Origin of the sequence: Nocardia sp. NPDC058633 (assembly GCF_042717045.1) — a bacterium.
In the GTDB taxonomy this organism is placed as follows: domain Bacteria; phylum Actinomycetota; class Actinomycetes; order Mycobacteriales; family Mycobacteriaceae; genus Nocardia.
Genome location: NZ_JBHXRA010000006.1, coordinates 286,187 through 334,142, shown reverse-complemented (window position 1 = coordinate 334,142; position 47,956 = coordinate 286,187). Strand labels below are relative to the sequence as shown.

The window sequence follows — 47,956 nt, the reverse complement described above, 5'->3', positions numbered from 1 at the left end:
CGCGACGAAGGAGCAAGCAACGGCGCCTAACCGGCGGCCCCCAGGGGCCGCGACTCGAGCGCGCCAGCGCTCCAACAAACACAGCGTCAAACCTGCCTGGGACTACCAGACAAAAAGGGTCCGGCGCCGCACCCGGCACCGGACCCCAACTGGTTCCCCAGCCTCACATCATGCAAGCACGTCGTGCCGAACGATCGTCTGGTCACGCCCCGGACCCACCCCGATGCACGAGATCCGCGCACCCGAAAGTTCTTCCAGCCGAAGCACATACGCCTGAGCGTTGGCGGGCAGCTCCTCGAAGGTGCGGGCGTGGGAGATATCCTCCCACCACCCCGGCAGCTCCTCGTAGATCGGCTTGGCGTGGTGGAACCCGGTCTGCGTGGTCGGCATCTGCTCGACCCGCTTGCCGTCGACCTCGTACGCCACGCAGATCGGCACCGTGTCGAGCCCGGACAGCACGTCCAGCTTGGTGAGGAAGTAGTCGGTGACGCCGTTGACGCGGGTGGCGTATCGGCTGATCACCGCGTCGAACCAACCGCAACGACGCGCGCGACCGGTGGTGACACCGACTTCGCCACCGTTCTTGGCCAGGAACTCACCGAAGTTGTCGAACAGCTCGGTCGGGAACGGACCCGAGCCGACGCGGGTGGTGTAGCACTTGAGGATGCCGAGCACCGTGTCGATCTTGTTCGGCCCGATGCCAGAGCCCACCGCCGCCCCGCCCGCGGTCGGGTTGGACGAGGTGACGAACGGGTAGGTGCCGTGGTCGACGTCGAGCAGGGTGCCCTGCGAGCCTTCCAGCAGGACCGCGTCGCCGCGCTCGAGCGCGAGGTTCAGCTCGAGCCGGGTGTCGGAGATGCGGTGCTTGAACGATTCGGCCTGCTCGAGCACCTCGTCCACCACCTGCTGCGGGTCGAGCGCGCGGCGGTTGTAGATCTTGACCAGCACCTGGTTCTTGAACTCCAGGGCGGCCTCGACCTTCTGGGTGAGGATCTTCTCGTCGAGCACGTCGGCCACGCGGACGCCGACGCGGGCGACCTTGTCCTGGTAGCAGGGGCCGATGCCGCGACCGGTGGTGCCGATCTTGCGGTTGCCGAGGAAGCGTTCGGTGACCTTATCGATGGCCACGTGATACGGCATGATCAGGTGCGCGTCAGCGGAGAGCAGCAGGCCGGAGGTGTCGACTCCGCGCTCTTCCAGACCGGCCAGCTCGTCGAGCAGCACGCCCGGGTCGACGACGACACCGTTGCCGATGACGTTCTTGACACCGGGGGTGAGGATGCCGGACGGAATCAGGTGCAGAGCGAACTTGTCACCGTTGGGAAGCACCACCGTGTGGCCGGCATTGTTGCCGCCCTGGTATCGGACCACCCACTGCAACCGCTCACCGAGCAGGTCTGTAGCTTTGCCCTTACCCTCGTCGCCCCATTGGGCACCGATGAGGACGATTGCCGGCATTTCGGAGTCTCCTACAGATCGACGGCAGCACACGCGGCACTGCAGCTACCTGCCGTATTGAGGCGGTGGCCGGAGGCACAGTCTAGCCGACGCCTGATCAGGTCCCGTCGACCTGCCCCGTCGCGGGCCCCCGACCCCGACCTACCGCACCTGCCCCGATCGGTTACGGTTACCAGTCGGCAGTGAGTTTGCGTGACCGAGGAGGGTGTACCGCAGTTTGAGTACCCACGTTCTCCGGTGCGGCGACATGCCGGTGCCGATCGCGCTCTCCTCGCTACCGAATACCCAGACCGGGCGCGTGCCCGACGTCGCGGTGATCGATGAACTGCTGCCGGTGCTGGCCGCCGACAGCCTGCCGCGCCTGATCGTGCTCGGCGCCGACGCCTCGCTCGCCGCGGTGCTCACCCATTTGATGCGTACCGAGCGGCTGCATGTCGAAGTCGGTTTCGTGCCGATCGAAACGACTTACGCCTCGCGGGTCTATCAGACCGGCACCGGCAACGGCGCCGCGAAGCGAGCGGTGGAGGGCCGGGCGATCGAGACGCCGCTGATCCGCGACGACACCGGCACCGTGCTGGTCGGCCGGGCGAGCATCGCCGGTGTCGACGACGCGAAACTCGTGGGCGAAGCCTATGTCGACGACACGCTGCTGTTCAGCGGCACCGTCACCATGATGCTGATCTCGCCGACGATGACCATGCCGGGTGTCCGAGCGCGAGTACGCAAGGGCTTGCGCAAGCGCACCTGGGTTTCCGGTCGCGCCGCCCAGCTCGGGACTCCGGGAGCGGTCGTGACCCGCGACGGGATCACCGCCGAACGCACCGTCGCGCGCTCGACCTTCTATCGATTCGAACAACCCTGGTTGCTGGTGCGATGACCTACTCCTTCCCCTCGGATCGGCGGGCCGGGCACAGCGCGGTACGGCCGAGTCCGGTGTTCCTGCTGATCGTGCTGATCACCGTGGGCGGCGGTGTGCTCGCGTGGGACGCCGACATCGATTCGGTGCGGGCCAAGGTCGGCGTGTTCCTGCTCGTGGTGTTCGGCTGGATCATCAGTTTGTGCCTGCACGAATTCGCGCACGCGTATGTGGCGTGGCGGGCGGGCGATCACGAGGTGGAGGTGCGTGGGTACCTCACGCTGAATCCGCTGAAGTACAGCCACCCGGTGCTGTCGATCGGGCTGCCGCTGGTGTTCATCGCACTCGGCGGGATCGGTTTGCCCGGTGGCGCGGTGTATGTGGATTCGTCGCGGTTCAAGACCAGCGTGCAGCGGCTGGTGAGCGCGGTGGGACCTGCTTCGAACGCGCTGTGCGCGGTGGCGCTGCTGATCGTGATCCGGGTCTTCGGGTCGGTCGCTGAGAACCCGGCTTTCTGGTGCGGACTCAGTTTTCTGGCGTTTCTGCAGATCACGGCGTTTCTGCTGAACGTTCTGCCGGTGCCGGGGTTGGACGGCTACGGCATCATCGAGCCGTCGCTGAGCTACCAGACGCGGCGCTCGCTCGATCAGATCAAGCCCTACGGCATGTTGATTCTGTTCGCTGTCATCTTTTTCACCCCGTTGAGTCAAGTGTTCTTCAACGGGGTGTACGCATTGTTCGAACTGTCCGGGGTACCTGAGGTGTGGGCAGCCTACGGCGGCCAGCTGACCCGATTCTGGCGTTGATAGCCTCGGGTCATAACCGACCCCTGGAACGGAAAACACGTATGCGCTCGACAGAATCGTCCGCTGTCCTGTCCGTGGTCATCCCGGCACTCGACGAAGCAGCGGGCATCACCGCATGCCTGGAGCGCCTGGTCAGCCAGGATGCGATCGACGAGATCATCGTCGTCGACAACGGCAGCACCGACAACACCCGCGAGATCGTCGCCGATCTCGCGGCCCGATACCCCAAGATCGAGCTGATCAGCGAGCCGCAGCCCGGCGTCGCGTTCGCTCGCAACACCGGCTTCGACAAAGCTCGCGGCGACTACCTAGGCCGCATCGACGCCGACACCCTCGTCTCCCCCGAGTGGGGCGCGACCGTGCGCGCCCACCTCGACGCCCACCCTGACACCATGGCGGTGACCGGCATCAGCACCTATCACGATTCCCCGATCGGCATCTTCCTCGCCGCCGCGATCGGCGGGCAGGAGCGGCTCGGACTGATCAAGACCCAGCCCGTCGGCAACGTGCACGGCGCCAATATGGCGATTCGGCGTTCGGCGTGGGAGCAGGTGAGTTCGGCCACCACCACTCGTCGCGACCTGCACGAGGACCTCGATCTGGCGCTGTGCCTCACGAAGGCGAAACTGCGCATCGACCAGCTGCCGCTGCTGCGTGCCGAGATTTCCGCGCGCCGACGCAAGACCCCGCCGAGCGTGTGGTGGAAGTACCAGCTGCGCGGCCTGCAGACGATCGCCAACCAGGGTTACAACGTGGTGCCGTTCCATCGCGCGGTGATCACCGGCGCCTGGGTGATGCACACATCGCAGTGGCCGATCTACCGAGCATGGGACTTCGACCGCAAGCGTTTCTCGCTGCGACCGGGATGTCCTCGGGTCTCTCCCGTCGGCGACTGAGACACCGCGACACCGACGTCAGAGGTCTGCGGTCGCCGCAGCGCAGGTACGCCTATTCCTCCGGCGTCACATACGGATTGGGCACGGTGGGCGGCAGCAAGGCGATCGCCGAGATGCGCTGCATCCCACACACCACCATCAGGTCCACCACGATCGACCGGATCTGCGCGAACACCACGTGCGCCGACAAACCCGCTCCGACAACGAGTTCGGGGCGGGCGTCCTTGGCGGCGCCGCGCAGTGAGGTGAGCGCTTCGGCCTGATCGGGTTGCTCGCCGGGATCGGCCAGCATCATCTTGCGGACCACGTCGGTGGCGTGGCCCAACCGGTCGACCAGGTCGATCAGGCGCGGGTCGAGCACCTCGTCGTCACGAACCAGGGTGAGCGAACGCCGGAGCAGCACACGGGTATTGCGGACGGCGTTGTCGAGCGGGTCGGCCGCGTTGTGGATGCGTTCGAGGCGTTTTCGGGAGTTCCAGTACAGCGGCGATATCCGGCTGATCTCGCGGCCGCCGGCGAGTGCGTCGCGCAGCGCGTCGATCTGAGGTTGGGTGTCGCGCACCGCCGACAGCGAGTCCGACACCTTCGTCGAGTTCTGTTCGAGCAGGCCGTCGGCACAGGTGATCATCGATTTACTCATCACCGACAGCACGTCGGCAGCGTGTTCGCGGGCGCGGCGAACCGGGTGCAGTGGGATCAACGCGACCATCAGCACGCCGACGAGCCCACCGATCAGGGCGTCGATCATGCGATTGGGGCCCGCGCCCGGCGCCTGATTCAACGTCGAGACCAGCACGGCCGAACCCGCCGCCTGGATCGTCATGAGCGCGCCGCTGCCGAGGAAGACCGACACCGCCATCGCGCCGCCGACCACCAGGGCCACCTGCCAGACACCGGTCCCGACCTGGGCGATGAACAGGTCGCCGATGCCGATGCCGACCGCGACACCCACCACCAACTCCACCGACCGGCGCACTCGCGCACCGAACGAGATGCCGATGGAGACCACCGCGGCGGTCGGCGCGAAGAACGGTTCGATGTGGCCGACGAGGTTGTGGGCGATGAACCAGGCCAGTGCGGCGCCGAGCGAGCACTGGATGATCGGGACCGCCGACAGCCGCAGGCGCTCGATCGAGGCCCGGTACCGGCCGACGGTGCTGACCTTGGCGGCCGCGACCACCGGAGTGGCAACGGCGACGAAAGGCTTGTGCTCGCTCACCTACGCCCCGGACCCAACCGCCGGCTCAGTCCAGGCCGAGTTCGTTCGCCGCGCGCGGATCGCAGTCCTCGAGCAAGTCGAGGCAGCGCGCGTACTCCTCGGTTTCGCCGATCGTCTTCGCGGCGCTCGCCAGCGCGCCGACGCTGCGCAGGAAGCCCCGGTTGGGTTCGTGACTCCACGGGACGGGGCCGAAACCCTTCCAGCCGTTGCGACGCAGCAGGTCGAGGCCACGGTGGTAGCCGGTGCGGGCGAACGCGTACGCGGCCACGGTGTCGTGGTTCACCTCGCCGCCTGCGCGCTGCAGAGCGGCCTCCGCCAGTGTGGCCCAGGCGATCGAGGCGGCCGGGTATCGCGCGGCGACCTCGACCGGGTCGGTGCCCGCGTCGATGGCGTCTTCGGCGTCGGTCAGTTCAGGAAGGAGGACCGGCTGCGGTCCGAGCAGGTCACCGAAGGAGGTCATGGGTTCATTGTGCACGATGGTCCCGCACGCGCCGACCGGCCCGCCGCAGGGCTGTCGGCGCCCCGTCCGCGGCGTAGCTCCGCCTACGCTGCGCCCGTGCGAGAGCGAGCTGGAATCGCTTCGTGTCTGTGCCGATGAGGCGTAGTCCTAGCTACGCTTCGGCCGTGCTCAACGGACAAGGGACCGCTTCGCGTCTGTGCCTATTAGGCTGAGCGCAGAGTGCAACGTTCGAGCCTGAGCGAGGGGTACAGAGGTGTCCGACCCGACCGACGAGAACAACCCGGCAGCAGAGTCTGCCGGTCCCGGCGCGCCCGGCCAGCGGGACGATTCGTCCGCGTCCCCTCCTGGCGCACCGGAGTCGGTCACCGAACCGGACCGCGCGACCCGGCCGCCGGTGGGTGCGGATGAGACGGTGGTGATTCGCCGAGGCGGCTCTGCTCAGGGCGGACCTCGCGCACCGCAGGGTGATACCGCGGGTGGGCGGCCGGGCGGCACTGCGCCCGGCGCGGGACAGGGTTTCCCCCGGCCAGGCACTGCGCCCGGCGGACAACAGCCTTCGGGCCCGGGCTCGCAGCAGTCGTGGGGTCGACCAGGCTTCACGCCGGGTGGTGCTCGACCGGGTAACGGCCCTGGCGCAGGCCGACCGGGCAATGCGCCTGGCACACAACAACATTCGGGTCAGGGCGCGCCACGGGCAGCCGGTCCGATGGGTGGGCCCGGTTCGCAGCAAGGCGGCGGACCTGATGCAGGGCGTGGGCCGAACAGCGGACCCGGTCCGCAGGCCGGTGGACCCCGCGCGGGAGATGGACCAGGCGGCTGGGCAGGCGCACAACCGGCGGGTGGCCCGCAGGGGGCACGCGGACCGAGTGGCGGACCAGGCACGCAGCAACCGGGCGGACCGCGAGCAGGACACGGACCGGGCGGTCGGCCGGGCGCACCACAGGCTGGTGGCCCACAAGCGGTACGCGGACCGGGTGCGCAGCAACCCCACGGACCGCAAGCAGGACGCGGACCGGACGGCCGGCCAGGCGCACAACAAGCCGGCGGTCAGCAAGCAGGACACGGAACACGTGGCGGGCCGGGTCCGCAGCAAGGCGGCGCGCACCCCGCGGGATATGGGCCGGGTGGTGGCCCGGGCTCGCAGCAGACGGGCCGCCCCTCAGCCGGGGGTGGCGATGCCGGTGCGCCCGGTGCTCGGCAGCCTGGCAATGCGGGTAATGGACCACGGCCCGCTGGACCGGGTGGCGCTGCGCGAGTGAGCGGGTCCGGTGCTGGATCGGCGTCCGCCGGTCAGCAAGGGAACGCTCCCGCCGGTTCAACTGGTCGGCCGGGCGATCAAGGGGCGGAACAGAATTCAGCCGACGGTGGTTCGCCCTTGGCCGGATTGTCGACAGGGCTGCCCGGCGGCGATCGGAGCGATCAGGCCGATGTTCCGAGCACGGCGCCCCGTGCCGAACAGGGTTCCGACCTCGCCGGACCGGACGCACCGACTACCGCGATGTCGATTCCCGGACAGCATCCGACCGCGGGGCACGGGGGTTCGGCGGATGACCGCACGGTGAAAATGGGCGGCGCCCAGACGAAGTCGGCCCAGGCGGATGTGCCGACCGCGGGGATGGACAAGGCCGATCTCGCCGAGGCGTCGGAGGCCGAGTCCGACAAGGCATCCGCGCCGAGCGGCACGACCGCACGCGCAGCGGTAGCCGGCGCGGGTGCGGTGGCAGCCGGTGCCGTTGCGGGCGGCGGATCCGGCCAGGCCACGGACGTGCGGGGCTCGAAGTCGAACGCCGATGGCGACTCCGACACGCTCGCACAGCACGGCGACAGCCCCGCCGAAGGTGCGAAAAAGGCCGCAGCCAGGGATGATTCGGCTCAGGGCGTCGTCGCAGAGCAGAAGAACGACCGGCCTGCCGCTGCGCGCGCGGGAGACGAAGCGGACACCGCCGCGCCGACGGAGGCCACGGCAACAGGGGCCGGACAGTTCCAGAAGCCGAGGTCCGAGGCCGATTCGGCTGAGACCACCGAGTCCGGGGTCTCGGCGTCCGCAGCGGGGGCCGGTGCCGGAGAAGGTGATTCGAGGGCCGACAAGCCGGTCGCCGTCGACGCGACCGAGAAATTCCGGACCGACGGACCGAAGGCCGAAGGCCATGGCTCCGAGGACAAGACCGTGGCGATGCAGGTGGTGAGCTCGGCGGATGCGCCGACCACCGCCATGCCGGTGCAGCGGGCGAATACCACCGGGCCGGGTGGGACCGATCGGGTGAGGCCGCCGGCGGGTGGTCGCCCCGCGATGACGCCGCCGCCGAACACTCCGCGCCCGCCTGCCGGGCCTCGACAGGCCGGACAGCTCGGGCTCGCCGGACCCGGCCAGGTCGGCCCCGGCGGTCCGGGTCAGCACCCCGCAGGTCCGGGACAGCACGGACCGACGGGACCCGGCCAATACGGACCAGCGGGTCAGGGACAGCTCGGTCGGCAAGGGCAAGGCCCGCAGTCGCGGCCGACTGGACCGGGACAGCCCGGACCTGCCGATTCCGACCAGCAGGGTCCGCGCGGCGCGGGGCAGCAGGGGGTCGAGGACACTCAACCGTCGCCGCCGCGCGGGCCGGACGCACCGCAGCGGACAGGCGGTTCGGCACCTTCGCCTGCCGATATCCAGCCGACTCGGCCTGCGCAACAGTTGGCCGATGGGCCGCGGCAAGTGGCGCCGCCGCAGCGGATCGAGGTGCAGCAGAGTGCGGCCGCCGGTGAGCCGGAGAACAAGCGGTCCAAGAAGTGGCTGCTGGCCGCCGGTGGGGCCGCGGTACTGGTCGTCGCCTTGATCGCGACGATCGTGGCGTTGATGGGCGGTGCGGACAATTCACCCGAGGGACAGGTGAAGGCAGTGATCGGCGATTACACCGACGCGCTGCGCAGCGGCGACCTCGAGGACTTGCGGGCCAGCACGTGTGGCGAGCTGCACGAGTTCTATCAGGGCATCACCGCCGAGCAGTTCAACGGCGTGCACCAGGTCTCGACCGAACGCGGATCCATTCCGGTGGTCGACAGTGTCGACGCGGTGCGAATCACCGGCGACACCGCGCTCGCCCAGGCCACGGTCTACACCTCGGCGGATCCGTCGAAGCGCACCGCGCGGACGTTCGACCTGCAGCGCACCGACGGCAGCTGGAAGGTGTGCGACCCCGCCGGTACTCCCTGAGAGGGCGTCGACCCGTCGTAGTGGACACTTGTGCCTGCTATGACGGGTCACACATAACTGGTGATCCACACCGATGTACCAGTAACATTTTTGGGATCATGAGCAGGGAACAGACAGTGGTGCAGCCGGACATCGAAGCTGTGGTCCCGGATGCGACGCTGGTTGGTCAGCGCTTCGGTTTCCGCGATCACTACGAAGTCGGCCGCGAGAAGATCCGGGAATTCGCCAGGGCCGTGCAGAACCTGCACCCCGCCCATCAGCAGGAAGTCGACGCGCGCAAGCTCGGCTACGACGGGGTGATCGCCCCGCCGACCTTCGCCTCGGTGATCGGCATGACCGCCACCCGCGCCCTGCTCGACAGCGTGCTCACCGAGTACGACCTGTCGCGGGTGCTGCAGACCGACCAGGTTTTCGAGCTGTTCCACCCGATGCTGGCGGGCGACCGGATCCGCACCGAGATCGAGATCGAGTCGATTCGCCAGTTCGGCGACAACGACTTCATCAACGTCGGCTTCAGACTGCGCAACCAGCACGACCAGATCGCCGTGCAGGGCACCACCACGATCGTGGCCCGCCGCGGCATCGAGGTCGACCCCAACATCGTCGAAGCCGTCGAGAACATCAGCATGCACCCGCGCCCGGACACCATCGCCGGCGTCGGCACCGGCGACCTGCTGGTCCGCCACACCGGCCCCGCCACCGAGCTCCCCCCGCGCGAAATCGCGGCGGTGAACACCACTCCCGAGTTCGACACCCTGGCGAAGGGCACCGAGCTCCCGCCCGCCACCGCCCGCCTGACCCGCGGCGACCTGGCCAACTACGCGGGCGTCTCCGGCGACCCCAACCCCATCCACTTCAGCGACCGCGCCGCCGAAATGGCCGGGCTGCCCACCGTGGTGGCCCACGGCCTGCTCACCATGGGCCTGGCCGCGCAGTACCTCACCGATTGGCTGGGCGATCCGACCGCCATCGAGAAGCTGAGCGTCCGATTCTCGGGCTTCGTTCCGGTGCCCCCCACCGAGGCGGGCGTCATCGAGTTCTCCGGCAAGATCAAGTCGGTAGACCCCGAGCGCCGCGCGGCAACAGTGCTGCTGAGCGGAATCTCCGAGGGCCGCAAGCTCTTCGGCCGTGCAGCCGCCGAAATCCGCCTGACGTAGCCCCACCCAGCCACACCGCACACCCCCGAGGCCCCAGCTCTACAGCACCCCCATCGCTACTTCACAGCGATAAAGACCAACACCGTTCCCCCGATACGAATCACATCGCCATCAGCCAACAACGCACCGTTGTCGATCGGCACCTCGTTGACGTAAACCCCATTGGCCGAGTGCAGATCCTTGATCAACAACCCGGCCCGGCTGGGCATGATGTGCGCGTGGTACCGGCTGGCCTTCGGATCATCGAGCACCAGCTCGTTGTCCGTCATCCGCCCGATCCTGATGCCCCCGTGCGGAATCGGCAGCGTGCGCCCGTCGGCGAACCGCAGATTACCGTTGCGAATAGACTGCGGCACCTCGGTGACCGTCTCGGTCATCGCCGCCGCCACCTGATCAGATCGCCTGGACGTCAACACATTCAACGGCTCCTGCCGCAGAACGCGTTGCTCCAGCTCGATCAACGCCGCGCCGGGATCGATCCCCAGTTCCTCGGCCAGCACCCCACGCACTCGTCGGCAGGCTTCCAAGGCGTCCGCCTGCCGACCGGACAGATACAGCGCGGTGATCAACTGCCCCCACAGCGGCTCCCGCAGCGGGTGCTCGTTGGTCATCGAGACCAACTCGCCGATCACCGAAGATGCCCGCCCGCAAGCGATTTCCGCGTCGACGCGGGCGGAGACGGCGAGTAGCCGCTCCTCGTTCATCGCGGTGGCGAAGCCGTCGGCGAACTGCAGTCCGGCCAGGTCGGCCAGTGCCCGCCCGGTCCACTCCCGCAGCGCCGCACCGAAAAGGTTGGCGGCACCGGGGTGGTCGCCCACATCAAGACACCGCGAACCCGCTTCGCGCGCACTCTCGAACCGGCCGAGATCGCAAGCGGTATCAGGGATTTCCAGCCGGTACCCCGCGCCCTCGGTCCGCAGGACCTGCGCCGAATCGATTCCGGCGTTGCGAAGCGCTTTGCGAATGTTCGACACGAACACCTGCAGGCTGGCCGCGTAGGAATCCGGCGGATCCTCGTTCCAGACCATCTCGGCGAGCACAGCGGAAGACACCGCGCGCCGCCGATTGACGGTGAGCGCGGCAAGGAGAGCGCGCGGCTTGGGCCCGCCGACCGCTACCGGCTCACCGCCGACGAGCAGTCGAACGGGCCCGAGCACACGGACATCAAGACTCATGAGCTCGGGCCCCGTTTGTTGAAGCGAAAATCAGGAACCGCTCACGGAGCGACCGGCCGACTTCAGGTCGTGGCAGGCTTCGAACACGCGCTCGGCCATCGAGGTCTCGGCCTTCTTCAGGTAGCTGCGCGGGTCGTAGACCTTCTTGTTGCCGACCTCGCCGTCGATCTTCAGCACACCGTCGTAGTTGGCGAACATGTGACCGGCGACCGGGCGGGTGAAGGCGTACTGGGTGTCGGTGTCGACGTTCATCTTCACCACGCCGTAGCGCAGCGAGTCCTCGATCTCGGACTTCAGCGAGCCCGAACCACCGTGGAAGACGAAGTCGAACGGCTGCGCACCGGGCTCGAGGCCCAGCTTCTCGGCCGCGACGCGCTGACCCTCGGCCAGCACCTCGGGCTTGAGCACCACGTTGCCCGGCTTGTACACACCGTGCACGTTGCCGAAGGTGGCGGCCAGCAGGTACTGCCCGTTCTCGCCGGCACCGAGCGCCTCGATGGTCTTCTGGAAGTCCTCGGGCGAGGTGTAGAGCTTGTCGTTGATCTCGGCCTCGACGCCGTCTTCCTCGCCGCCGACGACACCGATCTCGACCTCGAGGATGATGTTGGCCGACTTGCAGGCCTTCAGCAGTTCCTTGGCGATCTCGAGGTTCTCGTCGATCGGGATGGCCGAGCCGTCCCACATGTGCGACTGGAACAGCGGGTTCTGGCCGTTGTTCACGCGCTCCTGCGAGATCGCGATCAGCGGACGCACATAGGTGTCGAGCTTGTCCTTGGGGCAGTGGTCGGTGTGCAGCGCGATCGTCACGTCGTACTTCGCGGCGACGACGTGCGCGAACTCGGCCAGCGCCACCGCGCCGGTGACCATGTCCTTCACACCGAGTCCCGAGCCGAACTCGGCCCCACCGGTGGAGAACTGGATGATGCCGTCACTGCCCGCGTCGGCGAAGCCCTTGATGGCGGCGTTGATCGTCTCCGACGAGGTGCAGTTGATAGCCGGGAACGCGAACGAGTGCGCCTTGGCCCGGCCGAGCATCTCGGCGTAGACCTCCGGGGTCGCGATAGGCACTGTGTTGACCTCCGTTGTATGCGGGGTGCGTCGTTGTGTCGAGCACACACGCCCGACAACAGCTGATTATGTCAGCGATAGCCTAGGTCAGGAACGGGTTGAGTCAGCATTCGGCTGCTCGATCGGAGCCCCGGTAGGGTTGTCGGGGTGAACCGTCCTCGTCTTTCGCTCGATCACGATAATCGCGACGACGACGAACCAGCCACCCACCATCAGTGCCACGGTCACCGCAACGTCGCCGCTCGGAGCCTGCAACGCCCTGCTGTCGGTCTCCCACGGCTGCCACGGCCACAACGCCCGAAGCGACCCGAACAGCAGTCCGGTCATGATCACCATCATGACTCGGTGGTGATGTTCGAGTACCCATTGCAGCAGCTTGACGAAGCACGCGAGGCCGAGGATCGCGCCCAGACCGAACAGTGCGATATAGCCGAGGTCGCGATCGTTGAGCGCGTTGAACGTGACGGTGTAGATGCCGGTGGCCAGCAGCACGAACGAACCGGACACGCCTGGCAGCACCAGCGCGCAGATCGCCACCGCGGCGATGCCGACGACCAGCAGCGGGTTGGGGTCGTCGATCTCCGAGGGAGGCAGGCCAGTGAGGACGAAAGCCGCGGCCGCGACCACCGCCGCGATCCCCCACTCACGCGGCGACCACCGTCGGCCGGATTCGGAATAAGGTACCCACAGCGAAGCAAGCACCAACCCGAAGAAGAACGCGAAAGTACGTTGCGGATGATCCTCCACCAGGGGCACGACCAGCTTCGCCGCGGTGAGCGCGGCGGCGACCATGCCGACCATGACGGCGAGCAGGAACGGCAGGTCGACCTGCCGGAATTCCTGCGCGGCACGTTGGGTGCCACGTCTCTTCGGCACGTCGGTGGCCAGCAATTTCATGCTGGTGACGGTGTGCCCAGCCGAGAGGATCAGGCGGTCGTACATGCCGGTGACCAGCGCGACCGTGCCGCCGCTGACACCCGGAACCACTTCGGCCGTTCCCATGAGCCCGCCACGCACGACATCGAGCAGATAGCTTCCCTTGGATCGCGACACGGGCACAGAGTAGCCGGAATCGGCGGAGGACCCACATGACCACGTGCCACGCCCTGGGGTTCGCCCCGTTCGAGACCGCAGGCCCGCTGCTGGTGTGGGGAATCGTACTGACGTTCGTGTTCCTCGAATGCGCGGTGATCCTCGGCCTGTTCCTGCCCGGCGATTCGATGCTGATCACCGCGGGCATCGTGCTGGCCTCCCACTCGAGCGGGGAGACGCACGTCTGGGCGCTCTCCGTCGGTGCGATGGTCGCGGCCATCGCGGGCAACCAGGTGGGCTATGCGATCGGTCGGCGCACCGGTCACCATATGGTCGCCCGGCGCAACGGGCGCTACGTCAATACCGACAACCTCGCGAAGGTGGCGGATCTGCTGCAGCGACACGGTTTCGTGGCGGTGCTGGTGTCCCGGTGGATCCCCTGGGTCCGCACACTGTGCCCGATGGTGTCGGGCGCGGCGGGAATGGACCATCGCAGGTTCACGGTGGCCAGCACGATCGGCGCGATCGCCTGGGCCCCGGTGCTGCTGCTCATCGGCTTCTACGCGGGCACGTTCCTCGAGCGAGTGCCGTGGCTGATGCCGATGGTCGTCGTCACACTGATCGTCGGGCTCGTCATCGCCACCGCGATCGGGATCCGACAGTATCGGCGCGAGATGGCACAGCCGGTCGAGGACTTCGATCTGGAACACGAGCCGGGCGCGACCGTTGATTCCGAGCGCTGAGGCTCACAACCCGGCCGCGGTGACCTGGTAGGCCGCTTCCATCAGCATCCAGCCCGACAGCTGCACGGATAGATCGCGTTCCGGCACCGCCGAGGCCGTCACCGAACCGCCCGCGGTGAATTTGCCCGCGCCCGCGGTGCCGCCGGGCAGTCGGGCCGGTTTGTTCCAGTCGAACCCGAACAGCGGCTCGCCTTCGAACTCGAGCCGATTGGCCCAGGCCGCGGTGGCCGAGGCTTTGACGATGGCCGCGGCGGTGCGCCGAGCGGTTTCGGCCTGCTTGTCCTCGCCCGGCAACATCAGGGCGACCACCGCGAGGTAGCGCGCCAGCACTCCGTTGAACAGGCCGCCGTCGCCGCCACCACCACCGTTGATCACCTGGCGGGTGGTCATGTGTTCTTCGACCGCGGCCAGCAGTGTGCCGACCCGTTCGATGTGTCGCTCGTCGTCGTCGGTGTGCACCGCCAGTTCGGTTTCCAGGCCGAGAACGACGCCCTGGCAGTAGCTGAACACCGGGCGTTCGATCACGCCTGACGGTAAATGGATCCCGTCGAGGATCAGGCCCGACTCGGGGTCGCGCAGGGTGGCGTCGAGCCAGTCGGCCATCTCTCGCGCGCGCTCGACGCGGCCGAGGCGAAGGAGCGCGATCCCTGCCGGGCCGTTGGCGGGGGCATTGAAGAAATCCGATTTGATTCGCCACGGAATGCCGCCGCCGACCTCGGGCTCCCAGGCGCTGTAGAGCTTCTGTTCGAGGGCGAGCAGTCCGCTACGCGCCGAGGTGAGGTCCTGGGTGCGCTCGGCGCGCTCCAGGGCGATGGCCAGCCAGGCCATGTCGTCGTAGTAACGGTTGGTCCAACCGGTGATGTTGCGCAGCCGGATGCCGCGCGCGATCGCGCCGATGCGCCTGCGCCGGGCGGGGGTGGGGACCCGATTGGCGGCGTCGACCGCCACGTCGAGCAGGTGGGCCTGCCACCAGTAGTGCCAGCCGGCGAAGGCCCGTTCGCGCCGAGTCGCGGGCCAGCCGACCACGCCCAATTCCGTTCCGGGCAAACCCCACAGCGTGCGCAGATGCCGCGAGACGATCGCGGACTCGGCCATATCGGCACGCTCGGACCACAGCGCCGGCGTCGGCACGGATCCGGCGCGATCAGAGGGCTGGGGGCGCCGGCCGCTGCGCGAGGTCATGGGTCCATGGTGCCAGGTGGCACCGACATTCCGTACCCGTTCCGTTACCAAGCAGCGGAGAGGTCGGCGTGTTGGCGAATCCAAGCGTGCATGGCGATGCCCGCGGCGACACCGGCGTTGATGCTGCGGGTGGAGCCGAACTGGGCGATCGAAACAGTGAGGGCCGCTGCGTCTTTCGCGTCGTCGCTGACGCCGGGCCCCTCCTGGCCGAAAAGCAGCAGGCACTCGCGTGGCAGGTCGGCCGTTTCCAGCGGGACCGCGCCGGGCACGTTGTCGACCGCGACCACCGTCAAACCCTCGCGAGCGGCGAACGCGCGCAGTTCGGCGAGGTCGACGTGGTGAACGAGGTGCTGGTAGCGGTCGGTGACCATGGCGCCGCGGCGGTTCCAGCGCCGTCTGCCGACGATGTGCACCGCGGCGGCGGCGAAGGCGTTGGCGGTGCGCACGACGGTGCCGATATTGGCGTCGTGGCCGAAATTCTCGATGGCCACGTGGAACGGGAAGCGGCGGGCGTCGATGTCGGCGACGATCGCCTCGCGGGTCCAGTAGCGGTAGGCGTCGACGACATTGCGGCGGTCGCCCTCGGCCAGCAGGTCGGGGTCGTAGCGCGCGTCGGTGGGGACGGGAGTGTCGTATTCCTGCGCCCACGGACCGAGTCCGTGCGGGTGCTCGCCCCACTCGGTCGGACCCGCGACCTCTGCTTCGTTCACCCGGTCATGCTAGGTGCAGGCTCAGTAGGTGGAGGAATCGGCTGTCGCTATGAGCAGCAGGACCGACCCGGCCACGACGAGGATCGACACACCGAGGACGCAGGTGCCGACGATGCCCATGATGTAGCCGGCGTTGGCCTGCGAGCGACCACCGAGTTTCCCTTCGGAGGCATCGATCTCGGCGACGACCTTGCGCCCCTTCATCCAGGCGAACGGCGCGCAGACGCCGCACAGGGCGAGTCCGAGGATGCCGAGAATGAGAACCGTCGTCGACTGGGGATGCTCCGGCGGGCGTAGGTAGTAGCCCTGGGGCGGATAGGTCATGGACCAAGGGTAGTCGCGGCGGCCGTGGGGCGCGCCTACCCTGGAAGAACACCGACTTCTGGGTGGTGAGCGAGATGGATCACGAACGCGTGTTGCGGGCGCTGATCGGCGTCGTGGCGGGGTACCTGATCGCGCTCGCGGTGTGGCTGGCGTGGTTGGCCCCCCATGCGCCGCCGGGAACGCAGCCGTATCAGGTGATGATCATGGTCGGATTGTTCGGCTCGGCTTGCGGGATCGCGATGACGTGGGCTTCGATGCCGACCCGGGCGGATCGCCGATTGCGCAAGCACGGGCTGGAGGGGTGGGCACGGATCGATGGGGTGCATCGGTTGGGACTCACCGATCACGCGAGCGAGCTGACGGAGTTCGATATGGAGCTCACGGTGCCGGGGGCCGAGAGTTACCACGGCACGATCGTGGTGGATGTGATGCCGGTGCACAAGCCGAGAATGGTTGTCGGCGAGACGGTTCCGATTCGGGTCGATCCACAGGACCGGGATCGAATCATGCTGGTGCTGTGAGGAATCATGCTGGTGCTGCGAGGAATCATGCTGGTGCTGTGACCGGGCCGCTACGCGGGTGCGGAGGCCGGTTCAACCGTCGGTACGGGTGCGGCCGTCGGGGCGGGTTCGTTCGACGGCACCGGTTCGTTCGACAGCACAGGTGACGGGAGACCCACGATCGGGCGGCCGCGCCGGAGGGTTCGTTGCCACCGCAGCGGGTCGAAGATCGCCGGGTCGGTCTCCTCGATGAAGGCGTGGATCGATTGCACGAAGCGGTCGGGATCGAAGTGGTGGGGGAAATGACCTGCCCCGGCGAAAATCTCGATGCGACTGCCGGGAAAGGCACGGTGCGCGCGATCGGCGTGGCCGGACGGGATGACGGTGTCGCGGGTGCCACCGATGACCAACGTCGGCAGGTGGGCGGCGAGGTAGCCGCGGTCGAGCATGGTGATGGTCTGGCCGCGGCGGTCGGCGGCGGCGCGGATGGTGCGCAGAAAGGCGTTGCGGGCGCCCGGCTCGGCGAGGTGGCCGTAGAGGCGGAGCACATATTCGGCGTCGGGACCGAGGCCGAGTCCACCCGCGGCCGTCACCACCGGGATCACGGCGCGCACGGCGGTGCGGACCGGCCAACTGGTGATCGCCATCAGCGCGGGACCGGCGCCCGCCAGGGTCGCGAGCCGGAACGCGGGGTGCACGCCCGCGCCCATCCCCGCCGGGCAGACCAGCGCGATCCGCTCCACCTTCTCGGGGAACTGGTAAGCGAACTGCATCGCGACCCCGCCGCCAAGTGAGTGCCCGACGACGGTGATCCGCTCTATCCCGAGAACGCTGAGCAGGTCGCGCATGCCGTTGGCGTAGGCCCCTACCGCGTAGTCCCCGCGCGGTTTGTCCGATTCGCCGTGGCCGAGCAGGTCAGGTGCGATCACGGTGTAGTGCTCGCTGAGCGCGTGGAAAACCGGCGCCCAGGTGCCCGAACTGTCGGTGATGCCGTGGATGAGCAACAACGGCGGGCCGGTGCCGGCCATCCGGAACGCCCGGCGATACCCGTGCACCTCGATGAATCGCGCTTCCCCGGTCATCTCGACAGCGTGCGCGTCGGCTGTTGCGCCCCGACAACCCCTGCGTTAGCGCTGTGTGACAGCACGTATCAGAAACGCGTGGCGAGTGCGTCCAGCGACGCGAAGCCGCTCGAAATGCTAGGTCTGATCGAATTGCCGGGCAGGCGCGGCACCCTCGCGGGACGGCTGGTCGGTGAGCAGGTATTGCGCGGCCGCGTAGGTGGCCAGGATGACGCCCTCGGCGATCCGTCGGGTGCGGTCGTCGCGGGCGAACAAGCGGCGCGCGACGATCAGTCCATCCGAGACGGTGAACAGCAGGGCACCGACACCGAAGCGGCTGCGCGGGTCCGCGTTCGGAATGTTCAGGCCCGCGATGTTCTTCGACTCGGGCGCCAGTGCCGGATCCGAAGCGAGGGTCGCGGCGGTGCCGAGGGTCGCGCCGTAAGCGGTGAGCGGGATCGCGAGGCCGGGGGCCTTGCCGCGCAGCAAACCGGCCGCGCCCGCCCAGGCCACCACCCTGGGCAGGGCGATCTCCGGGCGGGGGCGGGCGCCTCGCCGCCACCACAGCAGGGAGTAGCCGGTCTGCATGACCGCGAAGGACGACGCACCGGCGATGAGGCGGCGGTCGTCGTCGGGATCGAGGAGCAGCACGTCGCCGACCGTCGCCGCGGCCAGTGAGCCGAGCAGCAGGCGACGTTCGGTCGGATCGAGCTCGACGCCGCTGGTCACCGTGTCGGCGGCGAGCAGCGGCATCAGCAGTGGCTTGGCGACCCATTGCAGCCGGTCGCGGCCGGTGACGGCACCGAACACGGTGACCGCCGCCGCCGCCAGGTAGACGACGCGCAGTCCTCGCATGTCAGAAACTCGGTTCCTTCGGGGCGGGCGGCAGGGTGACGACCTGGCCCGCGTAACTCAGGCCCGCGCCGAAGCCGAGCAGCAGCGCGAGCTGGCCGCCTTTCGCCTTGCCGGTGACCAGCATTTCCTCGATCGCCAGTGGCACCGACGCGGCGGAGGTGTTGCCGGTGTTCTCGATGTCGTTGGCGATCGGGACGCTCTCGGCCAGGCCGAGGTTCTTCTTCATCAGCTCGTTGATCCGGGCGTTGGCCTGGTGCGGGACGAACACCTCGATGTCCTCCTTGGCCACGCCGGAGGATTCGAGTGCCGCCGAGAGCGCGCGCGGCAGGGTGACCGCGGCCCAGCGGAAGACCTTCGGGCCCTGCATGTGCAGCGACATCCGGCCGACGGCCTCGACCGCGGGGTCGGTGCCCTGCATGGCCTGGGCCTTGTTCATGTACTCCAGGAAATCGACGTCCTGGGCGATGGCTTCGGCGTTCTCGCCGTCGCTGCCCCAGACCGTCGGGGAGATGCCGTTGTCGTCGGCCGGACCGACCACCACCGCGCCCGCACCGTCTCCGAAGATCATCGCGGTGCCGCGGTCGGTGGGGTCGAGGCCGACGGTCATCGTCTCGGCGCCGATCACCAGCACATATTCGAACGAACCGGCACGGATCAGGTCGGCGGCGACCCCGAGCCCGTAACAGAAGCCACCGCAGCCGGACGTCAAATCGAAGGCGGCGACACCGTTGAGCCCGAGATCGAAGGCCACCGAGGGGGCGCCGTGCGGGGTGAGCTTGAGCCAGCTCGAGGTGCACAGGATGACCGCGCCGATCTTGGCGCGATCGATCGGGGTGTTGTTCAGCGCGCGCTCACCGGCGGCCGCGGCGATCGACCGGATCGTCTCGTCGCCGCTGATCCAGCGCCGGTTGTGGATACCGGTGCGCTCGAAGATCCAGTCGGGCGTCGAGTCGAGGGTCTGGCACACTTCGGCGTTGGTGACGATGCGCTGCGGACGGTAGGCACCGATCCCGAGCATCGCGACGTTGTCGCGACCTTTGTTTACTGCAATGCTCACCACAGGTGACTCACACGTCCTTCAGACTGTCCGGACAGACCACGTCGTCATCCGGGATTGGCGCTGTTCAGGCTAGCTCAGGGCCAGATCATCGAGCCCGAGGATCGACCGATAGTCCAACCCCTCCTCGGCAATGACCTGGTCAGCGCCGGTTTCCCGGTCGACAACGGTGGCAACTCCGACCACGATCGCGCCTGCGTCGCGCAGCGCGCGCACCGCGGTGAGCGGCGAATTGCCGGTGGTGGTGGTGTCCTCGACAACCAGCACTCGCTTGCCGACGACGTTGGGGCCCTCGATCTGGCGCTGCATGCCGTGCGCCTTGGCCGCCTTGCGCACCACGAACGCGTCGATCGGGCGACCCGGGGCGTGCATCACGGCCATCGCGACCGGATCGGCACCCATGGTGAGTCCCCCGACGGCGTCGAAGTCCCAGTCGGCGACGAGCTCGCGCAGCAGCGAACCGATCAGCGGAGCCGCCTGGTGGTGCAGGGTCGCCCGGCGCAGGTCGACGTAGTAGTCGGCTTCCTTGCCCGAGGACAGCGTCACCTTGCCGTGCACGACCGCGAGCTCGCGCACGAGGGCGGCCAGCTGGTCGCGATCAGCCTTCGTGAGCGACTGACGTGCCTGGTCGATCATCTAAGTCATGTCCTTCCGCGTGCGTTGAAGAGTCCGCGATTCATGCGAGCCACCAGAGTGCGCGGGACGAAGCCCGCTACCGCGGTGAGCACCTTGTACTGCACGCCGGGCACGCTGATCACCCGGCCGGAGTCCAGATCCTGCAAGCACCCGTCGACGACCTGATCGACGTCGAGCCACAGTCGCTTGGGCAGCGAACTCATCTCGATGCCGGCGCGCTCGTGGAACTCGGTGTGCACGAATCCGGGGCACAGCGCTTGGATGCGGACACCGGTGCCCACCAATCCACCCGCTAAACCCTCCGTGAAGGATACGACGTAGGCCTTGGAGGCCGAGTAGGTCGACCCCCGTCCCGGAATCAACCCGGCCACACTCGCCACATTCACGATCGAACCCGCGCCCGCCGCGACCATCGACGGCAGGGCTGCCCTGGTGAGCTGCAGGACCGAGGTGACGTTGACGTCGAGCTGCGCTTGCAGCTGGGCCGGTTCGAGCGTCCAGAACTCACCCGAATGCGCGAAACCCGCGTTGTTGACGAGAAAGGCGATGCCGCGCGCGGCGCGGGCGGCGACCCGGGCGCGGTCGTCGGCATCGGCCAGATCGGCGACGAGGATCTCGGCCGAGGTGGCGAACCGGCGAGCCAGCTCGTCGGCGAGTTCACGCAGCCGTTCCTCGTTCCTGGCGACGAGGACCAGGTCGTAGCCGAGGGCGGCGAGGCGGTGGGCGAAACCCTGCCCGATGCCGGATGTCGGTCCGGTGATCATCGCGACGGGGCGGTGCACGCCGGGCAGGCGTGAGGAACTATCGGTCATCGCAGATCGATTCCGGTCGAGGAGACTGCCGCGACGACTACCGCGGCACGTGGATCACTTCGGTACGGGGCCCTGATACGGACGGAAACCGGGGTGGAACGGTCCGCCCGGCTGACCCGGTTCCGCCTCGTCGAGCGGTGGCTCGGTGCGGGGACGGGGCTCGGGGACAACGGCCAGCGACGGACGCTTGGGCGGCTCGCCGAGGGGGCGCCGGCCGGGGGCGGGTTGGTCTTCGAACTCGGGGTCGTCGAGATCGGGGTCGTAGTCGGCGGGCAGCGCGGGGGTGCGGCCACCGATCGGCGCGCGATCGTCACGAGGCAGCGCGCCGCGGGGCTCGTCGTCACGGCGGGCGGCACCGCGAGTGGAGTAGCGCTCGTCGTCGTCCGCGCCGGTCGAGGCGCCACGACTGTCGTAAGGGTCGTCGGTCTCGGGCAGGCGCGCGGCCGCACCACGGGTGGCGTAGGGCTCGTCGTCGGCATCGAGTTCGTCGGGGCCGGGGAAGCGGGCGCGGCCACGCTCGTCGGCGTCGGCGAATTCGTCACGGCGCGAGGTGGATTCGCGCTCGTCGTCCTCGTCGTCGTACTCGGGGCGGAAGCCGGGCGCCAGATTGGCGCTCGAGCGCGGCCGGTTGTACTCGTTCGGCTCGGCCACCGGCGGCAGCACGTGCAGCAGGCCCGACAGCCGAAGCACCACGTCGATCGCGGTTTCCCAGTCCTTGGATCCACTGCCGACGGGGAGCATGCCGAGGGTCCAGTTGCCCTCGCTCCACAGCATCTGCACGGTGTCGGACAGCGACTCGATGAAGCCGACCATCCGCTGATCCACGGCGTGGCGCGCGATCTCCGGATCGGTGGCGAACACGACCCGGTCGCCGATCGCGCCGAGCAGTTCCAGATCGTGGTCCTTCGGCGGCGACGCGGTCTTGAGCCGCATGTCGACGTCGATCTCGGAGCCGATCTGGCGTCGCACTGCCACCAGCGTCGCCGCGTCCTCCAGGTCGAAGAGCACGAACTTCTCGCCCTTGCGAATACCGGAGACCACGTCGACCGCCGAGAGGTAGCCGAGCTTGGCCAGCGCGCCACGACGCCAGGTCGAGGCGAGCGCGGGCTCCACCGACACGTAGGTGTAACCCTGGGACTTCGCCCACACCTGTCTCGCGTGTCCGGTGCGCTGGCGCTGGACCCGATCGAAATACAACAGGACGACCGCACCCACGAGTGCGATCGCTGCTAACCCGAACCACATAGCCGTCATCGTCGCCTAGCCTATCCAGCCGTCGCCGTGATTGCCCGGTAGCACCGGGGATTCGACGCGCGGGTCGCTCATCGGGGGCCGCCCGGCAACGCCGTACTGATGATGATCTTGGCGTGGATCGACCCGTCTGGGTTCTTGTCGCCCTGCACCATAACCATGTCGCCCACCGGAAGCTCGCTCGCCTTCGTGCTGGTCAACGAGATCACCTGGGTGGCATCGTCGATCAGCACCCGCACATCGGATCCGCCGAGGGTGCTCATGGTGATCTCGGTGCCGGTATTGGCGGTGATACTGCCCATGGTGGCGCCGAGATCTTCGCCGCCGCCGAGGCCGGGCAAGCCTGGCAGTCCGCTCGCGCTCGGCGGCCCGCCCGGCGTGGTCTGTTTCAGCGTCGGCGGGACCAGCAGCTGCGTGGTCGTCGGCGCCGAGGCGGTGGTGCCGTCGGAGTCGCCGCCGCTCAGTACGAGACCCGCCAGCACCCCGCCGACCGCGATCAAGGCCAGCACGCCCAAGCCGAGCGCGATCCACAGACCGGTGTGGCGTCTGGGTGGTTCGCCCTGGTCACCGTCCTGCGGGCGTGGCGGGTATCCGGGCGGCGGCGCACCGGGATAGCCCTGGTCATAGCCGGGCGGGGGCGCCTGATATCCCTGGTCGTAGCCGGGCGGTGCCTGCTGCGGCGGGGGTTGAGCTGCTGGATAACCACTTTCGTAGGCACCCCACTGCGCGTCGTGCGGCGGCAACGCCTGCGTCGGGTTCGACGGTTGCCCCCACTCGTCGAACGACTTGCCTCCGTACGGAGTGGTCGAGTCGGTGCCCGGCGAACCCAGCCGTTCGGTCGGCGAATCCTCCGGGCGTTGCCCCCACGGATCGTTCGGGTTCGTCATGGGCTCCAGGGTAGGACAGCCCGGTGCGTTTGGGAGGTCCCTACGCACCGGGCTGTGGATAAATCACGAGCTGTGGACAACTTCGCGTTCGACGACGAGCTTGTCGGTGGCGTCGTCCACACTCACCTTCACCGTGTCACCGTCGGCGACCGAACCGGAGAGCAGTTCCTTGGCCAAGCTGTCACCGATCGCCTGCTGGATCAGCCTGCGCAACGGCCGCGCGCCGTAGGCCGGGTCGTAGCCGCGCACGGCGAGCCACTGCTTGGCCTCGGCGCTGACATCGAGGGTCAGCCTGCGCTGGGAGAGCCGTTTCTGCAGCTGAAGCAGGTTGATGTCGACGATCGATTCCAGCTGCTTCGCGTCGAGCGCGTGGAACATCACCACGTCGTCGAGCCGGTTGATGAACTCCGGCTTGAACGCGCGCCGCACCGCCTCCATCACCTGATCGCGGTCGCCACCGGCGCCGAGATTGGAGGTGAGAATGAGGATGGTGTTGCGGAAGTCGACCGTGCGTCCCTGGCTGTCGGTGAGCCTGCCCTCGTCGAGAACTTGCAACAAAATGTCGAACACGTCCGGGTGCGCCTTCTCGATCTCGTCGAACAGCACCACCGAATACGGACGCCTGCGCACCGCCTCGGTGAGCTGGCCGCCCTGGTCGTAGCCGACATATCCGGGCGGCGCGCCGACGAGTCGAGCCACCGAGTGCTTCTCGCTGTACTCGCTCATGTCGATACGCACCATGGCGCGTTCGTCGGCGAACAGGAAGTCGGCCAGCGATTTCGCCAGTTCCGTCTTACCGACACCGGTCGGGCCGACGAACAGGAACGAGCCCGTCGGGCGGTTCGGATCGGCGACACCGGCGCGCGCCCTGCGCACCGCGTCCGAGACGGCCTGCACCGCCTCTTCCTGCCCCACGACGCGCCCCGCGACCTCGGTTTCCATGCGCAGCAGCTTGGCGGTTTCGCCTTCGAGCATGCGACCGACCGGCACCCCGGTCCACGCCGAAACCACATCCGCGATGTCGTCGGGAGTGACCTCCTCGTTGAGCATCACGTCCCCGTCGGACGCTGCTGCACTGGCCTTTTCGGCGTCGGCGAGCTCCTTCTCCAAGTCGGGGATGCGCTTGTAGCGCAGCTCGGCGACCTTGCCGAGATCACCCTCGCGTTCGGCCCGCTCGGACTCCCCGCGCAGCGCCTCCAACTGCTCTTTGAGCCCACGTGCCGAGTCGAGCGCGTTCTTCTCGTTCTGCCAGCGGGTGGTGAGCTGGCTGAGCTTCTCGCGGTCGTCGGCCAATTCCTGACGCAGTTTCTCCAGCCGCTGCTTCGACGCGGCGTCGGTCTCCTTCTCCAGCGCCACCTCCTCGATTTCGAGGCGACGCACGGCCCGCTCGATCTCGTCGATCTCGACCGGCCGCGAGTCGATTTCCATCCGCAGACGCGACGCAGATTCGTCGATCAGGTCGATCGCCTTGTCGGGCAGGAATCGCGAGGTGATGTAGCGGTCCGACAGGGTCGCGGCCGCCACCAGCGCCGAATCGGTGATCCGCACACCGTGGTGTACCTCGTAGCGCTCCTTGATGCCGCGCAGGATGCCGATGGTGTCGGCCACCGACGGCTCGCCGACCAGCACCTGCTGGAATCGCCGCTCGAGCGCCGCGTCCTTCTCGATGTACTTGCGGTACTCGTCGAGGGTGGTCGCGCCGACCAGGCGCAGCTCACCGCGGGCCAGCAGCGGCTTGATCATGTTGCCCGCGTCCATCGCCGAATCGCCGGTGCCGCCCGCGCCGACGATGGTGTGCAGCTCGTCGATGAAGGTGATGATCTCGCCCGCGCTGTTCTTGATGTCGTCGAGCACGGCCTTGAGCCGCTCCTCGAATTCACCGCGATACTTCGCGCCCGCCACCATCGCGCCGAGGTCGAGCGAGACAACCTTCTTGTCGCGCAACGACTCCGGCACGTCGCCTTCGATGATGCGCCGTGCCAGGCCTTCGACGATGGCGGTCTTGCCGACGCCGGGTTCGCCGATGAGGACGGGGTTGTTCTTGGTGCGCCTGCTCAGTACCTGCACCACGCGCCGAATCTCGGTGTCTCGCCCGATCACCGGGTCGAGTTTGCCCGCGCGGGCAAACTCGGTGAGGTCGGTGGAGTACTTCTCCAGCGCCTGGTAGCTCGCTTCCGGATCGGCACTGGTCACCCGGCCGCTGCCACGGACCGCGGTGAACGCCTCGCGCAGCGCCTCCGGGGTGGCGCCGTGCTTGCGTAGCAGCTGGGCGACGTCGGAATCACCCTCGGCCAACCCGACCAGCAGATTCTCGGTGGAGACGAATTCGTCGCCGAGCTCGGTGGCGAGCTGTTGGGCGGCGGTCATCGCCGCGAGGACCTCGCGGCCCAGTTGCGGTGTGGTGGTCGCGCCGGTGGCCCGCGGCAGGCGCTCGACCAGGGCGCCCGCTTCCCGTTCGACGGTTGCCGGATCGACCCCGATGGCCTTGAGCAGCGGTGCGGCGATGCCATCGGTCTGATCCAGCAACGCCACCAGCAAGTGTGCCGGACGGATCTCCGGATTGCCCGCCGCCGCGGCGGCCTGAAGGGCGGCGTTGAACGCCGCCTGCGTCTTGGTGGTGGGATTGAACGAGTCCACGAATCTCCTTGTATGTGTCCGGTATCGACTTGTTCAACGCTCACAAAGTTGAGTCTGTTCCGCTCAACTCTAAATATTTTCAGCGGACTTGGAATCCGCGCTTCACGCTACGCCGCGACACCACCGAAGACGACCAATCACTGCATGTCGGACGGCTATCCGCCTAGGATTGCGGTGCCCGGCTCACCCCCGATGCGAGGAGTTCACCACCATGCGCGCGATCGTGGTTCAGAAGTTCGGGGCCACCCCCGAGCTCGCCGATGTGCCGGTACCCGACGCGGGTCCCGGTGAGGTTCAGGTGGCGCTCGACGCGGCCGGAGTGAACCCGTTCGACCTGAAAATGGCCGATGGCCTGCTGGAGGGCAAGATGCCCACCGACTTTCCGATGATCCTCGGCGTCGACGGCGCGGGCACCGTCTCGGCCGTCGGTTCCGGTGTCACGAAGTTCAAGGTCGGCGACAAGGTGGTCGGCAAGTTCCTGACCGCGCCCGCGGGGCACGGCAGTTGGGCGCAATACGCCACGGTGCCCGAGGACGCGACCCTCGTCCCGATTCCCGACGGCGTCACCGCGGTGGCCGCGGCGGCACTGCCCGTCGCCGGCGTGACAGCCCAAGACCTGGTCGACGCCGCCCATATCCAGCCCGGCCAGACGGTACTGATCGTCGGCGCGACCGGCGGAGTCGGCTCCTTCCTCGTTCAGCTGGCCAATATCGCCGGCGCCCATGTGATCGCGACCGCGCGCGGTGATGCCACCGACCAGGTAGCGCGCCTGGGTGCGGCCGAAACTGTCGACTACACCCAGATCCGCCCGGCCGACCCGAATCTCGTCGATCCGGACCCGGCCACCCGCCAGGACTCGAGCGTCACCGATGCCGTCCGCTTCACCCACCCCGACGGCATCGACGTGCTGTTCGACTTGATCAGCGCGGCACGAGATTTCGCGTCGCACGCCACCCTCGTCCGCCCCGGCGGACACGCCTACTCGACGACTTGGGCGGCCGACGACGCCGCACTGCGCGAGCGCGAGATCACCGGCGGCAACTTCGAATCCAAAGGTCGCTCGCCGGAACTGAGCCGATTACTGTCCCGGGTCGCGGCCGGTGATGTGGTTGTTCCGGTGCAGATGACGGTGCCGCTCGAAGCCGCGCCCGCCGTGCTCGGTGCGGGCAGTGCACGCGGAAAGACCGTTCTCGCCATCTGATTCACGGCAAAGCAATAGATGTGCCTCGCTGAGACGTTCAACCATGAACTGCTAGAGGTCCCGCAGGCTCTCGCCGCGGTCGCCTGCGGTTCGATGGGGGTCCGATCCGTCTACCCGGGATGATCGACGTGGATCGGTGTGGAGCTGATGAACTGCGCGATCAGGGCAGCCGTGCGGTTGGGTTGGTCTTCGGCCACCCAAGTCAGCGAGTCCGTGATCGATTCGAGGCGGGCGTTCGGGAAGTCCGCTGCGAGGCGTTTCGCGTGGGCGTAGGGGAAGAACCTGTCGTCTTCGGCCCATGCGATGAGAACTGGCAGTGCGCACGACGCGAAGCGGGCGGCGGCGTCGAGTGTGTACTTGTTGTCGACCGCGCGAAGGAATGCGAGACAGTCGCGCACGACGCCCCGCTCGTGTGTCATTCCGTGCAGGTAGTGGTCGATCAGTTCGCTGCTGATCGGATGGCGGGTCAGTCCGCCGAATCCGAATCGCGAGCGCGCACAGGCGTGCCGAACGGTGGGGATGCGCAGGAGGCGGCCCATGAGCGTTCCCGCGCCTGGCGTGCGGGCCATCCAGCACATGTACTCGAACAGTGGCGGCGGGAAGTTCTCGTAGGCATCGCACGGAGTCAGGACCAGCCGGGCGATTCGTTCGGGGCGGTGGGCCACGACGAGCTGGGAGAGCATGCCGCCGCCGTCGTTGCCGACCAGAGTCACGTGCTCGAGATCGAGCGCTTCGAGCACGTCGGCGATGGTGTGGGCGATGCCGAGCGGGGTCAGATCCGCATCGGCGGCCATCGGGATCCGGTGCGCTCCGAAAGGCCAGTCGGCCGTGATACACCGATACGAATCGGCCAGTCGTGGAACGACTTTCCGCCACGCCGCGGCGTTGGCGACCAGGCCGTGCACGAACAGCACCGTCTCGCCCTTGCCGCGTTCGTAGATCCGGATCGCGCCCTGCGGCAGCTGCACGAGGCGTGATGCGCCGAGCTCGGTGACAACACTCATCACGGGTTCCTTTTCGATTGATACGCGATTCGTTTCGGTCGACTCGTGCAAGCATGGCGGGCGTGGGTGAGCGATCGCTTCCAGAAACGTGCTACCCGTCGGCAGCGCCGCGCGCGGACGTGTGGTTGTGGATCGGACACGCGGTCTATCGCGGGCCTTCGCTGCGCCTGGACCACCATTCGGGGTCGGTGCACTGCCTGGCTGTCGGCGTCGATGCCCCGTTCACCCTGCACGCCGATTCGTTCGGTCAGCGCACCGTGCGCAGCGCGTTGATCCCTCCGCGCACTCTCCATCAGGTAGTCGCGCAGGGAACTCGAATGTTGTTCTGCTACATCGACCCTGGGTCACCGCGCGCACACTCCTGCTGGGATCACATGACGGCGCGCGTGCACGAGTTCGGCATCGACCACAACCGGGAAACCGCTCTGATCGGCCTCGCCGACCGCGACTGCCTCGACCCCACCGAGGTGATGGACCTCGCGTGTGGTCCCGGCCAGATCTCACTCGATCCGAGAATCGCCGCCGCCACCGCGATCGTGCGTGCCCACGCGACCGGAACGATCACCGCGGACCAACTCGCCGGCGAAGTGAACCTGTCGAAATCCCGCCTGCTGCACCTGTTCGCCGACCACGCGGGCACCACGTTCCGCCGCTACCGGATCTGGGCGCGGATGCTCGCCGTCGGCCGCGCGGTCGCCAAGGGCACCGACCTCACCACCGCCGCGGCCGATGGCGGATTCGCCAGCCCGTCACACTTCAGTGACACCTTTCACGCCATGTGCGGGCTCAACGCCAGTGACCTTCTCGGCGCCGGCGCACGAATCACCGTCCTGGACTGACATCCCGTCCAGCGGACGCGTCGAAGGTCTCAGCGCGGGAGGTAGGCGCCGGTGCGGGCCTTGGTGGCCGTGGTGGTGAGGATGGCGGCGAGGGTGGCTCGGATTCGGGTGGGGGTGGTGGGTTTGGCTATGAAGGTGGTTTCGCCGTAGAAGACGTAGCGGCCGTCGCCGGGGATGTCGTGGAGTTGGAAGTCGTCGCGGCCTTCGGTGTGGCGGTTGTCGACGCTGGCGTGGGCGTAGACGCCGATGTGGGTGAGGGTGGTGGTGGGTTTGGCCAGGAAGGATTCGAGTTGTTCGCGGGGCGTGGGGTTCCAGCGGTCGCGAACGTGCGAGCGAGGAGCCGCGAGTTCTGCCGCGGTGACGCGGATTTCGCGACCTTTTCCGGGGGCGACCTTGGGCAGGGTGGACAGGACGGCAGCGGCCAGGGCTTCGGGATCGAAGAGGTGCAGGGTGATGTCGCCGGGGTTGTTCTCGTCGCCGGGGGCTTGGACAGCGAGGGAAGCGTAGGTGTCGCGGGTGCCGCCGTGGGCTCGAATCGTTTTCACGTTCTTGGACGCGCCCGCGACCTCGACGCGGGCGTGCGGGGCGAGCAGGGCGGCCATGGCGCGGTCGAGATCGCTGTCGAATTCGGCCATCAGGTTCTCGGCGGCCTTGCTGCGCAGGCGCAGCACCTCGGCCTGGGTTTCGACATCGGTGTGGCGATGGTGCAGGGGATACGGGAGCACGTCGCGACCGGCGGCTTCCCACAGGGTGCGGAAATCTAAAGCGGTGAGATGCCAGGTACGCACGGGAGATCTACTCTGTTCCATCAGGATTGGCGACTAGTCGGCGCCGATGACGGGCGGGACCATCTTGGGCAGGGAGTCCAGACCGGTGAGCTCGTCACCGTGTTCCTGAGTGATGAGGTAGTCGGGGATTGCCTTGGTCGATTCGTCGTCCTTGCCGCCGCCCTTGCCCGCGCCGGGGCTCATCATGCCGGGCATGCCGGATCGACCCGCGGTGCCGGAACCCGCGCCGGTTCCGCGGCCCGCGGCGGTGCCGGCCGCCATGGGACTTCCGGGAACCGCACCGCCCGGAGTTCCCGCGCCGGGTGTGCCCGAGCCCGGCGACCCGGCCCCGGGAGAGCCTGCGCCACTGGGTGATCCGGACGGCGAGCCCGTACCGGGCACGGTCGAACTCGGGGTGGTCGAGGCGGGGGTCGTCGAGCTCGGGTCCGTCGACTGGGGAGTGGTCGATTCGGGAGTCGTCGAAACGTCTGTCGAGTCGTCGGTGTCGGTGTCGGTGTCGCCGCCCGGGTCGGTGGTAGGAGTGGTCGACGCGGGGGTCGTGGGGGTTGTCGTGGGTTGGGTGGTGGGCTGCGTTGTCGAGCCCTTGTCCGTGGGTTGGGTGGTGGTTCCGGTGATTTCGGGGTCACCGCCGCCGTTGTCGATGGTCTTCGGGATGGGAATCACCGGGACCTTGGTGTCGGACTCGTAGATCACCGGTGCGTAGACGGTTTGGAGGATGCGCACCGCCTCCACGCGCGCGTTCTCCTGTGCGACATCGTCATTGCGCCACCCACGGCCGGTGAACAGCGCACCGACGTTGTCCAGACCGCTGCGATGCTCGGGCTCGTGCGGGACGAGACGTTTCGTCGGCTCGAGACCGGTGCGTAGTTCGTCCAGTTTCGTGCTGGTGAGCGCGGCCGCGGTGGAGACCTTCTTGCCCGTGGTGTCGTATGCCGCGACGGTCTGCGCTGCCGCGTTCGCCGCCGCACCCGCCCAGACGTCGGGCGACATGCCCCGGGCTATCTGCTTGCGGAACTCGTCGAGGGAAGTGCTGTTGCGGGTGGAGATTTCGTTCCACGCGCCGATCAGGTCGTTGACGGCATCGAGATCGATCTTGTCGACCTTGGCGCGCAGTTGCGCGACAGTTCCCGGAAAACTGTCGTTCCTCGTCACCACCGTGGGGTGGTACTCGCCGTCGAACCCGAGGTCGCCCGCCTTCTTCCGGTTGCCGTCTCGCTGCGAGTTGTACCTGTCCTGGATGTCGGCGATCTCGGAGCTGTCGAGTTCGTTGTCGTCACCGGAGAACGGGGAGGTGACGAAGTTTCGGAGGCCGCCGAGGAGGTCGAGGCCGTTGATGCTGTGGAAACCGGTCACGTCAGCTCACCTGGCCTGCGACGTAGTCGAGGGCGTTGGCGTTTTCGATGTCTTTGCCTGCGATGCGTTTGAAGGAGATCGCGAAAACCTCGCGGAGCTCTTTCACGGCCTCGATGTCTTTCATGATGACGTTGTCGATCGAGTTCTCGTCGCCGGTCGCCTGCAAAAGGAACTTTCTCTCGAGGTCCCTGGCGATCTGGAAGTCGCCGAATCCGCTGACAGCCTGCGCTCGACGGGTGGCGCCGCGGAGTGAATCGAGGTCGGCGATTCGCTTGTCGCAGGCCTTGTACATGTGGAAGGCCGCATCCTCGCTGTTCAGATAGACCTCACCAGAGCGGACCTGCCCCAGCAGCTGTGAATACGGCGACGTGCCTGTCATCTATGTGCCCTCCCCGGTCACTTCGGAAATGTCGGCGCGAGAGTCTCCCCTACCCGCGCCAGAGATATGCAGGGATCAGTCAGCCCGTCCAGGCTCGCGCGGTTCAGGACCTGCAATTGGACGACGCCCTGACCCGCAGGGAACACGACGTCACAATCGAGCTGCTTCGATGCGCCCTCGACCCGGAACTCCCGTCCAGGCCGCCCCGCGATCGTGACGTCGCGGAAATCAACGTTGCCCGGCTTTGTTTCGAACTCATCCGCGGTTTTGTTCGTGGAGTAGACGGTTATGGCGAACGTAGGCCCCTCCCATCCACAGATCTCCCACCCCGACTGCGGGACCCCCGCAACACCCTTCTCCTCCGTCGCCGGATCCACCCCGGCCTCCGTCAACGCCGCATCGGAAATCTCCGTGCACGGATTCCACAGAACCGGCTTGGCCGTGGTCGTCGTCCCCTTCGACGTCGACTCCCCCGAGTCACACCCGACCAGTCCGACAACCGCCAAACCGGCAATCACCATCGCCGTACCTGCGCGTTTCATCCCCACCCCTTCCGCCCGAGCACTGCCTTGACCAGGCACATTAGCACGGGGAGCCGACTCGAGCCGGGGCCGCGTAGGTTGTCCGATCATGAGCGAACTACGACTTTCGACGCCGTTCGACGGGCGTGATCCCAAGGGCAAACCGGTGGTGAACCGGTCGGCGGTGGACTCCGATATCCAAGATCAGGTGCTCTCCTATCTCGAGCACGCGCCGGTGATTCTGAGCGCCCGCGGCCACGACGCCGACGAGTTCGACCCCACCCAGCGCGCCGTGCCGTTGAACTTCCACACCGACGGCGCGTTCGTCTGGCCGGGCGCTGTCCCCTACTACCTGCGCAAGTACGGACTGCCGCCGGACCCCGCACTGGTCCAGCACATCGTCGGCAAGGGGTTCGAGATCGGAGAGGTCGACGAGCAGGCGCGCCAGGCGGCGGTGCGGATGGTCGCGGGCTGACGCGGTCTCAGCGCAGGCTGGGCGGCAGTGCCGCTACGCCAGGGCCGTGCAGGTTCGCGACAGCGGCCGATCTGCCGGTCATCGCCAGTAGGAGGTCGAGAATCGGGCCGTGCACCGGTATACCCGCGCCCGTCGACCATTCGATGTCGTCGGCGGCGAGGTGCAGTCCGCGCAGGTGACGTTTCGCCCAGAAGGGCCAGCCCATCGTCCACACCCGTTGCGCGGCAACGGCGGCCGCGCGGGGGGTCACGTCGATGGTGCGCCCGAGCGGGCGGGCGATGTCCTGGGCGTGGACGATCACGTCGAAGTAGATGTTGCGGTAATTGGTCACAGCAGGCAGCCGACGCGACGCCGCGTGCGCGCGGATCTCCCCTGCCAGGTCGGGGCGATCCGAATACCGCACCGCGACATCGTGGTTCATGCGATGGAAACGGCCGCCCGCCCGGATCCCCATCCAGGCCATCGCGGCAGGCCCGGGCGGCTGTGGCGCCATCGCCAGGTGCGCGGCCACATCGCGCACCCGCCAGCCCGCGCACAGCGACGGCGACTCCCATTCGGCGGGGGTGAGGTCGTCGAGTAGGTCGGCGACGGCACGGCGCTGCTGTTCGATGACCTGCCACTGCTGCTCGCGATCCATGATCGACCTCCGAATAATAGTCAGTGTCTCTGACCAATATAGTCAGATAGACTGACCGAAACAAGGAGGAGAGCATGAGCGACGAGCTCAACCTGGGTGTGCTCCTGTTCGTCCCGTACCGGGAGATGGAGCGCCGGGTATTCGCCGCCCTCAGCGCGGGCGGTCACGCCGAACTCACCCCGGCCAAGGCCCGCCTGGTCGCCCGGATCGGTCCCGACGGCACCCGCCTCACCGACCTCGCCGCCCAAGCCCAAGTCACCAAGCAGACCGCGAGCACCCTCGCCGACCAACTCGTGCGCGCCGGCTATCTCGAGCGCGTCGCCGACCCCACCGACGGCCGCGCCCGCCTGCTGCGCCTCACCCCCACCGGCCGTGCCGCCGCCGACCTCGCCGACCGCACCGCCGACGAGGTCCAGTCCGAATGGGTGGCCCACCTGGGACGACGAGCCGCGGCCGACCTTCGGAAAACACTCACCGCCCTTCGCGACGTCACCGATCCGTACGCCTGAGGCCTACCGGGCGGGTTCCGGGACCTCACCGGCGGAACCGAACACCGCGCTACCAGCTTCGCCGCACCGTCGCCTTGGCGCCGGTGACCAGGCTGTTCGCCGGAACATCGTCGGCGACGACCGCACCCGCGGCGATCACAGCGTCACGTCCGATGCTGACGCCGGGCAGGATCATCGCGCCCGCGCCGATCCACACGTTCTCCGCGACATCGATCGGCGCACCGGTGAGGAATCGGCGCCGTTCCTCCGGGTCGACCGGATGGCCCATGGTGATGAAGGTGGCTTTCGGGCCGACCATCACGCCCCTGCCCAACCGGATTCCGGCGTAATCGAGAAACGTGCAGCCCTGATTGATGAACACCTGCTCGGCCAGGTCCAGGTTCAGCCCGTGATCGGTATAGAAGGGCGGGTAGATCGTGAGACCCGACGGAAGCGGCCGACCGAGGATCTGTTCGAGCAGCGTCGCCTTCCCTGCGGTGTCGTCGAAGGCCAACACGTTGAGCCGGGAGGTCAACGCGCTGACCTGCAGAACCCGCTCGTGCATCGCCGTGAACTCGGCCCCGAGAACCCGCTCACCCCGGGCCAGGAGTTCGGGATCGTGAATCGCCATGAAGTTGTCGCTCGCCATCTCCCGATTCTCACGCACCCGCCACCGCGGCTCACAAGATCACCGACGCGTATCGATGAAGGGGACAGCGTGCTGATCGGTGGCGGGCGGTTTAGGATCCGTGCGGCTGGGAACGGCGTGATGAGCATCCCTGCACCGAGACGGCGGTTTCGGGGGATACTGGGGACGGCGCCACCGACGGGTGAGCACCATTGCGGCAATTGCAGAGAAACGGAGCCTGACGACGTGGATGCGCGTTCGCTTGCGCTGGTCCGCGCCGATTTCCGCGGGGTGTCGGAGACACCCGGTGGGTCCGAGCGGCTGATCAGCGCTTTCTACGGCCACCTGTTCGCACAGGACCCGAGGTTGCGTGAGCTGTTCCCGCCTGCCATGGACATGCAGGCCAAACGGATCACGACGGCCGTGCAGTTCGTGCTCGACCATCTCGAGGACTTCGAGCGCGCCCAACGCTTCCTCGAGCAACTGGCCCGCGACCATCGCAAGTACGGGGTCGAAGCCGACCACTACGACATGGCCGGACGCGCGCTGCTCGCGGCGCTGCGCACCTACCACGGCAACCGCTGGACCAGAGAACTCGACGAGGGCTGGCGCGACATCACGCTGCTGATCTCGGCGTCGATGGCGATCGGCGCCAACGAGGACACCTCGCAGCCGTACTGGGACGCGACCGTGGTGGGGCACCGGCGGGTGCTCGACGATCTGGCGATCGTGCGCTTGCAGGCAGACGGGCCCATTCCGTTCAAAGCCGGGCAGTATGTGCCGGTCGCGGTGCCGCAACGACCGAACATGTGGCGATACTTCTCCCCCGCCATCCCCGCGAACCCGTATGGCGAGATCGAATTCCATGTGCGGCGGATCAGCGGCGGCTGGGTGAGTCCGGCGATCGTCAACGACACCAAGGTCGGGGATCGGTGGAAGATCGCCGGGCCACTCGGCGGGTTGCACGTGGACCGGGAGTCGGGACGCGATGTGCTGATGATCGGGTCCGGCACCGGCATCGCGCCGTTGCGGGCGCAGCTGATCGAGATGAGTCAGCGCGGGATCAATCCGCGCGTGCACTTCTTCACCGGCGGGCGGTATCCCGGCGACCTCTACGACGTGGACAACATGTGGCAGCTCTCGCAATCCAATCCGTGGCTGACCGTGGTGCCGGTGTGCGAGGAACGCGCCAATCCCTGGTGGTATCCCCAGGATTCGGGCCAGACGCCGCCCGGCATGCCGCGGCGCCTGGTCGGTAACCTGGGAGCGGTGGTGACCAGCTTCGGCGCGTGGTCGGACCGCCAGATCCAGATCGCGGGATCGCCGTCGATGATCGCCAACACCCGTCACGCGCTCCTGCGGGCCGGTACCCCGAGTGAGATCATCGCCGCCGACCCTGTCTGAACCCGCCCTTCTCTTCGCGAAAGAGGCTGATGAGCAACGCATTTCCCGACCCCGCATGGACGGCTACCGTCGTCGGCCACCACCGCCTGCGCCACGACCTGGCCGTGATCCGGCTGATCGGTGACTTCGTGCCGTTCGAAGCGGGCGGGTCGGTGGAGGTGGAGGTGCCGCAGCATCCCGGGGTGCGGCGGCGGTTCTCCCCCGCCCTGCCGCCCTCGCTGGACGGCAAGCTCGAGTTCCATGTGCGGACGGTGCCCGGCGGGTGGTGTTCGAGTTCCATCGTCGCCGACACCAAACCCGGTGATCAGTGGCGAATCCACGCCCCGCATGGGGTTTTCGCGGTCGATCCAGACGCGGTCGAGGTGGTGATGATCGCCGGCGGTACCGGCCTGGCGCCGATGCGCGCCCAGATCCTGGACCTGGCCCGCCGCGAGACTCCGCCGCGCACCTACCTGTTCTTCGGCGGCCGCTCCCCGCGCGACCTCTACGCCAACGACATGCTGTTCCTGCTGGCGGGCGAACTGCCATGGCTGTCCGTCATACCCGTTGTCGAGAGTCCGGACGACTCCTCGGTGCGCGACGAATGGCACGAGCAGACCCGCTCCGATGTGGGCTTCGGTCCGGACGAAATGCTCCACGGCACCCTCGCCGACGTTGCCGCCGCCCACGGACCGTTCACCGAACACCAGGTCCTGGTCTGCGGCTCCCCCGCGATGGTCGGCACCACCGTCGACCGTCTGATCGCATCAGGAACTCCCCCGGCGAACATCATCTCCGAAGGCGCCTGCTGATCGGCGCGTTGAGTTCGGTGAGCTTCCAGGAGTCGAAGCCCGCCTGATCGGCCGACTCTCAGAACAGTGGGTCGTGGCGGATCGACTGGGCTTGGGTGCCCGCTGCCATCAGGCGGAACTTGGTGGTTTGGACCATCGACGGCGAGCCGACTATCTGGACGTCGCGGTCTGCCCACGGGCCGTAGCTGGCCACCACCTTGCCGATCTGGCCTGTCATGCGGGGTTCGAGGCCGGGGAGCTCGGGGTGGGGGTCGCCGGAGTCGTAGTACCACCAGGGGTTTTCGTCACTTTCGGTGACGGGGGTGACGGTGAGCCATTTGTTGGCGATGGCGAGCTGGCTCAGCACCTGGAGGTCGTAGAGGTCGCAGGGGTGGTGGCCGCCGACGAACAGGTGGACCTTGGGGTTGACTCGACGCTGGGCCATCGCCATGACCTGGGCGCGCAGGGGCGCGATGCCGGTGCCGCAGCCGACCATCAACATCTTGCGTTTGGTGTTGCGCGGCACGCCGAGGCCGCCGAGGGGCGGGCCGAGTAGCCACTGATCGCCGACGGCGGTGTGGGCGACCATGGCGGGACTGACCCAGCCGCCGAGCACCCCGCGGACGTGGAACTCGATCTCGCCGTTGGCATTGGCCGGGTTCGCGGGCGAGAGGTAACGCCACATCCGTGGCCGCGAGGGGATCTGCACGCTGAGGTACTGACCGGCGGCGTATTGCATCGGCTGCTCGAGCTGGAGCCGAACGATCGAGAGATTGCGTAGTACCTCGCGATGTTCGACCACGGTGCCCGTCCAGGAAGCCGGTGTCGTCTCCTTGTCGGCGGCGCTGATCATCGCGCCACTGATGGTGGCCAGGCCCTCGTCCCACGCGGTGGCGACCTCGTCGGTCCACATCTCCGCACCCGCGAACAGCCGCATCGCCGACTTCAGCGAATTGGCCACCGCCACATAGTGGGCCGGTTGCACGCCGTACTTGCGGTGGTCACGGCCGAGCTGGGCCAGGAACGGCAGCAGCTTGTCGGGTTCCTCGAGCCGGTCGAGTGCGTAGGAGATCGCCGAGACGAGGCGGTCACGCTGGGAATCCATGGCGGCCGGGAAGTAGTCGCGGACAGCGGGATAGTCCGTGAACAGGATCGAGTAGAACGACCTCGACAGCTTCTCGGGTCCACCCTCTTCCGCAGCAACCGCCTTGAACGTAGTACGGATCAAAGCGATAGTCCGCGAATCCATATGTGTCACAACCTCGTTTCGCCATCGAACGCTAGCCGCGCCGGCGAGTGACGGGCTGGGAGGACACTCGTCAGCAGCCGATGCGAGAAGTCTAGGCGAGGTTTGCCAGCTTCGGAATCGTACTCTTAAACATCACGCATGTAATTATCAAAATACCAGGCGGTTCCCAGTAGTTTCCCATGAAAACATACCTGTAGACCGTTAAATGCGGGTGAACACCTGCTCGAGATTCCGCACAGCGCCCCCTATATCGGGCCCTCGACCCCCAACGTGCCTGGTAGAGCGACCCTTCCGCTACAACGACAGCGCGCCGCGATCCGACGCGCCGAGCCATGACACGCGGGGTGGGGGCATCGGAGTGGCTGGTCCGGATCAGCGAAATGGCTTCCGATTGATCCGAATTCAGCATCCGCGCAGCAATCTTTTGGACGTCCACGGTGATAAATCCGCACCTCAGCGCGCCGCAACGATACTTCCGATCAGCAAGATCATGAATAAGTAGGTTGCTGGAGAGTGACTGGCCGGTCGCCGGGGGTTGACCGGAGACGAGCGAGCCTCCGGTTCGACATCCACCGCGGCGGATATCGAACCGGAGGCTCGTCGGACTCGAAGGCGACTCAGCGCCGATGCCGTGGCTGCCACACCACGAGCGCGGTACTGCGCGCCGGCGGCGACAGATCGGGCCGGTAGCCCGCCCGCAACCGCTCCAGCTCCGCGCTCATCTCCTCGACGCGCTGCTGCAACGCCTCCACCTGATTGGTGAGTTCGATGATGCGCTTGATGCCGGCGAGATTGACGCCCTCGTCCTGCGACAGGCGCTGCACCTCGCGCAGCACCTCGACGTCGCGGGCCGAGTAGCGTCGCCCGCCACCCGAGGTCCGTTGCGGGGTGACCAAACCCAGCCGGTCGTAGGTACGCAACGTCTGCGCGTGCATACCCGCCAGCTGAGCCGCGACCGAGATCATGAAGAACTCGGCACGCGCGGCGGCACCCGAAACGGACTTCGGATCCGGGCTATCCGCGCCTCTCCCTATGCCCTCCGTGGTCACGCTGCGCTACCTCCTCCGGGCGCCGAGCTCGATGCGCAAGGACATCACGCACCAGCCCATCCCGCACGCGGTTCGAAACCGCTGGCCTTCTCCGCCTCCTGATAGCGCTTGAGCGCATCGGTGGCGTCGGAGTCGAGCGACTGCGGCACCGCGACCTTCACCGTGACCAACAGATCGCCGGCACCGCCCGCCGCACCGCGCTTGGGCACACCGCGACCACGGACCCGCAGGATACGCCCGTCGGCGGTGCCCGGGGGCACCTTCACACCGACTCTGCCGTCCAGCGTCGGCACGGAAACCGTTGTCCCCAGAACCAATTCGCTGTAGCTCACCGGGAGCACCAGGGTGAGGTCGTCGCCCTGCCTGCCGAAGACCTTGTCCTGGCTGACGTGCACGGTGACATACAGGTCGCCCGAGGGCGCACCGCGCAGACCCGCCTCACCCTGACCGGCCAGCCGGATCTTCTGCCCATCACTGACGCCGGGAGGAATCCGGACCGTGATGGTGCGGGTGCGGTTCTGGATACCGGTGCCCGAGCAGTCGGTGCACGGGTCGTCGATGATCGACCCGGTGCCACGACAGTCGTCGCAGGGCTCGCTGAAACCGAACGCGCCCTGATTTCGGCTGACCACACCCGCACCGTTGCAGTGCGGGCACACGCGCGGGCTGGTGCCCGGCTTGGCGCCGCTGCCGTGACAGGTGGTGCACGGCGACGGGCTGGTCATCCGCAGCGGGACGGTGACACCCTGGGCGGCCTCGCGGAAACCCAGCGTTGTCTCGGTCTCCACATCGGAGCCGCGACGCGGACGAGCCGCCGCCCGGCCACCGCCGCCACCCCGGTTGAACAGCCCGCCCAGCAGATCGCCGAGCCCGCCGTCGCCCGCGGCGCCGGTGCCACCGGCCTGACCGAAGATGTCACCGATATTGAAGTCCTGCGAGAAGCCGCCACCGGCACCGGGAGTGAACCCGCCACCGCCATAGGCTCGCCCGCCACCGCCGCCGCCCGCGAACATGCGGCGCGTCTCGTCGTACTCCTTGCGCTTGGCCGGATCCGACAGCACGGCGTTGGCCTCGCTGACGGACTTGAACCGCTCCTCGGCCTTGGTGTCACCCGGGTTGGAGTCCGGATGCAGGTCGCGGGCGAGCTTGCGGTAGGCCTTCTTGATCTCGTCCTGCGAGGCGCCGGAGGAGACACCCAGCTCCTTGTAGAAGTCCTTCTCGATCCACTCCCGTTGGCTCACCGGGCATCTCCTCCTCTCGCGTTCTTATTGACTGTTGTCGCCGGCATCCGAGTCCGATGCCCCCGCGGCCTCGGCATCGGTTACCCCGACCAGCGCGTGCCGAAGCACCCGGTCGCCGAACCGATAGCCCTTGCGCATGACGATGCCGATCACCGGATCGGCGCCCGAACCCTCGTGCTGCACTGCCTCGTGCAGCGTGGGATCGAACGGGTCACCGGTGGCACCGAATTCGACGAGACCCTGCTTGGTGAGCGCGGTCTCGAGCTTGTCGGCGACGGACTTCAGCGGGCCTGCGTCGAGGTCGCCGTGCGCCCTCGCCCGATCCAGATCGTCCAGCACCGCGAGCAATTCGGTGACCACCGACGCCTTGGCGGCATCGATGTTGGCCTGGCGGTCGCGTTCGACGCGGCGGCGGTAGTTCGCGTATTCCGCGGTCAACCGCTGCAGGTCGGCGGTGCGCTCGGCCAGTTCGTCGTTCTCCGGCTCGACAACGTCGGCGTCGAGGGCGGAGTCCGCCGGGGCGGCCTCCGCGTTCTCGTCCTCGGTGTCTTCCAGAATGTCGTCGACCAACTCCTGCTCCGAGGAGTTCGCCTCGGTCACTTCTTGTCCGTGTCGACCGGCTCGTCCACGACCTCGGCGTCGACGACCTGGTCGTCATCGGCCTGGCTCGGGCCCGCGCCGTTGCCGGACTGCGCGTCGGCGGCGGCACTGGCCTCGTAGATCGCCTGGCCCAGGGCCTGCGACTCGGTGGCCAGCTTCTCCACGGCCGACTTCACCGCGGAGATGTCGGTGCCCTCGAGTGCCTGCTTGGCCTCGGCGACCGCGCTCTCGACCTTCGCCAGCTGTTCGGCGGAGACCTGTGCGCCACCCTCGCTCGACTTCTGCTCGTTGATGAACTTCTCGGTCTGGTGCACCAGCGACTCGGCCTGGTTGCGGGTCTCGGCCTCCTCACGGCGCGCCTTGTCGTCGGCGGCGTGCGCCTCGGCGTCGGCGACCATGCGGTCGATCTCCTCCTTGGACAGACCGGAGCCGTCCTGGATCTTGATCTTGTTCTCCTTGCCGGTGCCCTTGTCCTTCGCGGTGACGTGCACGATGCCGTTGGCGTCGATGTCGAAGGTGACCTCGATCTGCGGCACGCCGCGCGGGGCCGGGGGCAGGCCGGTGAGTTCGAAGGAGCCGAGCAGCTTGTTGTGCGAGGCGATCTCGCGCTCACCCTGGAACACCTGGATCTGCACCGAAGGCTGGTTGTCGTCAGCGGTGGTGAAGGTCTCGGAGCGCTTGGTGGGGATGGTGGTGTTGCGCTCGATGAGCTTGGTCATCACGCCACCCTTGGTCTCGATGCCCAGCGACAGCGGGGTGACATCGAGCAGCAGGACGTCCTTGACCTCACCCTTGAGCACGCCGGCCTGCAGGGCGGCGCCGACGGCGACGACCTCGTCCGGGTTCACGCCCTTGTTCGGCTCACGGCCACCGGTCAGTTCCTTGACCAGGTCGGAGACGGCGGGCATACGGGTGGAGCCACCGACGAGCACGACGTGGTCGATGTCGGCCACGTTCAGGCCCGAGTCCTTGATCACGGACTGGAACGGCGCGCGGGTGCGATCCAGCAGATCAGAGGTGATCTTCTGGAACTCCGAGCGGGTGAGCTGCTCGTCGAGGAACAGCGGGTTCTTGTCCGCGTCGACGGTGATGTAGGGCAGGTTGATCGAGGTGCTCTGGCCCGAGGACAGTTCGATCTTGGCCTTCTCGGCGGCCTCACGCAGGCGCTGCATGGCCATCTTGTCCTTGGTCAGGTCGATGCCCGAGGACGCCTTGAACTTGTCGACCAGCCAGGACACGACGCGCTCGTCCCAGTCGTCGCCACCGAGGTGGTTGTCACCGGAGGTCGCGCGGACCTCGACGACGCCCTCGCCGATTTCCAGCAGCGAGACGTCGAAGGTGCCGCCACCGAGGTCGAAGACCAGGATGGTCTGCTCTTTGTCGCCCTTGTCCAGGCCGTACGCCAGCGCGGCGGCGGTGGGCTCGTTGACGATGCGCAGCACGTTGAGACCGGCGATCTGGCCGGCTTCCTTGGTGGCCTGGCGCTGGGCGTCTTCGAAGTAGGCCGGGACGGTGATCACGGCGTCGGTGATCTCCTCGCCCAGGTAGGCCTCGGCGTCGCGCTTCAGCTTCATCAGCGTGCGCGCGGAGATCTCCTGCGGCGTGTACTTCTTGTCGTCGATCTCGACGTTCCAGTCGGTGCCGATGTGGCGCTTGACCGAGCGGATGGTGCGGTCGACGTTGGTGACCGCCTGGTTCTTCGCGGGCTGACCGACGAGAACCTCGCCGTTCTTCGCGAAGGCGACGATCGAGGGGGTGGTGCGCGAGCCTTCTGAGTTCGCGACGACGACCGGCTCGCCGCCTTCGAGCACGGCGACGACGGAGTTCGTGGTCCCGAGGTCGATTCCGACCGCACGAGCCATAGTGGTTTCCTCCTGTTTGACGTTCGGTTATTGCAACGCTGAGCGCAGTGGGCTCAATCCTGCCCTCGAGATCGGTCCGGAGTCAACCCGAACTTGAGTCGAGTACGCTCAATGCTGTTGATCTGGACAACCGGCAACTGCGACGATCCATTCCCGCCGCACGAAAAAATTTGCCGTCCCCCACAGAACCCCCGCCATTCTTGCGCGTCCCCGACTCAACCGTAGCCCCTGATACGGGATCGTGACCGGCCCGCCGCAAGCGCCCCGGTTAGGTTCGGTTCCATGCACACAGTCGATCTGTTGACCGTCGGCCGGGGCGAGGAGGTCGTCGCTTCGGCCATCGCCTACCTCGAACCTCTCGGATTCCGAGTCCTCGGGACCACCTCCGACGACGAGGCCCGCGCCATCCTCCACCGTGAACAGGTACGCCTGTTGGTGATCGGCGGAGGCGTCGAAGCCGATTCCCGAAACGCGCTGACGGCCGAAGCCACCCAGCGCGGAACGACGGTGGTCCAGGCCCAGCGGGCGGGCCGGGATCTGGAGCAATATCTCGGCGAGGAGATCGTGCCCATTCTCGAAGGCGCCGCGTCGCACCGAGTCGACTAGGAGAGTTCGGCCAGGATTCCCTCGGCGCTGCGGGCGGCGGCTCGGCAGGCGGTGGCGGTCGACTGGTCGGCGAGTGGGTGGGCCGCCCTGGCGCGCCAGGAACGCACCGCCGCGAAAGCCGCGGTGCGCAAGGCGTCCGGGTCCGCCTCGGCGGACAGGCCTAGGCGTAGGTGTGCCGCCACACCCGCGCCGCCGAGAATGCGGTGCAGATCGGCCAGTACCGGTGGGGGCAGGGGTAATTCATCGGTGCGCAGGCGGCCGAGTAGCCGGAGTTCGGTGAAACCGTGCACGTCGGCGAGCCGAGCCCGCACGCGAGGCCGCAGGCGATCGGCCTCGGTTCCGGGGTAGGCGGCCAGGATCCGGTCCAGCGTGCTCAGCGCCGAATGCGCCTTCAGTTCCCCGGCGCGCTGGCCGAATTGGACCTCGAGAACCGAACGAAGCTCCTCGATGCCGCTGCGGTCGGCCAATTCCGCGGCCAGCGAAGACGAATCGCGGACGCCGAGCCGGATCAGCATGGTGGCCATCCGAATACCGAACAGGCCGAAGCGGTCCACCAACTGCGCGCGCAGTTCCGGCTCGACGGGCAGGGCGATGTCGGCGCGGGCGAAGCGGTCCGCCGAGAGCAACGCGATCGCGAGGTCCTCGGCGGGCACCGCCGACAGCGCCTCGAACGCCGCGAACTCCGGCTGCCGCAGCGTCGAAGCCGCGAACGCGAGCAGGCCTGCCACCGGAATCACCGCCTGGCACAACCCGGTTCGTTCCAGCTCACCGGCGAACCGGGCGGCGACATCGCGAGCCGAATGCAGCGCGTCGATGCGGCCCGAGCCGATCTCGTCGGCGCGCGACACCACCCCGATCACGCCGAGCGGGCCGCTCCCACCGCCGCCCGCACCGATCTGCTCGAGGAAGCTCACGTCGGCGGCGTCGAGGCGTCGCAGCAGATAGACGACGGCATCGGCGCCGGGCACCGAGATCGGTGCGCCGCGATCGCCCCCGGCATCAGCGGGAGTGAGCAATCGCGCGGTGCGCAGCGACACCTCACGCGAGAGCGACGACGTGCCAGGGGTATCGATGATCGTGGTCTGCGACAACGCCGCCGAGGGCCAGCCCACCTCGAGATGGTCTACCTCGCGGGGGCTGGGCGCGTCCCAGCGCAGACCGTTCAGGTCGAAGGTCAGGCCGTGCGCGCCACTGCCGCGGCGCACGATCACGTTCGCGCGCGAACCGTCGGCCGCGTGCGCGGTGACCGTCGGGGTGGCGCCGTCGCGATACCAGGTGACCACGCGGGTGCACTCGGTGGCATCGGTCGGTGCGACAGCCTGGCCGACCAGCGCGTTCAACAGCGTCGACTTGCCCGCCTTGATCGAACCGGCCAACGCGACACGCAGCGGCTCACGCAATCGATATTCGCAATCGGCGAGCAGCGCGCGTGCGTACTCGTCCCGGTCGAACACCCGCGCCGCCGCGCCGACCAGCTCGTGCGCCTCGGCCAGGATCCTCGGTGTGGTCCGGTCGCCGGGCGCGGCGGTGTCGAAACGGTGGGTCACCCAGATACCGTACCGTCGTCCCGTCTCGAGTCGGCCTGCATCGAATCCGCGTAACGGCGCAGCTCGGCGACCGCGTGCAATTGGCGTTCCAGCACCACGGTGCGCTCGGCGCGATGGGTGGCGGCCATCGCCGCGGCGTCCTGTGCCGCGCGCAGGGAGGCGTCGATCGAGCGCAGGCTGCGCTCGGCCACACCGGCGAAGTGATCGCGCAGCGCGCGGTGGATGCGGTGCAGCCGGTCCTTGGTGTCCTTGGCCGCCTGGAAGGCCACGTCGTCGAGGAACCGGCGCACCTCGCCGTTGGCCTCGATGCGGCGTCGCGCCAACCGGGCCGACTTGTCGTCGCGATAGGCCTTGCCGCCGACGATCAGGCCCGCGCCGAGGGAGATCGGGTTCAGCATGGCCAGACCGGCGAACGTCGTGGCCAGGCCGATCATCAGCACGCCGCCGTAGGAGCCACGCATACCGACCAGCACCTTGCTGGTGAAACCGATATCCGGTTCGAGATCAGCCAGCGAACCCGAACTCACCAAGCCGCTCTCGTCGTCCATCCCGGCGTGCACTTCCGGCAGGTCGACCGCGCCGACCTCGTTGAAGTGGTCGGCGATCCGTTCGGCGAGCAGCTCCGTTCGGCGGTGGGTCAGCAGCAGGTTGTCACCGAGGGCGGTGTCGACGGAGCCGGTGAGCCATTCGGTGATCGCGCCCCAATGTCGGCCGGGGTCGTTCTCGTCGATCCACTCCTGGCCGGTGCGGGCGATGCCGCGCAGGCGGTCGCGCAGATCGTGGTCGACGTCGCCGACCAGGTCGGTGATGCCGTCGGCGAGCGTCTGCTGCCAGCTGGCGGTTCGCCGTTGCAGTTCCTCGGCCGCCGCACGCGCCGACTGCAGTTCGCTGATCGCGGCCGTGCCACTGGCCGGATCGCGCAACGCGACCAGTTCGCTGCCCAGCGCCAACGCCAGATGCTCTGCTGCCGAATGCAGTTCGCGAGCCACCGCCTGGCGCGTGACCGCCTGATCGCGGGCCACGACCCGATCGCGCAGGAAACCGAACAGCACGCCGAAACCGGACTCCTTGCCCAGCTGCGCGTCCTGCAGACGCAGGGCGTGCGCGCGCAGCAACGCAGACACCGGAATCAGGGCGACATCGACCTGCGCCCGCCCCAGATGGGCGCGGTCGGCCTCGAGCACCTGGCGCCAGTGCGGATACAGATCGGTCTTGGTGAGCAGGACGGCGACCGCGGGACACATCTCGCGGATCTGCCCGACGAAGGTGAGCTCGGGTTCGGTGAGCTCGGTGGACGCGTCGGAGAGCACGAGCACCGCGTCGGCGGCCGCGGCCAGGCTGAGAACCCCTGCGGTGCAAGCACTTCCGTGTCCGCCGACACCGGGGGTATCGATCAGGACGATGCCGTCGGCGAGCAACTGGCTCGGCAGCTCGGCCTCGATCCGGACAACCTGCCTGCCCGCCGCCAGCGGACTGCGGGTGTCGACGGCGCCGATCTCGTCGAACGGGATCTCCACGCGCGATTCGTCGGCGCCAGGCGCGGTGAGCACCAGGTACGCCCGCTGCTGCTCGCCGTAGGACAACTGCAGCGGGAGCACGGTGGTCGCGTCGTCGCCGACCCGGCACACATCCATTCCCAGCAGCGCGTTCACGAACCGGCTCTTGCCCTGGCCGAGCTGACCGGTGACGACGATCCGGTGCCTCGGGTCGCGCACCCGCTCGGCCACCTTCTCGAGCCGGCCGACCAGGTCGTCGCGGCCCGCGGCGTGTGCCGCTGCGACGGTGTCGGACAACACCGTCGTCAGCGGCACCGCGTTCGGTGCGAGAGTCGTCATCGCAGCGCCCGTTTCGCTCAGTGGAACAGTCCGTCGGTGTGCACGTCGGCACCGGTGTCGGTGACGGTGCTCGATTCACCGAACAGCGACGCCTCGCTCCCGCCGAGGCCGGAACCGTGCAGGCCGGAACCGAACGCGCTCGACACATCGACCGCGGACCAGGTGTCGGCCGCCGTGGTGACCGCGCCCTGCGTCGTCGCGCCGACCGTGCCGGAAGCGTCGGCCTGGGTTGTCGAGGTCGCCGTGGACTGGCCCGTGAGGCCGCCTGCCGCGGCGGTGCTGCCCTGCGCCGTGCCGTCGACGGTGGAGGTGAACCCGCCCGCGAGCTGGCTGCCGCCGGTCATCGCGCCCGACAGTCCCGCGTCACCGAGGCCGCCGAGGCCGGTCTCGAGGCCGGTTCCGGTTTCGGCGCCGCCCGTCGCGGAACCGTTCAGGCCCACGCCGGTCTCCACCGCACCGGTCAACCCGGTCTGCGCACCGCCGACAGCGGAACCCGCGAGCTCAGAACCTGCGCCGACGACACCGTCAAGGCCCGCCTGCGCACCACCGGACGCCGAGCCGGCCAGACCCACACCGGACCCGGCGAGACCGCCCAGACCCGCCTGCGCGCCACCGACCAGGCCCACACCGGACTCGACGGCGCCGGTCATCCCGGTCTGCGCGGCTCCCGACAGGCCGACACCGGATTCCATCGCCGCACCGAGTCCAGCCTGTGCACCCGAGGTGGCCGAGCCGGCCAACTCGGTGCCGAAAGTCGCCGCGGTATCGAGGCCGCCCTGTAGACCGGTGGTCAGCCCGATCCCTGTCGTGGTGGACAGTGCCGAGTCCACGCCGGCCGTGACCTGGCCCGAACCGCCGCCGGTGAGCAATCCGTCGACATCGAGTTCGGTGCCCGCGCCACCGGTGAGGCCACCGATCAGGCCGGTGCTCGCCGAGGCTGCGCCACCCAGACCGGTTTCCAGGCCGGTGCCGAACTCCGCACCCGCGCCGACCACACCGTCGAGACCGGTGATCGCCGTCGTGGTCGCGGCGGCACCCAGGCCACCCGCGGCCTGCGCCCCCGCGTTGGCCACCGCGCCGAGCCCACCGTTGACGCCGGCCCCGAGCCCGCCGACCGCGGTGGTCGCCCCGCTCAGCCCGGCATCGAGACCACCGTCGAGACCGGCAACGACATCGCCGCCCGCGCCCACAGCCCCGTTCAGCGCACCGTCGAGATCAGCACCCACCGCGCCGCTGAGGCCGGTACCCACGCCATCGAGACCGGCGGCGAGATCCGTACCCGCACCCACCGCACCTGACAACGCACCGCCCAGACCGATACCGGCGCCGGCCACGCCCCCCAGCGCAGCGTCCACCCCGGTCTCGAGATCGGCGCCTGCGCCGACCCCGCCGTTCAGCGCGCCGTCGAGCCCAGCGCCCGCACCGATCGCGCCGTTCAGCGCGCCGTCGAGCCCGGCGCCCGCACCGATCGCGCCGTTCAGAGCACCGTCCAGTCCCGACTC

47 protein-coding genes (1 of these 47 only partly in view) are annotated in these 47,956 nt (G+C 68.1%); 15 read left to right on the top strand and 32 right to left on the bottom strand.

The window, feature by feature from the left end; genetic code table 11:
• Positions 1-168 precede the first annotated feature (168 nt).
• Complete coding sequence (locus ACFWUR_RS10470) at positions 169-1,458, bottom strand: adenylosuccinate synthase (protein ID WP_062991741.1); 1,290 nt, start codon at positions 1,456-1,458, stop codon at positions 169-171.
• Positions 1,459-1,705: 247 nt separating this feature from the next.
• Between ACFWUR_RS10470 and ACFWUR_RS10465 the strand changes: the two genes are divergently transcribed.
• The 3 genes from ACFWUR_RS10465 to ACFWUR_RS10455 are packed head-to-tail and all read left to right on the top strand — an operon-like array spanning position 1,706 to position 4,016.
• Positions 1,706-2,335: a hypothetical protein gene (locus tag ACFWUR_RS10465; RefSeq protein WP_378904977.1), complete on the top strand. Its 630-nt coding sequence runs from the start codon at positions 1,706-1,708 to the stop codon at positions 2,333-2,335.
• Complete coding sequence (locus ACFWUR_RS10460) at positions 2,332-3,120, top strand: site-2 protease family protein (RefSeq protein ID WP_378904974.1); 789 nt, start codon at positions 2,332-2,334, stop codon at positions 3,118-3,120. The genes ACFWUR_RS10465 and ACFWUR_RS10460 overlap by 4 nt, the downstream gene beginning before the upstream one ends.
• Before the next feature lie 41 nt (positions 3,121-3,161).
• Positions 3,162-4,016: a glycosyltransferase family 2 protein gene (locus tag ACFWUR_RS10455; protein WP_378904971.1), complete on the top strand. Its 855-nt coding sequence runs from the start codon at positions 3,162-3,164 to the stop codon at positions 4,014-4,016.
• Between the two features lie 52 nt (positions 4,017-4,068).
• Here the strand turns inward: ACFWUR_RS10455 and ACFWUR_RS10450 are convergent, their stop codons facing one another.
• Positions 4,069-5,196: an aromatic acid exporter family protein gene (locus ACFWUR_RS10450; RefSeq protein ID WP_378905054.1), complete on the bottom strand. Its 1,128-nt coding sequence runs from the start codon at positions 5,194-5,196 to the stop codon at positions 4,069-4,071.
• A 64-nt stretch (positions 5,197-5,260) separates the two neighbouring features.
• Positions 5,261-5,695, bottom strand: a complete 435-nt coding sequence (locus ACFWUR_RS10445; RefSeq protein ID WP_378904968.1) for a DUF3151 domain-containing protein — start codon at positions 5,693-5,695, stop codon at positions 5,261-5,263.
• 605 nt (positions 5,696-6,300) lie between these two features.
• Between ACFWUR_RS10445 and ACFWUR_RS10440 the strand changes: the two genes are divergently transcribed.
• From ACFWUR_RS10440 to ACFWUR_RS10430, 3 genes are all read left to right on the top strand, one after another.
• Positions 6,301-6,954 carry a hypothetical protein gene (locus ACFWUR_RS10440; RefSeq protein ID WP_378904965.1) on the top strand — a complete coding sequence of 218 codons (654 nt, stop codon included), beginning with the start codon at positions 6,301-6,303 and terminating at the stop codon, positions 6,952-6,954.
• 116 nt (positions 6,955-7,070) lie between these two features.
• Positions 7,071-8,891, top strand: a complete 1,821-nt coding sequence (locus ACFWUR_RS10435) for a hypothetical protein (RefSeq protein WP_378904962.1) — start codon at positions 7,071-7,073, stop codon at positions 8,889-8,891.
• Positions 8,892-8,989: 98 nt separating this feature from the next.
• The gene (locus tag ACFWUR_RS10430) at positions 8,990-10,048 is read left to right on the top strand and encodes a fused (3R)-hydroxyacyl-ACP dehydratase subunits HadA/HadB (protein WP_378904959.1); all 1,059 of its coding nucleotides are present in this window, start codon (positions 8,990-8,992) and stop codon (positions 10,046-10,048) included.
• 56 nt (positions 10,049-10,104) lie between these two features.
• Here the strand turns inward: ACFWUR_RS10430 and ACFWUR_RS10425 are convergent, their stop codons facing one another.
• The 3 genes from ACFWUR_RS10425 to ACFWUR_RS10415 form a co-directional block, all read right to left on the bottom strand.
• Positions 10,105-11,223 carry a BTAD domain-containing putative transcriptional regulator gene (locus tag ACFWUR_RS10425; RefSeq protein WP_378904956.1) on the bottom strand — a complete coding sequence of 373 codons (1,119 nt, stop codon included), beginning with the start codon at positions 11,221-11,223 and terminating at the stop codon, positions 10,105-10,107.
• A gap of 30 nt (positions 11,224-11,253) precedes the next feature.
• Positions 11,254-12,291 (bottom strand): class II fructose-bisphosphate aldolase, encoded by a 1,038-nt coding sequence (gene fbaA, locus ACFWUR_RS10420; RefSeq protein WP_378904953.1) that lies wholly within the window; start codon positions 12,289-12,291, stop codon positions 11,254-11,256.
• 87 nt (positions 12,292-12,378) lie between these two features.
• Entirely contained in the window at positions 12,379-13,344 is a 966-nt protein-coding gene (locus ACFWUR_RS10415; protein WP_378904950.1) for a DUF368 domain-containing protein, read from the bottom strand.
• 35 nt (positions 13,345-13,379) lie between these two features.
• On the opposite strand from ACFWUR_RS10415, the gene ACFWUR_RS10410 reads away from it, so the two are divergent.
• Positions 13,380-14,066 carry a DedA family protein gene (locus tag ACFWUR_RS10410; protein ID WP_378904947.1) on the top strand — a complete coding sequence of 229 codons (687 nt, stop codon included), beginning with the start codon at positions 13,380-13,382 and terminating at the stop codon, positions 14,064-14,066.
• A gap of 3 nt (positions 14,067-14,069) precedes the next feature.
• Here the strand turns inward: ACFWUR_RS10410 and ACFWUR_RS10405 are convergent, their stop codons facing one another.
• The 3 genes from ACFWUR_RS10405 to ACFWUR_RS10395 form a co-directional block, all read right to left on the bottom strand.
• Positions 14,070-15,161, bottom strand: a complete 1,092-nt coding sequence (locus tag ACFWUR_RS10405; protein WP_378905051.1) for a glycoside hydrolase family 76 protein — start codon at positions 15,159-15,161, stop codon at positions 14,070-14,072.
• A 131-nt stretch (positions 15,162-15,292) separates the two neighbouring features.
• Positions 15,293-15,958, bottom strand: coding sequence for a TrmH family RNA methyltransferase (locus ACFWUR_RS10400; RefSeq protein WP_378904944.1), 666 nt, complete (start codon positions 15,956-15,958; stop codon positions 15,293-15,295).
• A gap of 21 nt (positions 15,959-15,979) precedes the next feature.
• The gene (locus ACFWUR_RS10395) at positions 15,980-16,282 is read right to left on the bottom strand and encodes a DUF4190 domain-containing protein (RefSeq protein ID WP_378904941.1); all 303 of its coding nucleotides are present in this window, start codon (positions 16,280-16,282) and stop codon (positions 15,980-15,982) included.
• A 74-nt stretch (positions 16,283-16,356) separates the two neighbouring features.
• On the opposite strand from ACFWUR_RS10395, the gene ACFWUR_RS10390 reads away from it, so the two are divergent.
• Positions 16,357-16,803: a hypothetical protein gene (locus ACFWUR_RS10390; RefSeq protein ID WP_378904938.1), complete on the top strand. Its 447-nt coding sequence runs from the start codon at positions 16,357-16,359 to the stop codon at positions 16,801-16,803.
• 50 nt (positions 16,804-16,853) lie between these two features.
• Here ACFWUR_RS10390 and ACFWUR_RS10385 read toward each other — a convergent pair whose 3' ends face one another.
• The 8 genes from ACFWUR_RS10385 to clpB form a co-directional block, all read right to left on the bottom strand.
• The gene (locus tag ACFWUR_RS10385; RefSeq protein WP_378904935.1) at positions 16,854-17,864 is read right to left on the bottom strand and encodes an alpha/beta hydrolase; all 1,011 of its coding nucleotides are present in this window, start codon (positions 17,862-17,864) and stop codon (positions 16,854-16,856) included.
• Positions 17,865-17,981: 117 nt separating this feature from the next.
• Positions 17,982-18,698 carry a lysoplasmalogenase gene (locus ACFWUR_RS10380; RefSeq protein ID WP_378904932.1) on the bottom strand — a complete coding sequence of 239 codons (717 nt, stop codon included), beginning with the start codon at positions 18,696-18,698 and terminating at the stop codon, positions 17,982-17,984.
• Between the two features lies 1 nt (position 18,699).
• Complete coding sequence (locus ACFWUR_RS10375; RefSeq protein WP_378904929.1) at positions 18,700-19,758, bottom strand: beta-ketoacyl-ACP synthase III; 1,059 nt, start codon at positions 19,756-19,758, stop codon at positions 18,700-18,702.
• 69 nt (positions 19,759-19,827) lie between these two features.
• A complete protein-coding gene (pyrE, locus tag ACFWUR_RS10370; RefSeq protein WP_378904926.1) occupies positions 19,828-20,391 on the bottom strand; it encodes an orotate phosphoribosyltransferase in 564 nt (187 codons plus the stop codon).
• Between the two features lie 5 nt (positions 20,392-20,396).
• A complete protein-coding gene (locus ACFWUR_RS10365) occupies positions 20,397-21,203 on the bottom strand; it encodes an SDR family NAD(P)-dependent oxidoreductase (RefSeq protein WP_378904924.1) in 807 nt (268 codons plus the stop codon).
• 54 nt (positions 21,204-21,257) lie between these two features.
• Positions 21,258-22,457, bottom strand: a complete 1,200-nt coding sequence (locus ACFWUR_RS10360; protein WP_378904921.1) for a hypothetical protein — start codon at positions 22,455-22,457, stop codon at positions 21,258-21,260.
• Between the two features lie 68 nt (positions 22,458-22,525).
• Positions 22,526-23,341 (bottom strand): DUF5666 domain-containing protein, encoded by an 816-nt coding sequence (locus ACFWUR_RS10355; protein WP_378904919.1) that lies wholly within the window; start codon positions 23,339-23,341, stop codon positions 22,526-22,528.
• Between the two features lie 63 nt (positions 23,342-23,404).
• Positions 23,405-25,978, bottom strand: a complete 2,574-nt coding sequence (clpB, locus tag ACFWUR_RS10350) for an ATP-dependent chaperone ClpB (protein WP_378904916.1) — start codon at positions 25,976-25,978, stop codon at positions 23,405-23,407.
• 211 nt (positions 25,979-26,189) lie between these two features.
• Here clpB and ACFWUR_RS10345 point away from each other — a divergent pair, with 211 nt between their 5' ends.
• Complete coding sequence (locus ACFWUR_RS10345; protein ID WP_378904913.1) at positions 26,190-27,179, top strand: NADP-dependent oxidoreductase; 990 nt, start codon at positions 26,190-26,192, stop codon at positions 27,177-27,179.
• Between the two features lie 110 nt (positions 27,180-27,289).
• Here the strand turns inward: ACFWUR_RS10345 and ACFWUR_RS10340 are convergent, their stop codons facing one another.
• Positions 27,290-28,183: an alpha/beta fold hydrolase gene (locus ACFWUR_RS10340; RefSeq protein WP_378904910.1), complete on the bottom strand. Its 894-nt coding sequence runs from the start codon at positions 28,181-28,183 to the stop codon at positions 27,290-27,292.
• A gap of 62 nt (positions 28,184-28,245) precedes the next feature.
• On the opposite strand from ACFWUR_RS10340, the gene ACFWUR_RS10335 reads away from it, so the two are divergent.
• The gene (locus ACFWUR_RS10335; RefSeq protein WP_378904907.1) at positions 28,246-29,022 is read left to right on the top strand and encodes a helix-turn-helix domain-containing protein; all 777 of its coding nucleotides are present in this window, start codon (positions 28,246-28,248) and stop codon (positions 29,020-29,022) included.
• 29 nt (positions 29,023-29,051) lie between these two features.
• Here the strand turns inward: ACFWUR_RS10335 and ACFWUR_RS10330 are convergent, their stop codons facing one another.
• Genes ACFWUR_RS10330 through ACFWUR_RS10315 form a run of 4 tightly spaced genes read right to left on the bottom strand, consistent with a single transcriptional unit; the run spans position 29,052 to position 32,084 of the window.
• Positions 29,052-29,810, bottom strand: coding sequence for an ESX secretion-associated protein EspG (locus ACFWUR_RS10330; RefSeq protein WP_378904904.1), 759 nt, complete (start codon positions 29,808-29,810; stop codon positions 29,052-29,054).
• Between the two features lie 33 nt (positions 29,811-29,843).
• Positions 29,844-31,163 (bottom strand): hypothetical protein, encoded by a 1,320-nt coding sequence (locus tag ACFWUR_RS10325; RefSeq protein ID WP_378904901.1) that lies wholly within the window; start codon positions 31,161-31,163, stop codon positions 29,844-29,846.
• A gap of 1 nt (position 31,164) precedes the next feature.
• Positions 31,165-31,542, bottom strand: a complete 378-nt coding sequence (locus tag ACFWUR_RS10320; RefSeq protein ID WP_378904898.1) for a hypothetical protein — start codon at positions 31,540-31,542, stop codon at positions 31,165-31,167.
• A 17-nt stretch (positions 31,543-31,559) separates the two neighbouring features.
• Positions 31,560-32,084, bottom strand: a complete 525-nt coding sequence (locus tag ACFWUR_RS10315) for a DUF3558 domain-containing protein (protein WP_378904895.1) — start codon at positions 32,082-32,084, stop codon at positions 31,560-31,562.
• 88 nt (positions 32,085-32,172) lie between these two features.
• Between ACFWUR_RS10315 and ACFWUR_RS10310 the strand changes: the two genes are divergently transcribed.
• Positions 32,173-32,538: a hypothetical protein gene (locus tag ACFWUR_RS10310; RefSeq protein WP_378904893.1), complete on the top strand. Its 366-nt coding sequence runs from the start codon at positions 32,173-32,175 to the stop codon at positions 32,536-32,538.
• 7 nt (positions 32,539-32,545) lie between these two features.
• Here the strand turns inward: ACFWUR_RS10310 and ACFWUR_RS10305 are convergent, their stop codons facing one another.
• Positions 32,546-33,175, bottom strand: coding sequence for a maleylpyruvate isomerase family mycothiol-dependent enzyme (locus ACFWUR_RS10305; protein WP_378904890.1), 630 nt, complete (start codon positions 33,173-33,175; stop codon positions 32,546-32,548).
• A 74-nt stretch (positions 33,176-33,249) separates the two neighbouring features.
• On the opposite strand from ACFWUR_RS10305, the gene ACFWUR_RS10300 reads away from it, so the two are divergent.
• A complete protein-coding gene (locus ACFWUR_RS10300) occupies positions 33,250-33,684 on the top strand; it encodes a MarR family winged helix-turn-helix transcriptional regulator (protein ID WP_378904887.1) in 435 nt (144 codons plus the stop codon).
• Positions 33,685-33,733: 49 nt separating this feature from the next.
• Here ACFWUR_RS10300 and ACFWUR_RS10295 read toward each other — a convergent pair whose 3' ends face one another.
• Positions 33,734-34,312 carry a DapH/DapD/GlmU-related protein gene (locus tag ACFWUR_RS10295; RefSeq protein WP_378904883.1) on the bottom strand — a complete coding sequence of 193 codons (579 nt, stop codon included), beginning with the start codon at positions 34,310-34,312 and terminating at the stop codon, positions 33,734-33,736.
• A 225-nt stretch (positions 34,313-34,537) separates the two neighbouring features.
• Here ACFWUR_RS10295 and ACFWUR_RS10290 point away from each other — a divergent pair, with 225 nt between their 5' ends.
• A complete protein-coding gene (locus ACFWUR_RS10290; RefSeq protein ID WP_378904880.1) occupies positions 34,538-35,695 on the top strand; it encodes an FAD-binding oxidoreductase in 1,158 nt (385 codons plus the stop codon).
• A gap of 29 nt (positions 35,696-35,724) precedes the next feature.
• A complete protein-coding gene (locus ACFWUR_RS10285; protein ID WP_378904877.1) occupies positions 35,725-36,486 on the top strand; it encodes an FAD-binding oxidoreductase in 762 nt (253 codons plus the stop codon).
• A gap of 58 nt (positions 36,487-36,544) precedes the next feature.
• Here ACFWUR_RS10285 and ACFWUR_RS10280 read toward each other — a convergent pair whose 3' ends face one another.
• The 5 genes from ACFWUR_RS10280 to dnaK form a co-directional block, all read right to left on the bottom strand.
• Complete coding sequence (locus ACFWUR_RS10280) at positions 36,545-37,714, bottom strand: FAD-binding oxidoreductase (RefSeq protein ID WP_378904874.1); 1,170 nt, start codon at positions 37,712-37,714, stop codon at positions 36,545-36,547.
• A 617-nt stretch (positions 37,715-38,331) separates the two neighbouring features.
• Positions 38,332-38,679 carry a heat shock protein transcriptional repressor HspR gene (locus ACFWUR_RS10275; protein ID WP_378905048.1) on the bottom strand — a complete coding sequence of 116 codons (348 nt, stop codon included), beginning with the start codon at positions 38,677-38,679 and terminating at the stop codon, positions 38,332-38,334.
• 128 nt (positions 38,680-38,807) lie between these two features.
• The gene (dnaJ, locus tag ACFWUR_RS10270; RefSeq protein ID WP_378904871.1) at positions 38,808-40,004 is read right to left on the bottom strand and encodes a molecular chaperone DnaJ; all 1,197 of its coding nucleotides are present in this window, start codon (positions 40,002-40,004) and stop codon (positions 38,808-38,810) included.
• A 24-nt stretch (positions 40,005-40,028) separates the two neighbouring features.
• Positions 40,029-40,574 (bottom strand): nucleotide exchange factor GrpE, encoded by a 546-nt coding sequence (grpE, locus tag ACFWUR_RS10265; RefSeq protein ID WP_378905045.1) that lies wholly within the window; start codon positions 40,572-40,574, stop codon positions 40,029-40,031.
• Positions 40,575-40,600: 26 nt separating this feature from the next.
• Positions 40,601-42,466 (bottom strand): molecular chaperone DnaK, encoded by a 1,866-nt coding sequence (gene dnaK, locus ACFWUR_RS10260; RefSeq protein ID WP_378904868.1) that lies wholly within the window; start codon positions 42,464-42,466, stop codon positions 40,601-40,603.
• A gap of 282 nt (positions 42,467-42,748) precedes the next feature.
• Between dnaK and ACFWUR_RS10255 the strand changes: the two genes are divergently transcribed.
• Entirely contained in the window at positions 42,749-43,072 is a 324-nt protein-coding gene (locus ACFWUR_RS10255; RefSeq protein ID WP_378904865.1) for a hypothetical protein, read from the top strand.
• Here ACFWUR_RS10255 and ACFWUR_RS10250 read toward each other — a convergent pair.
• The 3 genes in view from ACFWUR_RS10250 to ACFWUR_RS10240 are tightly spaced (at most 17 nt apart) and all read right to left on the bottom strand, a layout consistent with a single transcriptional unit that may run on beyond the window.
• Positions 43,069-44,619 carry a dynamin family protein gene (locus ACFWUR_RS10250; RefSeq protein ID WP_378904862.1) on the bottom strand — a complete coding sequence of 517 codons (1,551 nt, stop codon included), beginning with the start codon at positions 44,617-44,619 and terminating at the stop codon, positions 43,069-43,071. The genes ACFWUR_RS10255 and ACFWUR_RS10250 overlap by 4 nt on opposite strands.
• A complete protein-coding gene (locus tag ACFWUR_RS10245) occupies positions 44,616-46,454 on the bottom strand; it encodes a dynamin family protein (RefSeq protein WP_378904859.1) in 1,839 nt (612 codons plus the stop codon). The genes ACFWUR_RS10250 and ACFWUR_RS10245 overlap by 4 nt, the downstream gene beginning before the upstream one ends.
• A 17-nt stretch (positions 46,455-46,471) precedes the next feature.
• A protein-coding gene (locus tag ACFWUR_RS10240; protein WP_378904856.1) for an IniB N-terminal domain-containing protein crosses the window boundary here: on the bottom strand, positions 46,472-47,956 show its 3' portion. It continues 930 nt past the right edge of the window; 1,485 of the gene's 2,415 nt are visible here — the last part of the coding sequence; the start codon falls outside the window, past its right edge; its stop codon occupies positions 46,472-46,474.

What these genes read in the sequence shown, in the direction of transcription:
- ACFWUR_RS10470 (WP_062991741.1), bottom strand. Translation starts at nt 1,458, where the DNA reads ATGCCGGCAATCGTCCTCATCGGTGCCCAATGGGGCGACGAGGGTAAG.
- ACFWUR_RS10465 (WP_378904977.1), top strand. Translation starts at nt 1,706, where the DNA reads ATGCCGGTGCCGATCGCGCTCTCCTCGCTACCGAATACCCAGACCGGG.
- ACFWUR_RS10460 (WP_378904974.1), top strand. Translation starts at nt 2,332, where the DNA reads ATGACCTACTCCTTCCCCTCGGATCGGCGGGCCGGGCACAGCGCGGTA.
- ACFWUR_RS10455 (WP_378904971.1), top strand. Translation starts at nt 3,162, where the DNA reads ATGCGCTCGACAGAATCGTCCGCTGTCCTGTCCGTGGTCATCCCGGCA.
- ACFWUR_RS10445 (WP_378904968.1), bottom strand. Translation starts at nt 5,695, where the DNA reads ATGACCTCCTTCGGTGACCTGCTCGGACCGCAGCCGGTCCTCCTTCCT.
- ACFWUR_RS10430 (WP_378904959.1), top strand. Translation starts at nt 8,990, where the DNA reads ATGAGCAGGGAACAGACAGTGGTGCAGCCGGACATCGAAGCTGTGGTC.
- ACFWUR_RS10425 (WP_378904956.1), bottom strand. Translation starts at nt 11,223, where the DNA reads ATGAGTCTTGATGTCCGTGTGCTCGGGCCCGTTCGACTGCTCGTCGGC.
- ACFWUR_RS10410 (WP_378904947.1), top strand. Translation starts at nt 13,380, where the DNA reads ATGACCACGTGCCACGCCCTGGGGTTCGCCCCGTTCGAGACCGCAGGC.
- ACFWUR_RS10405 (WP_378905051.1), bottom strand. Translation starts at nt 15,161, where the DNA reads ATGGCCGAGTCCGCGATCGTCTCGCGGCATCTGCGCACGCTGTGGGGT.
- ACFWUR_RS10395 (WP_378904941.1), bottom strand. Translation starts at nt 16,282, where the DNA reads ATGACCTATCCGCCCCAGGGCTACTACCTACGCCCGCCGGAGCATCCC.
- ACFWUR_RS10390 (WP_378904938.1), top strand. Translation starts at nt 16,357, where the DNA reads ATGGATCACGAACGCGTGTTGCGGGCGCTGATCGGCGTCGTGGCGGGG.
- ACFWUR_RS10385 (WP_378904935.1), bottom strand. Translation starts at nt 17,864, where the DNA reads ATGACCGGGGAAGCGCGATTCATCGAGGTGCACGGGTATCGCCGGGCG.
- ACFWUR_RS10380 (WP_378904932.1), bottom strand. Translation starts at nt 18,698, where the DNA reads ATGCGAGGACTGCGCGTCGTCTACCTGGCGGCGGCGGCGGTCACCGTG.
- pyrE (WP_378904926.1), bottom strand. Translation starts at nt 20,391, where the DNA reads ATGATCGACCAGGCACGTCAGTCGCTCACGAAGGCTGATCGCGACCAG.
- ACFWUR_RS10365 (WP_378904924.1), bottom strand. Translation starts at nt 21,203, where the DNA reads ATGACCGATAGTTCCTCACGCCTGCCCGGCGTGCACCGCCCCGTCGCG.
- ACFWUR_RS10360 (WP_378904921.1), bottom strand. Translation starts at nt 22,457, where the DNA reads ATGACGGCTATGTGGTTCGGGTTAGCAGCGATCGCACTCGTGGGTGCG.
- ACFWUR_RS10355 (WP_378904919.1), bottom strand. Translation starts at nt 23,341, where the DNA reads ATGACGAACCCGAACGATCCGTGGGGGCAACGCCCGGAGGATTCGCCG.
- ACFWUR_RS10345 (WP_378904913.1), top strand. Translation starts at nt 26,190, where the DNA reads ATGCGCGCGATCGTGGTTCAGAAGTTCGGGGCCACCCCCGAGCTCGCC.
- ACFWUR_RS10340 (WP_378904910.1), bottom strand. Translation starts at nt 28,183, where the DNA reads ATGAGTGTTGTCACCGAGCTCGGCGCATCACGCCTCGTGCAGCTGCCG.
- ACFWUR_RS10320 (WP_378904898.1), bottom strand. Translation starts at nt 31,542, where the DNA reads ATGACAGGCACGTCGCCGTATTCACAGCTGCTGGGGCAGGTCCGCTCT.
- ACFWUR_RS10315 (WP_378904895.1), bottom strand. Translation starts at nt 32,084, where the DNA reads ATGAAACGCGCAGGTACGGCGATGGTGATTGCCGGTTTGGCGGTTGTC.
- ACFWUR_RS10310 (WP_378904893.1), top strand. Translation starts at nt 32,173, where the DNA reads ATGAGCGAACTACGACTTTCGACGCCGTTCGACGGGCGTGATCCCAAG.
- ACFWUR_RS10305 (WP_378904890.1), bottom strand. Translation starts at nt 33,175, where the DNA reads ATGGATCGCGAGCAGCAGTGGCAGGTCATCGAACAGCAGCGCCGTGCC.
- ACFWUR_RS10300 (WP_378904887.1), top strand. Translation starts at nt 33,250, where the DNA reads ATGAGCGACGAGCTCAACCTGGGTGTGCTCCTGTTCGTCCCGTACCGG.
- ACFWUR_RS10295 (WP_378904883.1), bottom strand. Translation starts at nt 34,312, where the DNA reads ATGGCGAGCGACAACTTCATGGCGATTCACGATCCCGAACTCCTGGCC.
- ACFWUR_RS10285 (WP_378904877.1), top strand. Translation starts at nt 35,725, where the DNA reads ATGAGCAACGCATTTCCCGACCCCGCATGGACGGCTACCGTCGTCGGC.
- ACFWUR_RS10280 (WP_378904874.1), bottom strand. Translation starts at nt 37,714, where the DNA reads ATGGATTCGCGGACTATCGCTTTGATCCGTACTACGTTCAAGGCGGTT.
- ACFWUR_RS10275 (WP_378905048.1), bottom strand. Translation starts at nt 38,679, where the DNA reads ATGATCTCGGTCGCGGCTCAGCTGGCGGGTATGCACGCGCAGACGTTG.
- dnaK (WP_378904868.1), bottom strand. Translation starts at nt 42,466, where the DNA reads ATGGCTCGTGCGGTCGGAATCGACCTCGGGACCACGAACTCCGTCGTC.
- ACFWUR_RS10255 (WP_378904865.1), top strand. Translation starts at nt 42,749, where the DNA reads ATGCACACAGTCGATCTGTTGACCGTCGGCCGGGGCGAGGAGGTCGTC.
- ACFWUR_RS10245 (WP_378904859.1), bottom strand. Translation starts at nt 46,454, where the DNA reads ATGACGACTCTCGCACCGAACGCGGTGCCGCTGACGACGGTGTTGTCC.